Below are 56,744 nucleotides of genomic sequence, written 5' to 3'. Positions count from 1 at the left end.
CGGCAGGTCGAGGCGTTCGACGGTGCGGATCGCCTCGGGCACGGCGGCGTCGGTCAGGGCGTCGAGCGAGTCGTAGCCGACCGTGGTCAGCATCGCTGTGATCTCGTTGTCGCGCGGGCCGATGTGGCGGGCGACGAACGGCGCGTCGGCGGACACGCTGGAGAGCGGCTGCTGACGTGGATGGGACGAAGACATGACCGGAGCTCCTCGGTTTCGCTGTGTGCGGAATATCGAGCGCTCCCCCTCTGTCATGGCCCGCGCGCACACCGTGTGCGACGGCCACTCCAGAGTCGCCTGTCCCGGCTGGTCCCTGATGCCTGAGAGGTTGACGGGGAATGTTGCCCCTTCGGCGCCCCGCGACGTCGCTGTCGACGAGGACTCTCCCAGCCGGAGTCACTGGCTTCTGCGCCCAGCATAACGCCGAAGCGACAAGAGACCCGCGTACGCACGCCGGAGGCACTCGAGATGTAGGAGTCCCCTGCCTGCCGATGACGTCGCAGCGTGACACGAGCACCACATCGGTTGCGTCCGGCCCTGTGCGGTGTAATGTCGCGCGAGTGCAACGGCGAAACGGGGCTGCCGAAGACGGCTGGCTGGCGCGGCTGATCAGGCGGCGTCCCCGATTCACCCACCCGGCGCAGTTCGTCGTCGCAGGGTTCGCGCTCATGGTGACCGTCGGCACCGTGATCCTCCTGCTGCCCATCTCGCGCGAAGGGCCGGGTTCGGCCACCTTCCTCGAGGCGTTGTTCACCGCGACCTCGGCCGTCTGCATCGTCGGGCTCATCATTGTCGACACGCCCGGCTACTGGTCGACCTTCGGCGAGGTCGCCCTCATGGGGATGATCCAGGTCGGCGGCTTCGGCATCATGACCATGAGCTCGCTGCTCGTCGTGCTTATCTCCCGGCGGATGAACCTGCGGTCCAGACTGACTGCGGCCGCCGAGACCAAGAGCCTTGGCCTCGGCGACGTACGCCGGGTGGTCATCGGCGTCGCCAAGGTCAGCATCGCCTTCGAGCTCACCGTTGCTGTCATTCTCACCGCGCGGCTGATGATCGGTTACGACGAGCCACTCGGACGAGCCAGCTACCTGGGCCTCTTTCACGCGGTCTCGGCCTTCAACAACGCCGGCTTCTCCCTCTACAGCGACAGCCTGATGCGGTTCGTCACCGATCCATGGATCTGCCTGCCGATCGCCGCCGCCGCGATCTGCGGAGGAATCGGCTTCCCGGTCCTGCTGGAGCTGCGCCGTCAGTTCTGGCGGCCCCGGGCATGGAGCCTGCACACGAAGCTCACCGTGGCCATGTCTGTGTTACTGCTCGTGCTCGGCTCCGCGTTCATCCTGGCCAGCGAGTGGGGAAATGAGAACACGCTCGGCCCGCTCAGCCTTCCGGGCAAGCTGCTGGCCGGCTTCTTCCATGGAACGATGCCTCGGTCCACCGGATACAACACACTCGCCGTGGACCAGATGAACGAGGCGACGTGGCTCGGCAACGACGTCCTGATGTTCATCGGCGCGGGCAGCGCGGGCACCGGCGGCGGCATCAAGGTCACCACGTTCGCGTTGCTGGCCTTCGTGATCTACTCCGAGCTGCGCGGCGAGCCGCACGTGAACATCTTCGACCGGCAGGTGGAGCCGCGCGTGCAGCGTCAGGCGCTCACGGTCGCGTTGCTGACGGTGGCACTGGTGGTGATACCCACCGTCATCATCTTGTTCGTTTCGGACCTGTTCAGTCTGGACCGCGTATTATTCGAAGTGATCTCGGCGGCATGCACGGTGGGCCTGTCCACCGGAATCACCCCTGAACTTCCCAGTGGCGTTCAAGGCATGCTCGTCGTGTTGATGTTCATCGGACGGCTGGGCCCCATCACCCTGGGCACGGCACTCGCCCTGCGTCACCGGACCCGGCTGTACCAGCTTCCCGAAGGGAGACCGATCATTGGGTAGGAAGCAGCGCGACGTGAACGTCGTGGTGGTGTGTGGGCTCGGTCGCTTCGGCAAGTCTCTCGCGCTCGAGCTGATGAAGGCCGACACCGAAGTTCTCGGGATCGACGCCAGCGCCGACGCCGTCCAATCGGTGTCCGGCCGCCTGACGCACGCCGTGGTTGCCGACACCACCAAGGAAGAGGCGATGCGGCAGCTCTCCGTGCACGAGTACTCCCGCGCCGTCGTCGGCATCGGCTCGGACATCGAGTCGAGCATTCTCACCGCGTCCGTGCTGGTGGAGATGGGTATTCCCAACATCTGGGCAAAGGCGATCAGTCACTCGCACGCCCGGATTCTGACCCAGATCGGCGTGCACCACGTCACCCGTCCCGAACACGATATGGGCGCGAGAGTCGCGCACCTGGTCAGGGGCCGGATGATGGACTACATCGAGTTCGAGGACGGCTTCGCCATGGTGAAGACCACTCCCCCGGCGCACATCGTCGGCAGGCGGCTCAGCGACTCGAAGGTCCGTCAGGAGTACAACGTCACGGTCGTGGCGATCAAGCGTCCCGGCGAGGGCTTCACCTACGCCACCGCGGAGACCATCATCCGGCCCGGTGACACGGTCATCGTCTCCGGCCTGGTGCGCGACACCGAACGCTTCTCCGAGGCTTCGTAGAGGCCGTACGTTCGGCTGTGGCGGGTTTCCCTTCCTCGCCCGAGCGGCTCGTCAGGCGGGTTTGGCGGCGCGGGCACGGCGCCGGGCCGCGAGTTGGTCCCCCGGATGCTCAGCGTCGTCGTCGGCCCGCTCGGACGGCAGCTCCACGAGCGTGGCCTCGACCTCGCGCCACACCCTGCCCACCGCGATCCCGAACACGCCCTGGCCGCCCTGAACGAGGTCGACCACTTCGTCGGCGGATGTGCACTCGTACACGCTGGCGCCATCACTCATCAGGGTGATACCGGCCAGGTCTTCCACACCCCGCTCCCGCAAGTGTCCGACAGCCTGGCGAATCTGCTGCAAGGAGACACCGGTGTCCAGAAGCCGCTTGACGATCTTCAGGACCAGGATGTCCCGGAAAGAGTAGAGCCGCTGGCTTCCCGAGCCGGAGGCCGAGCGGACCGTGGGCTCGACCAGACCGGTACGTGCCCAGTAATCCAGCTGGCGATAGGTGATCCCGGCGGCGTTGCACGCCGTGGGGCCGCGATAACCGGCGTCTTCGGGAACAGCGTTCACCACCGGGTCGAAGAGCTGACCCTGGGCGGCACCGACGCGGGCACCGGACTCCACGAAACGCCCGGCCGAACCGGTGCCGGATGTGCTCTCTGCGCTCACGCCGTCCCCTTCGTTATTGGTGTGACAGGAGTGACGTTAGGCGTGCCCGGCACCCCGGTCAACGCAACACGCGGTAAAGCCTCAAGCTCAACTTCAGGTTGAGCGCATTTTCCGGCAGTCCCCGCTCTCCCGGAGACGCCGGCGCCAGCTTGACGCCCTCTAACGCTCCGGGGGCTGTCCATGGAAGTCCTCCGGCGACACCTGGTCCAGGAACTCCCGAAAGCGCTCAACCTCTTCCTCGGGGATCTCGCTCTCGTCCGGGTTCTCCAGCCCCTCGTTCATCACGATTCCGGCCTCGTCGAGCAACGGCTCGGTCGCGTAGATGGGGGTTCCGGTGCGCAGAGCAAGCGCGATCGAATCCGACGGCCGCGAACTCACCTCAATGCCCCCGGACAGGACCAGCTCGGCGTAGTACGTGCCGTCCCGGACCTCGGTGATGCGAACTTGCTCCAACGACGCACCCACGGCTTCCAGCACGTCCTTGAACAGATCATGGGTCAACGGCCGGGGAGGGACGACGCCCTGCTGGGCGAAGGCGATGGCCGTGGCCTCCACGGCACCGATCCAGATCGGCAGACAACGCTGTCCTCCCACTTCACGCAGGAGCACGATGGGCTGATTTGACGGCATCTCTACCCGGACGCCGACCACGTCGAGTTCGCGCACATCACCAGACTACCCCCGCAGGCCCGGGGATCCAGCGTCCCGTGCGGCTGAATCTGCGGTGATCGCCAGCACGCCGGCGCGTCCCGGCATCGGTGCGGCTCGATCAGCGCGGCCGGATCCGCCGCACACCCGCGTCGACGAACGCCGCGTGCAAGCGCGTGGTCAGCCTAGCGATCTCTGCGGCGGTCTCCTCCGCCCTGCCCGCGGCCTCGGCGCTGCGCTGGCGCAACATCGGTGCCAGGACCTGCTCCACCAGATCCACCTCGCGTTCGGCCGCGCTGCGCACCGACCGCAAGTGGCGTGGCTCAAGGCCGTACTGGGCGAGTTCCCCTGCCGTGCGTGCGACGAACAGGGCGTGTGCGTCGTAGACACCACTTCTCGACGGCTGAACCAGCGAGTACGACTCCAGCTCGGCGAGCAGCTCGGCGCTGATTCCTGCCGCCTCGACCAGGGAGGCCTGAGTGAGTGCGACCTCGTCCTCGCCCGCGCTCTTCGCCGACCCAGCCGTGTACGGCGTGACCGGACGCTCACCGTCGGAGACCAGCTCCATACCGCGATTGAGCTGTTCGAGCTGCTCCTTGATGACACGCAACGGAAGATAGTGATCTCGCTGCACAGTGAGCACGTACCGCAACCGCGCGACATCGTCGGGCGTGAAGCGCCGGTAGCCCGACGCCGATCGCTGCGGCTCCACCAGACCTTCAGCCTCCAGGAAGCGAATCTTGGAGATGCTGACATCCGGGAAGTCCGGCCGCAGCTGCGCCAGGACCTCCCCGATGCTCATGGTCTGACGAGCCGGCAGCGCCGAGCTCACCTCGGTCCGCCCCCGAACCCGTGCTGGCTCGAGTAATAGACCAGGCGGTACTTGCCCACCTGCACCTCGTCTCCGTTGGCCAGGCGGACCTCGTCCACGCGATCACGGTTGACGTACGTGCCGTTGAGGCTGCCGACGTCGGAGACGACGAAGCCGCCCTCGTGGCGGCGGAACTCCGCGTGCCGACGCGAGACCGTCACGTCGTCGAGGAAGATGTCGGAATCCGGGTGGCGCCCCACGTTGACGACATCGGTGTCCAGGAGGAAACGGCTCCCGGCGTTGGGACCGCGCAGGACGACGAGCAACGCGCTGCCCTCGGGCAGCGCATCGACGGCGGCCTGGTCGGTGGGTCCGAGATCTCGGCCCTCGTCCCGCTCCGCCTCCTCGCGCGGAATCATCATGGTGCTCGTGGCGTCTCCGGTCTCGCCCGGCGACCCCGAGGTGGCGATCCTGGCTCCGCACTGCGAGCAGAACTTGGCATCGCTCGGATTCTCATGCCCGCATTGGGTACAGAACGGCATCGGCTCGGCCTCCCGCCGCTGATGTACGCGGCTCGATATCGTCGGCGCGTCGAAAGTCTATGCCAGACCCTCGACCCTCGCCTGAGGGTTGAGAAAGATAAGGGAAACTTATGGCGCGACCAGGCCCAGGGTCAACTCAACCCTCGACCTGAGAGCGGTACTCGTCGGCGCTGAGGAGGCCGTCGTACGCCGACTCGTCGGCGGGAACGATCTCGAGCATCCAGCCTTCGCCGTACGGGTCGGAGTTGACCTTCTCCGGCGCGGAGTCCAGGGCCTCGTTACGGGCCGCCACGCGACCTGTCAATGGCGCGTACAGGTCGCTGACGCTCTTCGTGGACTCCAGCTCTCCGCACGGCTCGCCCCCGGTGACCTCGTCGCCCACCGCCGGCAGCTGCACGTACACGATGTCACCCAGCTGTTCCTGGGCGAAGTCGGTGATCCCGAGGCGCACGCTCCCGTCCGCCTCCCCCGGCCTGCGGACCCACTCGTGCTCGGCCGTGTACTTCAGGTCATCGGGATACATGGATGGAACCTGCCTCCTTCAACGGTGTGGCGCTCTTTTCCGCAAGCCCACATCATCACATGGAAGGGGGGCTCATTCGTCGTCCGGTGCCGGTCGGACGTGCTCGAGTTCGTCAACGTCGTGCAACGCGTCCACCGTCAGCTCGCTGAACTGGGTGACCGTCGCCTCACCGCCGTCTTCCTCGATCCTGCTGACGACGCCGTTGGGAAAGTGCATGGCTTCGTCCAGGCTCGCCGGATCGCCGATGGCCGTGATCACGTACGTGGGGTGCAACTCGACGCCCGAGACGTTGACTCCCCTCTCAGCGGGCAGCACATAGGTGCTCGCCACTACCCGGACCTTCTCGCCGCTCCCGACTCCCTCGATCTGGATGGCCTCGGCGCCAGCCGATCGGAGCTCGACGATCGCGGCGAGCAACCGGACCTCACGGACCAAGCCCTCCGGGTCACTGATGGTGAGCTGAATTCCCGGGCCGGTGGCCGGGACGGTGCCCGCGATCACCTGTAACTGCCGGATGCGCTCCTGAGCCTGTTCCAGGGCCACCCCTTCGGAATCCGCGCTCGAGGTGAGCTCGTCACGGTCCTGGCGGAGCTCCCGGATCTCCTCCTCCAGCCTGTCCCCTTCGCGGCTGAGGCCGTCGTAGATCTGCAGCAGCTCGTCCCGCCGGGCGTGGGCGAGCGTGTCTTCTTCGTCACCGCGGACCTGCACCACCGCGGCGAAGCCGAGCAGGCATACGAGGACCCCGACACCGACGTGCTTGGTCTGCGGGCGAGCGGTGAGGGCCCGCCAGAACCGCTTACCGCCGGACGGAGCGACCGGCCGGAAGCGAGCGGTGCTCCCAGCGCCGCCGCCCGGCGGCGCCTGAGATGCCTTCTCCTGATCAGTCATGCGGCTCACGCCCGGAACAGATGCCGACGGATGGTGGCGACGTTGGTGAAGATGCGGATACCGAGCACAACGATCACCGCGGTGGACAGCTGAGCGCCGACGCCCAACTGGTCGCCCACATAGACGATCAGCGCCGCGATCAGCACGTTCGCGACGAAGGAGACGACGAAGACCTTGCTGTCGAAGATGCCTTCCATGACCGCGCGAATACCGCCGAAGACTGCGTCAAGTGCTGCCACGATGGCGATCGGCAGGTAAGGCTGGAGACTCAGCGGGACGGACACATCCAGGAACAGTCCCGCGATGACGCCCAGCAGGAGACCGAACACGGGAATCACGAGGCCTCCCCGGCATTGTTGGCATAGAGCAGATTCACGCTGGTGGCCGGGAGCTCGATCGATTCTTCCGCCCGCACGGAATACCTGATGCCCCACTGCGCCGAAGCGCTGCGAAGAAACTCACCGCCCGGGCCATCGCTGAAATGGTTCGGCAGGGTTCGCGAATCACCGATGGCCTGGACGTAGTACGGAGGACTCAGCGGCCGGCTATTGACCAAGATCACGTCATTCGCCATTCGAATGGCACTCAAGGCCGAGACCCGCTGCCCGTTGACACTGATCGCTTCCGCACCCGCCGCCCAGAGTCCGTTGACCACTTGCTGCAGGTCGAGGTCAAGCACCCGGGCCATGTCCGGCCGCTCCGCCTCCTCCGGACGCTCGGCGTTGTCCAGAACCACGGACACACCAGGACCGGCGACGGCGGACGTGCCGGCCGAACCCTGGAGCAACTGCAGTTCTTCACGCACGCGCTGCCCGGCGCCGCTGCTCTGGAGCCTGCTGTCCTCGAGCTCGGAAATACTCGACTGAAGGTCGGCAAGGGTCTCCTGTAGGCGTTCCGTGGTCGATTCCTGGGCACGGATCCGCTCAATAAGCCCGGCGCGCTCCGCCGAGACCACGCCGGCGCTTCCCTGCGCCTGCAGGATGGCCGCTGAGAGCAGCAGGCCTAGCCCGAGCATGCCCGCTATCAATGCCACCGATAGGCCCTTCTTCTGACCCAGCGGTGTGGTCTGCCCAGACTCCGCACGCTTCGCCGCAGCTTGGGCGTATCCGGGATCCATCGGTTGCGCGAATACGTTGTTGAGCAGCGACATGGAAGCGTCACGAGGACGCGTGGCCACTGTCTCCTTACCCGACACCGTCATATCGTCGCACGCCCTGCCAAGATCACCGGCAATGCCGTACGGGTGCTGCGGTCATGCTGGTAGTTCTCGCAATACCCGGCGTACCTGTCCCGCATAAAGAATGCCTGCCCACCAGTACAGGGCCACGCCCCAAATTGCGAAAGCCCACCCGAACACCTGTGCCAACATAGGTAGCGTACCCTCGCCGATGCCCAGCAACAACAGTGGGAACGCATACAAGAGGCAGAAGGTGGCGGCCTTGCCCAGGAAGTGCACGGGCAGCTTCACCATGCCGCGCCGGCGAAGCAACGGCACCAGCAGAACCAGGAAAAGATCCCGCGCCACGAGCAGCGCCGCGAACCACAACGGAATGATGTCCCGGATGGTGAAGGCGATGATCGTGCTGAAGATGTACAGCCGGTCTGCCAGCGGGTCCAGGATCTCGCCCACTTTGCTGATCTGATTCCAGCGCCGAGCCAGCTTTCCGTCGAGATAGTCGCTGAATCCGGAGAATGCCAGGACAGCGAGCGCCAGCAGGTCGGCCTCTTCGACCAAGATCAGCCAGAGGAACAGCGGAACGCCGAGGAGGCGAAGGAAGGACAGCAGATTCGGGATGGTGAAGACCCGATCGGTCTGCACCTCCGTCTCCTGAACGTCCACGCCGGGCCGCCTCTCCTACCGCGCCGATGGCCTTGTCAACCGTACACCGCAGCGACTTTCCCACAGAACCAAGGCAGCGGCCGCGGCGATGCGTGGGCCAAGGAGACGGCCGACGGATCACCGCATGAGGCAGAACTCGTTGCCCTCCGGATCGGCCATCACCGTCCAGCCCTGCTCGTCCTCCCGAAGCGTGGACGCACCCAGGCCGGTCAGGCGCCGAAGCTCGGCGTCGAAGTCATCGGATGTGATGTCAATATGCAGCCGGTTCTTCGCCTGCTTGGGCTCGGGCACGAGATTGAACCACAGCCGTGGCCCTACCCCCGAGCGTGGCTCGACGAGGACCGACGGATCGTCTTCCGGATCGTCGATGCCCTGCGCCTTGAGGTAGGCCATGGCCTCCTCGTCATACGGGGCGACGTCGTAGTCGTCCAGAGCCGCCGCCCAGAATCGAGCCAGTGCGGCCGGATTCCCGCAGTCGAACACCACGTCACGTAAGCGTGCCATGGTTGTCAATCGTGCCAGATGGTTCCAGCACGCCGCACCTGGCTGCCGCGAAGACAGGCCCGTCACTCCGGCCGCTCCCGGCGCATCCGCTCGCTAGAGGTCGTGGGATCCGAGAAAGGCGGCGACGGCGGCGTTGAACTTACCCGGGCGTTCCATGTTCGGGTAGTGAGCGCAGCCCTCGATGGTGACGAGTTGCCCGCGCGGCACGGACTCGACCAGCGTGCGCGCCATCCGCAGATGGTCGCGGGCGTCGAGATTGCCAACGATGCCCAGGACCGGCGCTTCGATGCCCGCGAGGCGAGGCCAGGTGCCCGCCACCGGAGTAGCCGGAACAGGCGGCCTCGGCGTGCCGGGCTCGTCCGGCACCACATGTGTGGCGAGCGTGTCGCGCACCATCGCCTCGACTCCTTCGACGACGCCCGGGGCCACCTCACCCAAGTCGCGGTGAGGACCCGGCACGAACCGCATGAACGCCTCGATCCATCCGTCGGCGTCTCCAGCGGCCTGTGCCTGCTGCCATGCGGCGAAGACATCCAAGGTCCATGGGTCGCTGAAGTCCGGCTCGCTGGTGCCGGCGCCGGTGACGACGAGCCCCGCCACCCGGGCAGGATGCTCGAGCGCGGTGTCAACGGCGGTGCTGCCGCCCATGGACAGGCCCACCAGCACCGCCCGCTCGATCTGCAGGGCGTCGAGGAGGGCGACGACGTCGTCGCACAGGCGATGTGGGCCGGTGGCCGTGGAGGAGCGGCCATGGCCGCGAGCGTCCGGAGCCACGATCCGCCGGCCGGTGAACGCGTCGAACTGCTGCGCCCACATCCGGTGGTCGACGGCGCCGCCGTGCAGCATAACCAGCGGGATGGCGTCCGTTCCTGGATCGCGGTCGACATAGGCGACGGTCAGACCATCGCCGCTGAGGAAGCGGATCGGGGGTTGCACGTCAATCATGACACCTAAGGTGTCATAGTTCCTGGAGTTTGACAATCCAGGTGTCATACTTGGTTGTCGTGACGACCGAGCCGCTCGACCCTGATGCACTCGCCGCCCGCCTCGCCGAGGTCTACCTCGTGGTCGGTCCGCTGTATCGCAAGGTCCTGCGCGTGGTGGAACGCGACCAACAGGTCATGGGGATGTCCGTGGGCGTGCGCGCGGTGCTGGACCAGTTGCGCCGGCGCGGCGCTCTGACGGTCCCGGACATGGCGCGCGACCAGGACCTGAGCCGTCAGTTCGTGCAGCGCATGGTCAACGACGCGCGGGCTGCCGGCTGGGTCGACGTCGTCGAGAATCCCGCACACCGCCGCTCTCACCTGATCCGCCTCACGCCCAGCGGAGAGGATGCCATCGGAGCCGTCGCCGCTCGTGAGCACGGGCTCTTGCGTCGCGTGGGTGGCGACCTCACCGGCACCGAGATCGACGCCACCCTCCGCGTCCTCACCGAAATGCTCAGCGCGATCGACACGATCGAACGCGAAGGGACCGGCCTTAACGCGGAGCAGCCGCCGGAGCCTGCGTGAACTCGCCTGCCTTGATCCAAGCTCGTTGTTCGGGTGACCAGTGGAGGCCGGCGGCGCCACCGCTGAGCACCGGGTCGGTGAACTCGACGATGTCGAAGAGGAGAACGCCGAAACGTTCCGGGGTGGACGCTTCGAGGCGTTGTTTACGTCGCCAGGTCAACCACTTCGGCTGAGCGAGGTCGGCCATGCCGTCGAGCGCCTCTGCCAATGGCCTCAACCTCACGCCGCGATTGCCAGCGACTGCGCCGACTGCGCTCACCAGGAGTAGTAATCGTCGTCACGGATGACAGTGCCAGACACCGACTCGGAGCCGAACACCAGGCCGTCACCGGTATCGAGCGCGGCTATCGCCTTTACTCGCTGAGTGACGTCATGAACGTCGTTGCGGAACCCAGCCGCCGCCAGGTCGATGTCTCTGGTAGGGCGTCGCGCAGCGAACGCCGCCATCAGGACACCGCCTTTGAGCACGAAGTCCGCGGCGTGCTGCGACCTGGCGAGCCGCCCGAGGAAGCCTTCGAGCGCATACAGGGTGAAGTACTCAGCCGATTGGCGACGATGACGGTTAGCGAGCCTGCGCAGGTCAAGATACGCGCGTCCAGCGGCGGTCTCACGCGTGGGCCCAGGCGGTGTCACAAGAGGATCTCCAGCGCCTGTCGAAGCCGCGGTAGAGCCTTGGGGAAGGCTGTTGCGATCTCGAGCAGGTCCGACGGTGAGTTGCCACGCTGCCCGATCCACTGGCGCAACGCCGTATGAGCAACGTCGCCGCCTTCCTGATGCATCAGGCGGAAGCAGTCGACGATAGTGCGCTCGGCCGAGTAGACGGCGAGCTCGAGTCCGGCCCCGGCCCAGAGCGCTGCTCGGCCGACATCGAACGTCGCGGCATCGAAGCTGTGCCACGTGACGTGCTCGAATCCCGCGGGATGGCGGGTGCCGCGAGGCAGTGCGATGTCCGCGCCGAACGGGATGGCGTCGCTGAGGTTGTGGTGGACGAGCGCACTGGTCAGGCACATTGTCGCTTCAGGCTGCACCGCGGTCGCGGCGGCCAACGAGGTGAAGGCGGGATCGATCATGTTGGGCCGAACGTACACGCCACGACCGACACGCTCGAGCTCACCGGTTTCGATCATTCGATAGACCTGGTCCTTGCGTAGTCCAGCGGCACGCGCGTGGCTGAGCGTGAACGCCGGAGTGTGGGGCGCCGTCATGCAAGTGACCTCCTATCTGTATACAGGTAGAGCATACCTGCATACAGATAGGAATTCCTGGGTTGCCGGTCGCTCCGGCCGGTTCGCGCCATACCGCTAGGCCGCGTCCTGTTCGTCAAGCTAATTCGCGGCGCATGATCGAGCGCGGCCGCCCGCCGCTGCGACCCGTGGTGGGTACGGCACGGTGGAAGCCGTGGGCTTCGAACAGTCGCGTCGAGCCGACGTACCCGCTGATCACGTCAACGCGTTCGCCGTCGCCGACCTCGACTGGGTAACCCTCGATCACCTCGGCTCTGTTCGCCGCGGCATGCTCGACGGCGCCCTCGAGCAATGCGTGCATCAGCCCTCTGCGGCGGAATCCGGCGCGCACGACGAAGCAGACCGCCACCCAGGCGTCGCGCTCGTCGAGGAAAGGGATAGTGCGGGAGTTCATCAGACGCCGATAGGTGCTTCGCGGTGCCACCGAGCACCAACCGGCCGGAACGTCGTCGACATAGGCGATCACGCCCGGGCCTGGCTCCACCTCACACAACTGGCGCATGAAGCCCGGGCGATCCTCGTTCGATACTCGCGAGTCCCGGTACGACATGCACCAGCAGCCCTTGCCACCCGGCTTCTTCACCCCCACCACCTCGGCGAAGTCGGTGAACCGGCCCACTGCGGACCGGACCTCGACCTCGCTGAACGCACCGTCGGCGGACTGCGTCGTCATCATTGCCTCACGGTACGTGTCGATCAATTCGCGGCTCAACACCCAGCGAACGAGCGTTTCCGCAGTGCTCGGCATCCCGCCACCGGGCAGTTCCCGCTGTCCCTTGACACGGACTTCGCTTACGGGTTGCAGCAGGTGGGCGGGCGGCAAGGCAGACCCTGCATCACGCCTTCGCGTTCAACCGGGCTCTCATCCCGATCACCGCGTACGTCAGCCCTCCGATCGTGTGCATCCCGGCGAGCAGCAGACCTGTGGTGAGGTCGTGCGCGCCAGTGAGGACGAACGGGATGGTGATGATGACACCGGCCACGCCCGCGACGATCGCGATCATTGTCCAGCGGCGGGAGCGGCGTGCGATCAACGCCAGCATGAGGGCACCGAGCGCGAGTGGGACCGCTGTCTTCCACGCCACATCACCGGGGACAATCACGTGGTTGGGCTCACCAGCACCAGGATCGATCCGCAGCGCCGCGTCGGCTGCCTTTCCGATGGCATAGAGCCCGAGATTCGCCACCGTGGCGACCACGATGCACACGGCAGCCACGGGTGCGAACCTTGCGGCGCGGCGGCCGAGGTCGGATGACGTGTGGGCGCGGACGATCGAAACAGGCATGCGTGTTCCTCCAAGAGAGCTTCGTACCGACGGTGCTACTCCCTGAGACAAGACACGCCTGGCGATTGTGACATCGCCACGATCAGGGCGGGCCGGTGCTACGGCTGCTGACGCTTGGCTGCGAGGTAGGCCTCACGTGTCAACCAGGCGTCGGCAACCGGGCCGAGGTGCGCGAGCTTGTCCGGGTTGGTCACGGCGCGCACCGCCTGGACCAGGCCGTCGGCGATGTCGAGCATTATCACGTTGACCACCGCCCCGGCGCCGTCCCGGACGACGGCACCCGGCTGACCGTTGATTTCGCGCACTTCCCCGGTGAGGCCGATCTGGGTGAGCTGCGGCCATGCCGACACGAGCAGCCGAGCGGATTTGTCCGCACCCACAACGGTTCTGGGCAGATTCGGTGCTTTGCCGCCGCTATCAGAGACGACGTGAACGTCAGCGGCCAACAACTCCCGCAGCGCGCCCACATCGCCGTCACTCAGCGCCGCGAAGAAGTGCGCGGCCAAGCGCTTGTGCTCACGTCGATCCGCCTCAAAACGGGGATAGCCCTCGTCCATGTGGTGTCGCGCTCGCACCGCCAGCTGCCGGCACGCAGACTCTGAGCGTTCGATCATCGCGGCGATCTCGGCGAATCCGAACCCGAACACGTCCCGAAGGACGAAGACAGCACGTTCCAGCGGGCTGAGCCGTTCCATCAGCAGCAGGACCGCGATCGACACCGACTCGGCCAGTTCCGCCGAGCGCTCCGGGTCCTGATACGGATCCTCCAGCAATGGCTCCGGAAACCACTCGCCGACGTACTGCTCGCGGCGCATTCGGGCAGACCGCAACTCGTTGATCGACAATCTGGTCACCACGGTCGACAAGAACGCCTTCGGGGAGGCGGCGCGCGTGCCGGAAGATTCATAACGCAGCCACGCCTCCTGAACCACGTCCTCCGCCTCGCTCACACTGCCGAGAATGCGATAGGCGATAGAGAACAGCAGGGCCCGCAGTTCCTCGAACTCCTCGGCGCCCGTCACCTCAGCGACTCCCGCCATCGCCCTCCCATCCGACACTCCCCCGCGTACATCATCGCCCACGCTACAACGATCAAGCAGCGATCGAGAGCGCCGGAAGCCCTAGCACGTTCCACTGTGCTGCAGGGGTCGCCCCACGCCGCAGACGTGGGTTCGCGCGCCAGCTGGGGCGAGCACCGTGAGAGAGTGGCCACGTGCAGATCAGGATGCTTGGATCCTTCGAAGTGCGCACGGATGACGGCGCCGTGGCGGAGGTACCGGGTGCCCGGTTGCGCGCCCTGCTGATCGCCCTCGCACTAGAACCACGCCGCATCGTCCCGAAGAACACGCTGGTCGACTGGATCTGGGGTGAGCAGCCGCCCTCCGACGCGGGGAACGCCCTGCAGCGCTTGGTTTCGCGGTTACGCAAAGCACTGCCCGAAGGGTGGGTTGAGGGCCTGACGGGTGGCTACCGACTGACCGTGGACCCCGGCATGGTCGACGCCGTCCGGTTCGAGCACCTCGTAGCGCTGGCCCGCCAGGAAGAGGGCTCTGGTCGGGTGCGGCTGCTACGCGAGGCCCTCGCGCTGTGGCGCGGCGCGGCAATGCAGGACGTCGGCTTGGAGGATAGTGAAGCCTTCGACGCCGCGGCGACCCGGCTCGAGGGCCTGCGCCTGACGGCGATGGAGGATCGGTTCGATGCGGAGGTCGCCCTCGGACACGGCGCGGAACTGGTCCCGGAACTGACCGACGTGGTGGCGGCGTATCCGATGCGGGAACGGCTGGTCGCTGCGCTGATGCGCGCGCTGGCGGCAGCGGGCCGCGCGTCCGAGGCCCTGCTCACCTACGAGCGTACGAGGGAAGCCCTGGCCGACGCCTTGGGGGTTGATCCCTCGCCGGAGTTGTCAGCCGTGCACGTCGCGCTGCTGCGCGGCGAGTTGGGGCAGCGGGACGGGAACCGGAAGACCAACCTGCGTGCCCAGCTGACCAGCTTCGTCGGGAAAGACGCCGACGTCGCCGCGGTCAGCAAGCTCATCGGAGAACATCGGCTCACCACGTTGACCGGGCCGGGCGGGTCGGGCAAGACCAGGCTCGCCACGGAAACCGCACGGACGATGATCGGCGATCTGCCGGACGGAGTGTGGTTGGTCGAGTTCGCTCCCATCGGCGCCGATGTCGATCTGCGCCGCCAAGCGTCTCCACATGCGGGCGGCGGCGGGGGTCCTTCGGACGGTGACGTGGCGCAGGCAGCGCTGACCGGGCTGGGTCTCCGCGATGCGCTGTTCGGTACGGCGCAGAGTGCTGATCCCGTGGACGGGCTGATCGCTGCGCTCCGCGATCGAGAGATGCTCCTGATCTTGGACAATTGTGAGCATGTGATCGAGCCCGTCGCGGCTCTGGCCGAACGGGTGCTCGGAGAGTGCCGGCGCCTGCGGATCCTGGCGACCAGCAGGGAACCCCTCGGCATTACCGGTGAGGCGCTGTGGCATGTCGAGCCGCTGGCCATGCCAACCGGCGCTGGCCTCGGCGAGGTCGCCACCTCGCCGGCGGTGCGGCTGCTGCGCGACCGGGCGAGCGCAGTGCGCAAGGACCTCGGCATCGATGAGCACACGCAGTACTTGATGGTGCGGATCTGCCAGGCGCTGGATGGTATGCCGCTGGCGATCGAACTCGCCGCCGCCAGGCTGCGCACCATGACCGTCGAGCAGCTCGCCAATCGGCTCGACGACCGGTTCCGCTTGCTGACGAGCGGCAGCCGCACTGCGTTGCCGCGGCACAAGACGCTGCGCGCGGTGGTCGACTGGAGCTGGGAGTTGCTCACCGATGCCGAACGCATGGTGCTGCGCCGCCTGTCAGTGTTCTCGGGCGGGGCGAGCCTGGAGGCGGCAGAACGAGTCTGCGCTGCCGATTCCGTCGAACCAGAGCAGGTGCTGGAGTTGCTCACCTCGTTGGCCGAGAAGTCGCTGCTGATCACCGAGGGTAGCGGCAACCCGCGCTATCGGATGCTCACCACGATCAAGGAGTACGCCGCGGATCGGCTCGCCGAGGCGGGGGAACTAAGCCAGGCCCGCGGGGCTCACCTGACCTACTTCACCGAGCTCGCTGAGACCGCGGAGCCACACCTGCGCCGCGCCGAACAACTGGAATGGCTCGCCACGCTCGAGACCGACCACGACAACATTAGCGCCGCCCTGCGCGGGACCATCGCAGCCGGTGACGCACGGGCGGCCATGCGGCTCGCTGCCGCCACCGGATGGTACTGGTGGCTCGGCGGGCGCCGGACCGAAGGCCTTGAGCTGCTCATCTCGGCCGCCAACCTGTCCGGCGAGGTTCCCGACGACCTCCGCGCCATCACATACGGGCTGGTGGTGCTCTATGTGACCTCCGGGCGGGGCGACGAACACCTGGGCGCGGAGTGGATACACAAGGCGTACCGGTTCAGCCAGCGAAGCCAGAACGACAACCCCCTGCTGGAATTCGCTATCCCGCTGGAACGCCTTCTCCAGGCACCCGAGGAAGCGGTGACCGCGTTCGAGTCGCTGCTGGGCAGCGTCGACCCCTGGGTACGCGCGATGGCGCGGTGGCAGGCGGGCAAGTTGCGAACCATGCTCGGCCAGGGCGGCCCGGAAGTGGACGCCCAGCTGGAACAGGCGCTTGCGGAGTTTCAGGCGCTAGGCGAACGGTTCGGGTTGTCGTTGGCGCTGTCCGTACTGGCGGGCCAATGTGCCGCACGAGGCGAATTCTCCGCTGCCTGCAAGTACCACGACCAGGCCGTCACGGCCCTCACCGAGCTCGGCGCTGTCGAGGATGTGATCGAGGCACGCACTCAACAGGCGCTGCTCTACTGGCTCGACGGCGATCGCACGGCCAGCGCCGCCGCCATCGCCGATGCCGAGCGAGTCGCCGACGGTGTCACCTGGCCGTACGCGCTGGTCGACTTGGCGCTCGCCAAGGCAGAGCTCGCTCGCCGGGGCGGTGACACCAAGGAGGCCCGCCGGCAGCTCGGGCTCGCGACCACTCTCCTGGGCGATGCCGCCGAGCACGCGACCATCCGGGCAGGGATACATGACATGCTCGGTTACCTGGCCGACGATCTCCGAGAGTCTCGTACCCATCGCGTGGCTGCCTGGCTGGCGGCGACCGAGGCGGGAGCTCCGCACTTGATCGCCCAGATCCTCGTCGGGGTCGCGGACCTCGCCATCCGTCTAGATCAGCACGAACACGCGGCACGGTTGCTGGCAGCCAGTGTCAGCGCACGCGGCCTGCCCGATCGCTCCCACCCTGACGCGGCCAGAATCGAGCAGAACGTGCGCCGTCACCTCGGCGAGGCACGCTTCGCCGAGGTGACGCAGGCGGCTTCTCAGACGAGCTGGTCTGAGCTGGTCGAGGTCACTTTCGCCTCTGAGGGTCAGCCGGCCACGCGCTGAATGGTGATGTCGCCATGCCGCGTCCGCGCGTGAACCGAGACCTTGCCATCGGAGGTGCCCGGCTCGCCGGACGAGGAGATGACGTTGTGCACGGCTCCTCGCTCGCTGTTGACGTCAGTGGAGGCGGACACACCGTCGGCGACGCCGACCTCGATGTTTCCCGAGCCGGTCGTCAGCTTCGCCCGGCCGTCGCCCATCCGTCCGATCCGAATGGCACCGCTGCCGGTCGTGGCGGTGACGCTGCCATCGGCGCGGTCGATGTCGAAGTCGCAGCTGCTGCTCCTGAGACCCAGATCAGCCGCGGCGTGGCCGATCCAAGTCTGCCCGCCTGAGTTCAAGAACCCGACCGTGCCCCTGACCTCTCCGATCCGCATCGTGAACGCCGCGCCTTCGATATCAGTGCGCCCGGCGATGTGGCTGATCGCGACGTCACCCGAGGCGATGTTGGCCTGTAGCGCCTCGATGCCATCAAGCTGCACCTGACCCGATGCCATATGCAGCTCGCACTCGCCCAACGAGCCGTCGGCGTGGACATCCGAGTGTGCCAGGTACGCGGCCAGGCTGGAGCCGACGGGCAGGTCGATCGTGATGGCGACCGAGCCTTTCTTGTCTCCGGCCGTCTTCGTTCTGACCGATAGCCGACCGTCAGCGAAATCGACTCTGGTGTTCTCGGCCACCTTGACGTCTTTCCGGCTCGTCTTGTTGATGGGCTCGACCAGGACAACGGTGTCAATCCGGTCGCTCGCGGTGACCTGCACCTGAGCCCCGGCGACCTCCACGGTCGCGGCGATCGCCCCTGGGGTGGCAAATGTGGGCATGACTACTCTCCCTGTACGTCGAATGTCTTGTGTCGTCGAGCCGGTCGCCCCAACCGAGTTGGTCAGGCCCGCTTCTTGAAAGTGGTGAGCGCCCACAGGTAACCGACGAGGGCAATGCCGACACACCAGGCGACCGCGAGGATCGCGTCACCGCCTGACGGATCACCGGTCAGCAGACCACGCACGGTCTCGATGATCGGGGTGAAGGGCTGATACTCCGCAAACTGCCGCAGACCCACGCCCATGGTCTCCGCGGGCACAAAGGCACTGCTGAAGAACGGCAGCATGACCAGCGGCACAGCGGCCATACCCGCCGTTTCCGGAGACTTCGCGGCCAGCCCCAAGGCGACCGTGAGCCAGCCGGCGGCGAATGCGACCAGTACAACCAAGCCGACGACCCCCAGCCAGTCGGAGAAGCTCGCCGAAGATCTGAATCCCAGAAGGAAGGCCACCCCGACAAGGGCCGCAATGGCGGCCAGGTTGGTCAGCACGCTGGCGATGACGTGACCAGTCAGCACGGCACCACGCGAGACGTCCATGACCTTGAACCGGTTGATGATGCCCTTCGTCATGTCGGAATTCACCGACAGGGCGATCGCGCTCAAGCCGTAACAAACGGCCAGTAGTATCAGGCCCGGCGTCGCGTACTCGATGTAATCGACGCCGACATCGAAGGCCTTGCCGAACATGTGCACGAACATCAGCATGATCACGATCGGCATCAAGACCGCGTTGAAGACCGACGTGGGGTTTCGGGCAATGTGTTTGAAGTTGCGGCGCAACATCACCATCGAATGGGACTTGGTTTTCATTTCGCGACATCCTTCGTGGTGTGGCCCGTCAGGGCGAGGAAAACGTCGTCGAGGTCCGGTGTGTGCACGGAGAACTCTTCGGCACTGAGCGAATACTCATCGAGCCTGTCCAGCACAGCCCGCAGCGATTTCGTCCCGCCATCGCTGGGAACTCGCAAGAGCAACGATTCGTCGTCGCGCGTGGAGTCGCTGAAGAGCGGCGCGGCCGCGTCGAGCTCGGAGACGGAGGTGAACCTGAGCTGGACGTGCGTCCCGGGAAGCTGCCGCTTGAGCTCGTCCGGAGTACCTTGAGCGACCAGCCGGCCCTGGTCGAGCACCGCAATCTGGTCGGCGAGCTGATCGGCTTCCTCGAGGTACTGGGTAGTGAGAAAGATGGTCACACCGCCGGCCACCAGCTCACGAATGATCGTCCACATGGTTCGGCGGCTGCGCGGGTCCAGTCCCGTCGTCGGCTCGTCCAGGAAGATGATCCGAGGGTCGCCGACGAGCGTCATCGCCAGGTCGAGCTTCCGGCGCATACCTCCGGAATAGGTTGACGCCGGCTTCTGCGCCGACTCCACCAGGTCGAAACGCTCCAGCAGCTCGGTAACCATCCGCTTGCCGTCCTTGGCGGACACGGGACTCAGATCCACCATCAGTTGCAGGTTCTCCTGCCCCGTCAGCAGCTCGTCCACCGCCGCGAACTGGCCGGTGACTCCGATCGCCGCGCGTACCGCCTTGGCCTCGGTTGCCACATCGTGACCGGCGACGTGTACCGTCCCACCGTCGGCCTTCGACAACGTGCTCAGCACGTTCACTGTCGTCGTCTTGCCCGCGCCATTCGGGCCGAGCAAGGAGAAGATAGAGCCCCTGCGCACATCGAGATCGATGCCATCGAGGACGGTCTTGTCCCCAAAAGCCTTCCGCAGCCCAGAGACTGCAATCGCTGAATTCGTCATGCAATCAGCGTCGATGCCCCGCCTGACACCCACCTGTCATGCCCCTGACACGGCTGCTGACACGGGCGAGCCACCTCGGCTCGAACTGGAGTAAAACCGTCCTCGATTTCGCGCGCCGCTCCGACGTCACGTGACGGCCGTACGCGCCGCGATTACGGTGTTGCAGGCCGCTTCTCACCCGGGGACGGCGCGAACTCAACCGATATGTCCGGACCGAGGGCTCGGAGGAAGTCGACCGCGTCGAAAGCGGCGCCAGCGGAGACCACGCCCGTGGTTCTTGTCTGCCCGGCCAGACCGCGTCGCACGGCCTCGACCACCAGGGTGCCCGTGACGGCGTAGATGTCCTGGCCGCGAGCGGTCGCCCGTCGCTCGGAGCCGGCTCTACGAACGATCACGTCGACCACGAACGTCTGGTCCGATCGCCCGAGATCGTCCACTGGTTCCGGTGGCGGTGTGCCCGGGTCGGAGATGTCTTTCGCGGCGTCGACAGTCATGTAGGTACGAACCTCCGGTACTGACACGTGGCTGGGGACGGTGACCACGTCCGTCATGGTGAACTCGGCCATCACCGGCCGCCGGCCCAGCGGCGACGGAAACGGCCAGTCCTCCTGCCAGGGCTGCTCGTCGTGGTACTGCAGAGCCCCCTCGGAAAATCGCACGCGACGGCCCCCGCGGCGCTGACGGGACATCTCGCCCGCCAGCCGGGTCCCGGGTGTGGGATGCCACGTGCTGAGCCCGTAGGCGATGTGCGCCTCGTCCGCGTCGGTCCACTCGCCCATCGCCGCAGTCACGAGAAGGTCGCCCAGGCCGCCGTAGAACGCCATCGCCGGTACCACGATCGTGCCTGCTGCCTGGGCCGCCGCCGCGTGGTCGGCGAACATCGCCACGTTCGCCTCGATCTCGGCCGCGACGTCAACGTACGGGATCCGCGCACGCAGAGCTGCCTCGACGACCGGAGCGCCGGTCACGGCGAATGGCCCGGCGCAGTTGACGACCGCCGCGGCACCGGCGAGCGCACGGTCCAGCGAGCCAGGGTCGTCCACCGCCGCCGGCCGCACCTCGACGTCGTCCCAATGGCCGGCATGTGTGTTCAGCCGGCCTGCGTCGCGACCCGAGACGACAGTCGCGAAGCCGCGCCTCAGCAACTCGGCGACCACGAATCGGCAGTGTGACCCGTTGCTCCGTAGACAACTACGGCAGCCGTTGCACTCATGATTCCCCTATCAAGTCCTCGTGAGTTCAGTGTCTTCGTGCGTCCACTGCATAGGAAGGGTCTAAAACGACAACATGCGTACAATTTCGGACATGCACTCCGTGGCTGTCGCCGCTGCCGGCCCCATGCTGCATTTCGAGCTCGCGGTGGCCTACGAGATCTTCGGGAACCCCCCGTTGGAGGTCTCTGAAGGCTGGTACGACGTGAAGATCTGCGGACCGGGCCCGATGCAGGTCGGTCCGTTCACAGTGGAGCCCGACCATGGGCTCGACTACCTAACAGCGGCCGACACGGTGATCGTGCCCGCCAGCGCCAGCGTCGACCATCCACCGCCGGCAATGCTGGTCGACGCCGTCCGCGAAGCGCACGAAGCCGGAGCCCGGGTCGTGTCCCTCTGCACGGGTGCCTTCGTGCTCGGCGCGGCTGGCCTCCTGGATGGCCGCCGGGCAGCCACCCATTGGGCCCACGCGGCCGAGCTGAGCGCCCGCCATCCCCTGGCGATCGTCGACGTTGACGTGCTCTACACCGACAACGGCAGCGTCCTCACCTCCGCCGGGAAGGCCGCCGCGGTGGACCTCTGCCTCCATCTGCTCCAGCTCGACCACGGCACGGCCATTGCCAACTCTGTCGCTCGCCGCCTGGTCATGGCCCCGCACCGAGCGGGCGGACAGGCCCAGTTCGTCGCCACACCGATACAGGCCACCGGCGACCACAAGCTCGCCCACCTCCTGGCTTGGGCGCAGGGGCGGCTGGACCAGCCGATCACCGTGACCGACCTCGCGCGTCAGGCGAACACCAGCCCACGAAACCTCGCACGGCAGTTCCGTTCGGTGACGGGGCAGCCGCCGCTCCAGTGGCTGCTGGCTGAGCGCGTCCGCCGCGCCCAGCAGCTGCTGGAGACCACCGACCAGAGCGTCGACGCGGTAGCCCTGGCCACTGGCATGGGAACCGCCACCACCCTGCGACGCCAGTTCAAGCGGTTCGTCGGCGTCTCCCCTGCGGGCTACCGGCGCTCCTTCCGCGCCACCTCGTGAACGCGCGTCCCGGTGGGCTAGCGCCAACACGAATCGCCCCGCCGACGTGCGTCAGCGGGGCGATTCCATACGTCGGGCTGACAGGATTTGAACCTGCGACCCCTTGACCCCCAGTCAAGTGCGCTACCAAGCTGCGCCACAGCCCGAACAGCCGGCATAGTGCTCGCCGGACCATGCAGAACTCTACACCAGCGTGCAGCGCCATCGCGACGTGCCGGGCCCGGCCGTCACTCCCAGCGGAACAGTCTGGCCGCGGCGAATCCACCGACGACGGCCCAGCCGGCCAGAACCAGCAGATGCAGTGTGCTCGGCCAGTCACCGTGGACCCACGCGTCGGCCATCGCCTCGGTGGCGGCACCGAGCGGTGTGAAGTCGGCGACCGCTCGAGCGCCGTCCGGCATCGTGTCGCCGGGAGTCCACACCCCGGCGAAGAAGAGCATCGGGAAGTAGACGACCATGCCGATCCCGGAGGCAACCCGGCCGTTCTTCGCGACCGCCGCGATGACCAGGCCGAGGCTGAAGCTGGCCACGGTGCTGAGGACGAACGCCAGCGCCAGGCCTGCCGGATTCCCCGGCAGCTCCACGTCGAACAGGACGACCGCCGCCAGCAGGGCGATGATGGAGCCGATCGTCGCGAGTAGCACATTGACGACGAGCTGGCCGGCGAGCAGCATGGCGGGCGAGGCCGGGGTGACAGCCAGCCGCCGCAGCACGCCTGTTTCCCGATAGAGCGCCAGGTAGGCGGGGAGCACCGTGAAGGCGGTGGTGGCGATCGCCAGACCGATCACCACGGGTCCGTAGACGTCGACCGGACGCAAGCCGCCGAGTTCCTCGGCCTCGTCCTGGAATCCCGGCATGCCTGCGCCCAGGGCGATGAGCAGCAAGGCCGGGAAGACGAACGCGAAGAAGACGGCTGCGACGTCACGCAGCATGATCTTCGCCTCAGCCATCGTGATCTTGACGACAGCCCGCCGGCGCCACGCTGCCGGAGCGCTCGCGGGAAAGTGCGGTCCGGATGCTGTGGTGGACATGGGATTCACCTCGTGCTCTCGTGGTCGTCGTGAATAAGCTTCTGGCCCGTCAACGCGACGAACGCGTCCTCAAGGTTGGCCTGCTCGACGCGGACGTCCAGCGGGACGATCTGCTCACCTGCCAGTGCGGTCACCATGAGGGCGACGATGTTTCCTGATCCGGTGACCACTACCTCGTCGCCGTGCCTGGAGACACCGGTGACGTCAGGGATAGCGGTGAGCAGGGCATCGTCGACCGGCGCCGACGGACGAAAGCGGACCCGCTGACCGCGGTCGACGCGCTGGATCAAGCCCGCGGGGGTGTCCGTGGCGACCACCGTGCCGGACTCGATCAGCGCCAATCGATCGCACAACCGTTCCGCCTCGTCCATGAAATGAGTGACGAGAAGAATGGTCACTCCACGGTCGCGCACGCGCTCGATGAGCTCCCACGTGTCCCGGCGAGCCTGCGGATCCAGGCCTGTGGTGAGCTCGTCGAGGATCGCCACTTCGGGGTTGCCGATCAATGCCATGGCGATCGACAGGCGCTGCTTCTGCCCTCCGGACAGCTTGCGGTAGTAGGTCTCCCGCTTGTCCTGTAGGCCGAGCATCTGCAGCAGCTCGTCGCCGTCCGCGGGCTGGCGGTAGAACGAGGCGTACAGGTCCAACGCCTCACGCACTTTGAGCTTCTCCTGCAACGCGCTCTCCTGCAGCTGGACTCCGACCCGCTGGGCCAGCTCGGCCCGATCCCGGCCCGGCTGCAGGCCCAACACGCGCACCTCCCCGGAATCCGGTCGCCGCAGCCCTTCGATGCACTCGACCGTGGTGGTCTTCCCCGCTCCGTTGGGACCGAGAATGCCGAAGATCTCGCCTGGCTCGACGCTGAACGACACGTCGTCGACGGCGATGGTCTCGCCGTATCGCTTGTGGAGTTTCTCCACCTCGATGATGGGCATGGGTTCCTTCCTCCGTGTCCTTGAATGTGGGCAGGGCTTCGCCGCCTGCCGAGCGGTCAACACGAAATTGCAGGTCTAGGGCTTGATAGCGAGGCGTCGGACGAACCGGTACGTGCCGTAGCACGTCGCCGCAGTGATGGCGAGGCACGCCGGGATGACGACCGCCAGGGGTGGGCGGTCCCAGCCGAAACCGTCCTGTGCGACCTGGCCGAAATACGAGACCGAGAGCACAAACTCCACGGCGATGGCGGGCAGAAGCGTGACGAGCAGCATCGCTGTCCCGAGATATCCGCCGAAGCGGTAGTACGTGGCGCCGATCAACCAACCTGTGGCCATGTGCGCAGAGGTCAACAGCGCGTATTGGGCGAGGACAAGGGGGACGTCACCGGGGTCGGCGTACAGGTGCGGCACGGTGTATTCGGGCGACTCCCCGAACCACCCGTAGATCACGTCTTCCACTCCCAGGCCGATAGCCCCGACCACAGCGAATGCCACCGACACGACGGCGATCATGATGCCCACACCGATCGAGAACTCCCTGCGCGTCATGCCGTGGGACACGTAGTTGGGCAACATGCCCGCCCCCACGATGATCGCCATAGCCAGCGGGAAGTACCGCATCGGTTGCAGGCTGTGCTCCCACACACTGCTCCACGACAGATCACCCCAACCGCCGGTCGCGACCTGTAAAGCTCCTATTCCGACGAAGACCACCACGACGATTGGCAGGAACCACAAGCCGCCGACGTAGGCCATCATGACGGTCAGCTGGCGGCCGCACAGCAACCCCCGACGCCAGGTCCGGCCTGGCGTGTCGACCAGCGCGGTCATGTGGGCTCCTCCCTCTCCCTCGTCAGGTGAACGAACAGATCCTGAAGGCCCAGTGATCCGATCTCGAGGCCGGCCGAGCGAGCGCGCGCCTGAGCGTCCTCGGAGATCTTCCCGTAGACGGCCGTGGACTTAGTCCCGCCCAGTTGCTGCTGACTCAGGACGGTCAGCCCCTGCGTTACTTCGTCCACCAGGTGTGCTGGGCCCGTCACCGCCGCGCCGGCTGTGAGGAGGGTGTCGGTCTCCTCATGGGAGACGAGCCGGCCCCGGTCGAGGATCAGGACCTCCTCGAAGAGCCGTCCCACCTCTTCGATCAAGTGGCTGGACATGATGATGGTGCGTGGCTGCTCCATGTAGTCACGGAGGAGCTCGTCGTAGAAGTCGTAGCGCGTGGGCGCATCCAAACCTAGATACGACTCATCGAAAATCGTCACCGACGCTCTGGACGCCAGCCCCACCGTGATGCCCAACGCGGACTGCTGTCCACGCGAAAGCCTCGACACTGTCTTCTTGCGGGGCAGCTGGAACATGTCGAGCAGCCGGTCCGCATACTTCTCGTCCCACGCAGGCCGGAAGACCCGCGCGTCGTTCAGGATGTCTTTGACGGTCGTGCCATCCGGAGCGATACTGCGTTCCCTGATCAGACAGACTTTCTCGGTCACAGCACTGTTCTCGAACGGCTCCGCGCCACCCACGAGAACCTTCCCCTGCCGGACCGGAGCGAACGCGGCCAGCAGCGACAGCAACGTGGTCTTGCCCGACCCGTTGCGGCCGAGCAGCCCGTAGATCTTGCCGCCGCTGAGCGTGAAGGACACGTCGTCGACCGCGACGACATCGCCGAACCTCACAGTGAGGTTTCGCACGTCAATGCCGAGTGTCATGCCGTCCCGCCTCCTCGCCTCGGTCAGGCCGCATCACGGGGTCATCGCCGGCCTGCTCGTCGCCACCTGTCCTGCGGCCGCCGTTCGCGTCTCCGGCATAGGCCTGGATGCGAGCGACGATCTCCGTCAGCGGCACGCCGATCACTCGCGCCTCGTCGACGATGGGATCGACCACCTCGGCGAAGAACCGCTCCCGACGCTCTTTCAGCAACCGCTCCCGGGCATCGGGACTGACGAACATGCCGATGCCACGCCGCTTGTAGATCACCCCTTCGTCGACCAGCTGGGCAAAGCCCTTGGCCGCTGTCGCCGGGTTGATCCGATAGAAGGCCGCGTACTGGTTGGTGGACATGACCTGGTCGTCCGCTCCTAGCTGTCCGCTGAGGATGTCGTTCTTGATGGCTTCCGCGATCTGGTGATAGATGGGGCTCCGGTCGTCGAACATCCGGCACCTCCAGCTCCCTGTCGCGGTCCATAGGTTCATTACTTGACTAATGAACCATAGCACCAATCAACCCAGGCGACAAAGTGCCACCCACGGTTTTGCGCGGTCGCAGGGGCCGAGCCTGGATTGCCGGCCCGGTGAGGTCACATGATGATCACGTCCGAGGCGCGGCATGGCCGACGCCTGTGCCCGGCTCACAGAGTGGCTACGGGTTCGACGCCGTGAAGGTGCGCAGGCTGGGTGACCTGACGGCGGTGCGCTGATATCCGCGGACGACCTAGACTTCGTCCGGCGCCCCGGCCTGCCCGTGATCGTGGTGGGCTAGAACGACGACGCCTTCCTCGGGCACAGAGAACTCAGCGGCGCGAGCGTCGTTCCCGGATCTTCATCGACAGCTCGATGGGGGTGCCCGCGAAGCCGAACTCCTCGCGAAGCCGGCGCTCAATGAACCGGCGGTACGACGACTCCAGGAAACCGCTGGTGAACAGCACGAATCGAGGCGGTTTGATGTCGGCCTGGGTAGCGAAGAGGATCTTGGGCTGTTTCCCGCCGCGGACCGGATGCGGATGCGCCGCCACCAGCTCGCCCAGGAAAGAGTTCAGCTTGCCTGTGGACACCCTGGTGGACCATCCCTCCAGCGCCGTGTCCATGGCCCGCACGAGCCGATCGACGTGCCAGCCGGTGAGCGCGGAGACGTTCACCCGCGGAGCCCAGCGCACCTGAACCAGCTGCCGGTCGATCTCGCGGTCGAGAGACTCGCGGCGTTCCTCGTCCACGAGATCCCATTTGTTGTAGGCCAGCACGACCGCGCGGCCGGACTCCTCGGCCATCGAGATGATCCGCAGGTCCTGCTCCGCCAGTGGCTCGCTCGCGTCGATGAGCACGACGGCGACCTCGGCGCGCTCGAGCGCCGCCGCGGTCCGCAGCGAGGCGAAGTACTCGGCTCCCGACGCCTCACGCACCCGGCGACGGATGCCGGCGGTGTCGATGAACCGCCACTCCCGGTCACCGAGGACCAGAAGCTCGTCGACCGGGTCGACGGTGGTTCCCGCGACCGAGTCCACCACGACCCGGTCCTCGCCGGCCAGCTTGTTGAGCAGACTCGACTTGCCGACGTTGGGCTTGCCGACGAGGGCCACCCGCCGCACCTCGTCGACCTCGTCGAACGACTCGGCAGGAGCATCCGGCACGGCATTCAGGACGGCGTCGAGGAGGTCCCCGCTGCCGCGGCCGTGCAAGGCGGACACCGCGTGCGGCTCACCAAGTCCGAGGTTCCACAGGGCTGCGGCGTCGGCTTCGGCAGACGGGCCGTCGACCTTGTTGGCAGCCAGGATCACCGGCTTACCAGACCGTCGGAGTACGCGGACCACGCCTTCGTCGGTGTCGGTGGCGCCGACGGTGGCGTCGACGACGAAGACCACGACATCGGCAGCTGTGACGGCGACCTCCGCCTGAGCCGTGATCCGGGCCGCCATTCCCTCGCCTTCGGGATCCCAGCCGCCGGTGTCGAGCAGCGTGAACGCGCGCCCGTTCCACACCGCCTCGTAAGCCACCCGGTCCCGGGTGACACCCGGAACGTCCTCCACGACCGCCTCTCGGCGGCCGAGGATCCGGTTCACCAGCGTGGACTTGCCCACGTTGGGCCGGCCGACCACGGCTACCACGGGCAGGGGGCCCTGCGGGACCGGCACCTCGGCCGTCTCGACCGGCTCAGTCACAGCGTCTCTCCTCGTCACGGTCCACCAGCATCGTCACGCGCACGGCTCAGGGCCGTCGTCGTGCCGTCTGGAGGATCTCAGGTCTGCCTCAGGGTCATGGAGCATCGAGTACGCCGCCGCCCGATTGCTGACCAGGGCTTCACGTAGCTGCTCCGTCGCCGCCTCGAGCGCGGATCGGGTCCGTGGCCCGCCGGTAGGCAATGTCACCGGCGCACCGAAGACCACATCCAGCCGTTGGCGCAGCCGGGGCAACCCTGCCAGAGTACGGCCTCGGGCACCCGTCCCGCCAAATATGATTGGAACCACCGGCGCGCCGGAGCGCAGGGCGAACCAGGCCAGGCCGGTGCGCATCTCACTGAAGTCGCCTGCCCCACGGGTGCCCTCGGGAAAGACCACGAGGATCCGGTTGTCCTCCAGGACACCAAGGCCGGCCTCGAGAAGGTCCCTGCCGGGCTCCTCGCGGTCGAGCGGGATCTGTCCGACCCCGCGCAGCACCCAGCCGACCGGACCCTTGAACAGCTCTTTCTTGGCGAGCGTGTGCACCGGTCGTGGGCAGGTCCCCATGAGAAGTGGCGCGTCGATGAAGCCGGCGTGGTTCGGCGCCAGGATCACCGGCCCGGCGCGGGGCACGTTCTCCACGCCGTGCCGCCGCACCGACCAGAGCTTCATCACGACCTGCGCGAGCCGTCGTCCGACGGCGGCGCCGCCGGGACCGGGGACTGTCTCGGTCACGCCCGGACCCCGGTGCGCTTCTCCACCAGCTCCAGTACAGCGCCGACCGTCTCGTCGAGCGACAAGTGGGATGAATCCACGACGTCCACGCCGTCCGCGGCCTCCAGGAACCGCGCGACGGTCGAGTCATCGGCATCACGGCGGACCACCTCGTCCCGGGTGGCGTCCACAGCCGCGGCCGCCGCCGAGCCGTGCAGCTCGTGGGCGCGCCGGGCCAAGCGGGCCTCCTCGCTGGCCGTCAGGAGGACCCGCACCGGAGCGTCCGGCGCGACCACCGTGGTGATGTCCCGGCCCTCGACGACCACGCCGCCCTCAGCGGCCACAGCCTGCTGGCGGGCCACCAGGTCCGCGCGGACGTCGAGGTTGGTCGCGACAGCGCTGACCGCGGCCGAAATCCGGCTTTCCCGGATGGCCCGGGCGACGTCCACCTCGCCTACGCGGATCTCCGGTGCCGCCGGATCCAGGCCTAGGGTCAACGGCACCTCCCCCACCAGGGACGCGACGCGGCCCCGGTCCCTCAGATCGACCCCGTTCTCCAGCATCCACCAGGTCACGGCCCGATACATGGCCCCTGTGTCGAGATATCGCAGATGAAGCGCAGATGCGACGCGACGGGCAACGGTGGATTTGCCGGAACCGGAGGGTCCGTCGATGGCGATCACCAGGCCCCCGGCGGCGTGGCTCGAATGGGAAGACACGTCGAGAAGGGTAGTCCCTCTCCGCTGATCCGTGACGCTCGCCCACACCTTCGCAACCTCAGTGCGGAGTCACGGCACCCGCCAGCCAGACTCGGTCAGTGCGGCACGCAGCGTCTGATCCGTGCCCGGACGCACGTCGATCTCGACCATGCCCACGGGCTGACCGGGACTGTGGTCGATACGGACGTCCTCGACGTTGGCTCCGGCCGCGCCGATGTCGGCGAACAGGCGGGCGAGCTGGCCCGGGCGGTCATCGACGATCACCGACACCGTCACGAAGTCGGTACGGGCCGCACCGTGCTTGCCCGGAAGCCGCGCCCGGCCGTCCACGCCCGAGCGCATCAACTGGTACAGCTGCGCCTGCGCGGTGTCGGGGGCGTCGAGGGCGGCCAGCGTGCGGTCCAGGTCCGCCCGCAGGTTCCGGAGCACGTCGCGGATCGCCGGCGCGTTCGCTGACAGGATCTCTGTCCACAGGGCCGGGTCACCCGCCGCCACTCGGGTGACGTCGGCGATTCCCGGTCCGGCCAGGCGGATCTCATGCGCGGGTGCATCCACCAGCCGGGCCGCCATCAGCACCGCCACCAGATGCGGCGTGTGCGAGACCAGGGCGACGGCGTCGTCGTGATCGGTGATCGACATCGTCACGGGTGCGGCTCCGACCATGCGCGCCACCGCGAGCGCGCGCGTCACCGCCTGCTGGTCGGTATGCTCGTCGGGGCAGATGACCCAGGGCCGGCCCTCGAACAGGTCGGCCAGCGCGGCCCCCGGGCCGGATATCTCACGTCCGGCCATGGGGTGACTGCCGACGTAGCGGCCGGTCGAGCCCATCCGCTCGCGTACCCGGGCCGCGGGCAGGGCCTTGATGCTCGCAACATCCGTGGCGTACTCGGCCGCACCACTGGTCAGCACGTCGGCGACGACGTCCCCCGCCGTCTCCGGAGGGACCGCCACGACGGCCAGCGCCGCGGGCGGGTCGCCGGGTTCCTCCGCGCGGCCGGCGCCTCGCCCGATCGCCTCGCGCAGCACCTCCGCCTTCGAGTCCCGCAGCCGCACGTCGACGCCGGCACGCCGCAGAGCGAGTCCGGCCGACGTACCGAGAAGCCCGGCACCGACCACGAGTACTCCGCCGGTCAGCGCCGCCCGCCCGTTGCCGGTCGGTACGTGCTCGGCGCCGGGCACGGCCTCACTCACCGAGCGTCTCCGGCGAGGTCGTCGCGGAGCACCGTCGTTCCGTGCAGGTATACGTGGCGGACCTCATCGCGCGGCAGAGACGTCTCGACGTGGGCCATCAGCCGGACGACGCGCGGCATCGCACCGTCGATGTCGAGCTCCTGGGCGCACATCAGCGGCACGTCGGTAATGCCGATACCGCGCACGGCCGCCGCCGGAAACGCCGAGCGCAGGTCCGGCGTGGCCGTGAGGAAGATGCTGATGACGTCGTCGGCTCCGAGCCCGTTGCGCCTCAGCACCTCGCGCATCAGCTCCGCGGTGCGTTCCAGGAGGTGGTCGGCCTGGTCGACATCAAGTTGGGTGGCACCGCGCACCGCACGTATCGACACCTTCTCCCCCGTTCGCGCGCCTGTCCTCGCCGCGTCGCTCACCATCGTCCGGTTCTCACTCACGAGACAGCACGGTACCGCTCCGCGGTCTCCTCCACCGCACCCGCTACCGTTTCCGGGGTCCCGGGTGAACGTCGGTCAGAGCCCGACGTCGCGGTACAGGGCCGCCATCTCGTCCGGCGTCAGCTTGCGCACGTTGCCGGGTCGCAGCTCGCCGAGCGCCACCGGGCCGATGTGCGTGCGCACCAGCCGCTGGACCGGATGACCGACCTCTTTCAGAAGTCTCCTGACGACATGTTTCCGTCCTTCGTGCAGGACCACCTCGACCATCACGCGGGTGCCCACACGGTCGACCACCCGGAACGAGTCGACGTGCACGACACCGTCGTCGAGCTCGACACCACCCCGGACGCGTCGGCCGACGCCGGGTGCCACCGGACCCGGAACCTCCGCCAGATAGGTCTTGGGAACCTCGTAGCTCGGATGGGACAGCCGATGCGCCAGATCGCCGTCATTGGTGAGCAGGATCAGCCCTTCGGTGTCGGCGTCGAGCCGCCCGACGTGGAAGAGCCGCTCCTTGCGACCTTCCACGTAGTCGCCGAGATTCGGCCTGCCCTGCGGGTCGGTCATGGTGCTGACCACGCCGCGCGGCTTGTTCAGGGCGAGGTGGACCAGGCCGGCTTCGGCGGTGGCGATTCGCATCCCGTCCACCTTGATGACCGCGCGAGCCGGATCAACCCGCATTCCCTGTGTCCGGACCGTCTTACCGTCGACCTCGACCCGCCCGGCCGCGATCAGGACCTCACACGCGCGCCGGCTGCCGACGCCCGCACCGGCCAGGACTTTCTGCAGCCGTACGCCCTCGTCCTCGTGCTCAGCCATCCTGGGTCCACTCGTCGTCGGCATGGCCGGTGGGCGTGGCTCCGACAGCGGCCGGCTCGTCGCCGGGCATACCTCCGGCCGGGACCCGGACGCTCTCCCGGGAGCCGGCCTCGCCGTCCATGTCGTCCACATCGGGCAGGTATTGCGCCAGCGGCGGCAGCTCGTCCAGCGACGACATTCCGAGCCGCTCGAGGAAGTACGACGACGTCCGGTACAGCGTGGCGCCCGACTCGTGATCCACTCCGGCCTCCTCGACCAGGCTGCGGGTGGTCAGAGTGCGCATCACGCCGTCGCAGTTGACGCCACGGACCGCCGAGACGCGGGCGCGGCTCACCGGCTGCCGGTAGGCCACGACGGCAAGCGTCTCCAGTGCGGCCTGGGTCAGCCTGGCCTGCTGGCCGTCGAGCGCGAATCGCTCTACCACCGCGGCGCAGTTGGCCCGGGTGTAGAACCTCCAGCCGCCGGCGACGCTGCGCAGCTCGAAGCCGCGCCCGGCCCGGGTGTAGTCCTCGGACAACGCCCGCAGCGTTGCCGCGATCTCCTCACGGGGCGTCTCCAGGACCTGGGCGAGTGTCACCTCGTCGATCGGCTCGTCCACCACCATCAGAATCGCCTCGATGGCCGCCGGGACCGACGGCTCACCGGTACCCTCTGCGGGCTGCGCGCCGTTCTCTGTGACCTCGTCTGCATCCATGTCGCCACTCACGTGGGGAACTCTCCCGTACCTTCCATGTCGTCTGCGATCGTCTGCTCGGGAGCGTCGAACTCGTCGCTCACGCCGATCGGAGTGTCGTCGTCGTCATCGCCGGTCCATCGAATCGTCAGGTCGCCCAGCGGTGTCACCTGCTCGAACGCCACCACCCGTTCCCGGTAGAGCTCCAGCAAGGCCAGGAACCGGGCCACCACGTGCGTGGTGGACGGGCAATCGGCCGCGAGCGCCCGGAACGTCACCTGCCGAGACCTGCGCAGCCATTCCACCACCACGGACGCCTGCTCGCGCACGCTCACCCGCGGCTCGTGCAGATGCGCCAGGCCCACGGTGGGCTCCGGCTTGGGTGTGAGCACCCGCGCGGCGAGCATGGCCAGCTCGTGCGGGCCGAGACCGACGATCACCTCGGGCAAGAGGTTGGCGAAGCGCTCCTCCAGCCCCACGGCTCGTGGATACCGCAGCGATTCCTCGGCCATCCGGATGGAGAACAGCCCGGCGATCTCCTTGTAGGCCTTGTACTGCAGCAGCCGCGCGAACAGCAGGTCGCGAGCCTCGAGCAGGGCGAGATCGTCCTCGTCCTCGACTTCTCCGCTGGGTAGCAGCCGCGCCGCCTTCAAGTCCAGCAGGGTCGCCGCGACCAGCAGGAACTGGCTGGCCTCGTCGAGATCCCAGTCCACGTCCTTGATATAGGCGATGAACTCGTCGGTCACCTGATGCAACGCGAGCTCGGTCACGTCGAGCTTGTGCTTGGCGATCAGGTTGAGCAGGAGGTCGAACGGGCCCTCGAAGTTCTCGAGGTGAACCTCGAAGCCTCCGGTGGCATCCTCGCTGCCGGCAGCCGGCTCGGCAAGCTCGACGTCCAGCAGCAGCGCCGGATCGGCGTCGCTGGTCACTTCCACCGGGCCAGAACCTCCCGGGCCAGCTGCTTGTATGCCTTGGCACCTGGCGAAGACGGCGCAAAGCTGGTGATGGGCATGCCCGCGACGGTCGTCTCGGGGAACCGTACGGTGCGGCCCACCACGGTGTGAAAGACCCGCTCGTCGAACGCCTCGATCAGCCGGCTCAGCACTTCCCGGCCGTGCACCGTACGCGAGTCGTACATCGTGGCCAGCAATCCCTCGATCTCGAGTCGTGGGTTGAGACGATCACGGACCTTCTCAATGGTCTCTTGAAGGAGGGCCACGCCGCGCAGCGCGAAGTACTCGCACTCCAGCGGGACGATCACGCCGTCGGCAGCGGTCAACGCGTTCACCGTCAGCAGACCCAGCGACGGCTGGCAATCGATGAGGACGACGTCGTAGTGCGGGATCAGCGGCCGCAGGACGCGACCGAGCGCCTGTTCGCGGCCGACTTCGGTGACCAGCTGAATCTCCGCCGCCGACAGGTCGATGTTGGCCGGCAGCAGATCCATGCCGTTGATGGGGGTCTTCTGCAGGATGTCGGCCGCTTTCAGCCTGTCGTCCATCAGGATGTTGTAGATGGACATCTCAAGATCATGCGGATTCAGTCCGAGCCCCACCGAGAGCGCGCCCTGTGGGTCGAAGTCGACGAGCAGCACCCGGCGGCCGTACTCGGCCAGGGCAGCGCCCAGATTGATGGTGCTGGTGGTCTTGCCAACCCCGCCCTTCTGGTTGCACATCGCCACGATCCGCGCCGGGCCGTGCTTCTCGACCGGCGGCGGGGGCGGGAACTCGACCCGCGGGCGCTGGGTGGGGCCGAGATCGACATCTGGTTCGTCTACCGAGGTGTCAGAGGCGACGCCCTCGAGCGGCAGGACACCGGCCGAAGCGCCGGAGGTCGACGGTGGCACGGGTTTCAGAGCTCCTCGGTCTGGTCAGACGTACCGGTCCTGTGTGAGCCTACTCGCTCCCGGGCGATGCCTCGCGTAGCCGCACCGCAGGTGCCCGGTTCTTTCTGGCGCCCCTATCCCCCAGCCCACCCCCCGGGCCAGCCGCCCCCAAATGATCATGTAAACCATGCTTTCTCGTGCTTCACCAGGTCTGCAGGCATGGTGAAGCACGAGAAAGCATGGTTTACATGATCATTTAGCCGCGGGCGCGGGGGTGGGCCGCGGCGTACACCTCGCGCAGGTGGTCCACCGTCACCAGCGTGTACACCTGGGTGGTGGTGACCGACGCATGGCCGAGCAGTTCCTGTACCACGCGGACGTCCGCGCCACCGTCGAGCAAGTGGGTAGCGAACGAATGCCGCAGCGTATGCGGCGAGACCGTGGTGCCCAGGCCGGCGCGTTCGGCGGCGGAACGCAGAACAGTCCACGCGCTCTGCCGGGAGAGCCGGCCACCACGGGCGTTGAGGAACAACGCCGGCGTTCCCGGTCCGGACCCCAGCAGACCGGGACGGCCGCGCACCGTATACGCCTCCAGGGCCGACGTCGCGTAGGAGCCGACTGGCACGATCCGGGTCTTCCCGCCCTTGCCGCGCAACACCACGGTGCCGGTCTCCAGGTCGACGTCGTCGCGGTCGAGCCCCACCGCTTCGGAAATCCGCGACCCGCAGCCGTAGAGCAGTTCCAGCAGCGCGCGGTCCCGCAGGGCGCGCGGCCCGTCCCCCACGGCGGCCGCCGCCAGCAGCCGCTCCACCTGGTCGAGGGGGATCGCCTTCGGCAACCGGCGTGGCGGGGCCGGCGGCCGGACCGTCCGCGCCGGGTCTACGTCTGTCATGCCTTCCCGGCACAGGAAACGGTGCAGCCCCCGGACAGCGACGACGGTCCGCGCCGCCGAGCTGGCACCGAGGGCCGGGTAGGCGTCGCTCCCCTCGCGGAGATTGCGCAGGAAGGCCATCACGTCGCTCTCCAGCACGTCGGTGGGTTCGACTCTGCCGAGAGCGGCTAGGAACTCGACGTACCGGCGAAGATCGCGGCGATAGGACGCCAACGTGTTGGCCGCCAGGCCCCGCTCGACCGCCAGATGATCGAGATAGGCCCTGACCGCCTTGGCTAGTCCCGTGTGCTCGCTCAGTTGAGCACCTCGTCCAGGTCTGCCGCCTCGAGCTCGTGCGCCTCGGCCACCGGCTCATAGACCACCTGGCCGTCATGGGTGTTCAGGCCGCGGGCGAGCGCGTGATCGCCGCGCATCGCGTCCCGCCAGCCCCGGCTGGCTAGCTCGACCACATACGGCAACGTCACGTTGGTCAGAGCATAGGTCGAGGTCCGCGGTACCGCCCCCGGCATGTTGGCCACGCAGTAGAAGATCGACTCGTGCACGGCGAACGTCGGATTGTCGTGGGTAGTGGGGCGGGAGCTCTCGAAGCACCCGCCCTGGTCGATGGCGATGTCCACGAGCACGCTGCCGGGCCGCATCCTGGCAACCAGCTCGTCGGAGATCAGCCGGGGCGCTTTGGCCCCCGGCACCAGGACCGCGCCGATCACGAGGTCGGCGTCGACCACGGCGTTCTCGATCTCGAAGAGGTTCGACGCGATGGTCTGCGCCCGCCCGCCGTACAGCTCCTCGACGTCGCGCAAGCGCGTCACGTTCTTGTCCAGCACCCAGACGTCGGCCAGCATCCCCATGGCGATGACAGCGGCGTTCATACCGGCCACACCGGCGCCGATGATCACGACCTTCGCCGACCGGGTTCCGGGCACACCGCCGAGGAGGACGCCTCGGCCGCCCTGCGCACGCTCCAGCACGTGCGCGCCCACCTGCGTAGCCATCCGCCCGGCCACCTCGCTCATCGGCGCCAGCAGTGGAAGATGGCCGGAGTCGGACTGCACGGTCTCGTACGCGACGGCGGTGATGCCAGAATCCAGGAGGGCCCTGGTGCACTCCCGCGAGGCGGCGAGGTGGAGGTAGGTGAACAGCACCTGCCCACGCCGCATCCGGTGATACTCCTCGGCCACCGGCTCCTTGACCTTGCAGATCATCTCCGCCTCGGCCCAGACGTCGTCGGCGGTACCGGCGATGCGCGCGCCGGCGGCCCGGTACTCGTCGTCGGGGATCGAGGAGCCGAGGCCTGCTTCCGTCTCCACCACCACGTCGTGGCCATGAGTGATGAGTTCATGCACCCCCGCCGGGGTCATCGCCACCCGGTACTCGTTGTTCTTGACCTCTGCAGGAATACCGACCAGCACGTCTGTCCCCTTCAACTCCCTCGCCCGGCGGCGGTACGCCGCGGACAGTCGAGCCCTCGCGCCGAAGTCTAGAACAGAACTGCCCACCCTGGTCTCGCGATGCGAGAACAGGCTCATCACAAGATCATCAAGGTCGGCCGCGGTCACGCCCCAGCCGTCTCACAGCACACCGGCCCGGCACGGGACACCAGTGCCCTGCGTAGGAAGTATGTTGCCGGACAGAGTCGGTGACAAAGGGCTTTCCACGCAGGACGCTAGGCGTGGCGGGGTGACGCTCCCGCGGGCCACGGCGCGTCTGGGGCGCGCAGCGCGTCGAAACCGCCGTCGTGCCGCGCCGACCAGGCCGCCAGCACACCCAGGCACGACACGGCGTTCTGCACCTTGCCGTCGAGAACGGCGCGGACGAGCTCGGCCAGCGGCACCCACGACACCGGCATGTCTGCCTCCTCGTGCTCACCGTCGAACCGCTCGTCTTCCGGGACAGCCGAGATGCCGCGCGCCAAGAAGACCCGGATCGCCTCGTCGGTCATGCCCGGCGAGCTGAAGACGTCGGCGAGGACGCGCCAGTCTGCCGCACGTACGTGGCCTTCCTCGTACAGCTCGCGGTGGGCGGCATCCAGGGGCGGCTCACCGGGCACGTCGCGAAGGCCCGCGGGTAGTTCGATCAACCGGTGGCCCACCGGGTGCCGGTACTGCGACACGACCAGCACCCGCTCGTCGTCATCTATCGCGACGATGGCGACCGCCCCGGGATGCACGACGACGTCCCGGGTGAACGTTGACCCGTCAACCGAGGATTTGACCACGTCCGTGCGTACGGAGATCACCGCGCCGTCGAAGATCGGGTCCGAGGTCACCACGGGCCAGCGCTCCGGCCGGTCTTCCCATTGTCCGCTCACGGGTCACCACCCTACGCGCGGCCACGGCCGCCGGACGATGTCGGTTCTTCCGCACCGGCGCGGATCCGGACGGGACGACGCAGCACCAGGAACGCCTGCACCGCCGCGAAGGCGACCAGAATCGCCCCGATCAGGCTGGTGACGTGAACAGCGCTGGTGAACGCCGCGCCTGCCTCCCGCATCAGTGCCGTTCCCGCCGTCTCGCCGACATCGGCGGCCACATTGAGCGCGCCGCCCAGTGTCTGGCGCGCCTCGTCCATGCCCGCGGCAGAGATTCCCGGCACACCCGCCAGGCCGGACGCGTAGACGGCGGTGACGATGGTGCCCAGGATGGCGGTGCCCATGGCCGCTCCTACCTCGTATGCCGTCTCGGAGATCGCCGACGCCGCTCCCGCCTTCGACGGTCCGACGGCCGACATGATCGTGTTGTTGGTGATGGTGTTCGCCGCCCCGACCCCCGCGCCGACGAGCGTGAACCCCACCGCGAGCAGCCACACCCCACGGTTGGACGTGTCCGGCAACTGGGTCATCAGCGCGTAGCCGGCGGCCACGCCCAGCAACGCACCGAGCAGCAGCGGGCCGATACCGCCCCGCCGCATCAGGCGGACGACGAACAGGCCGGTGAAGATGGCCAGCGTCAGGCCGGGCACCAGCACGAACGCCGCGCGCATCGGGCTGAGCCCGAGGACGATCTGCAGGTACTGGGTGATGAAGAACAGCGCGCCGATGAAGGCGATCATGGTCAGCATGTTGGTGATGACCGAGACGCTGAATCCGCGGTTGGAGAACAGCTTGATGTCGAGCAGCGGAGCGTCGAGAGTGCGCTGGCGCCGGACGAAGAGCACGCCGAGGAGCACTCCGGCGCTCAAGGAGGCGACGCCGGCCGCTCCCAGGCCGTGCGAGGCGAGCGACTTCATGCCGTAGACCGCCGAGATCATCGCGACCAGGGAGAGACCAGCGCTGACCAGGTCGTAGCGTCCCGGGTTGGGGTCCTTCGACTCGGGCACCAGTGTCGGCGCCAGCACCAGGAAGACGGCCATCACCGGCAGGTTCAGCAGGAAGACCGATCCCCACCAGTAGTGCTCCAGCAACCATCCCCCGACCACCGGCCCGAGCGCGGAACCCACCGAGAACATGGTCGCCCACACAGCGATGGCCGTAGTGCGCTGCCGCTGATCCAGAAAGATGTTACGCAGCAGCGAGAGCGTCGACGGCATCAGAGTGGCTCCCGCGAAGCCCAGCAAAGCGCGTGCGGCGATCAGCATCTCCGGCGACGACGCGTACGCCGCCAGTGCGGACGCGATACCGAAACCCGCCGCACCGGCCAGGAGCAACCGGCGGCGGCCGATGCGGTCGCCGAGCGTTCCCATGGTCACCAGGAGCCCGGCGAGCATGAACGAGTAGATGTCGACGATCCACAGCAGCTGCGGCCCGCTCGGCGCGAGCCCCTCGCTCAGGTGCGGGACCGCGAAGCCGAGGACCGTGTTGTCGATGGAGATGAGCAGGACCGGCAGCACCAGAACGCCCAAGGCGCCCCATTCGCGCCGCCCAGCCCGCTGGCCGGGCTGCCCCTCGGCACATTCGACCGTCATCGCCGGCACACTCCCCTGCTGTGCGGTGCTGGCACAGGGTTCACCGAAACCTGGACCGCACTCGCATGTCGCTCAACCGTCCAGACGGTACACTAAACCGTCCGGACGGTATACTAACACGCATGGCCCGACCCTCTTCGCGCGATCGAATCCTCGATGCCCTCCAGCGGATCCTCATGCAGGAGGGGCTGCACGCCGTGACGCTTGAGTCGGTCGCCGACCACGCCGGTGTCTCCAAGGGCGGCCTGCTCTACCATTTCCCCACCAAGGAAGCCATGCTCGACTCCTTCGTCCAGCGTATGTGCGAGGCCGCCGAGCACGAGTTCCAGGAAGCCGAGCAGGCCGAGGACATCGTCGCCTTCTACCTGCGGGTGTCCGTCCCGGGCAGTTCGGACGCCGCTCTGATGTGGTCCCTGGTCGCCTCCCTGCGCACCAACGACGTCGCGAGCAGCGAGGCCCGCCAGCTCGTCGCCGACATCTTCAGCCGGTGGGAGGACATCCTGCGGCGCAGGATCTCCGACCCGGTCACCGCGGAGATCGTCCGGCTCGTGGGCGACGGCCTCTACTTGCGTGCGCTCGCTGGGTTGTCGGTTCCCGACGACGAGCTTCTGGCCGCCCTCACCGGTCGCCTCGCCAAGCAGGCAAAAGCTGTCACCGCGGGCGAGGCGATGCGCTGACTCGCCAGTCCGGTTCAGTGCGCCGAGCTGCCCGCTACCGGTTCGGGTTCGACGTCCACGGGCAGCCGCATCTCCTGTTGCCGCTGTACCGCCGCGGCGACAAGGCCGGAGAACAGCGGATGGGCCCGGGTGGGACGGGACTTCAGTTCCGGGTGTGCCTGAGTGCCGACGTAATACGGGTGCACGTCGGCCGGCAGTTCGACGAACTCCACCAGGCGCCCGTCCGGAGACGTACCCGAGATCACCAGCCCAGCCGAGGCGAGCTTCTCCCGGTATTGGTTGTTCACCTCGAACCGGTGGCGATGCCGTTCGGACACGCGCGCCGACCCGTAGAGCTCCCGCACGACGGTGCCGTCACTCAAGGTAGCGGCATACGAACCGAGCCGCATGGTGCCGCCGAGGTCGCCGGAACCCGCGACGATCTCCTTCTGGTCCTCCATGGTGGCGATCACCGGCGCAGGCGTGCTGGGATCGAACTCGGTGGAACTGGCTCCGTCCAGCGCAGCCACATTGCGCGCGTACTCGATCACCATGCACTGCAGGCCCAGGCAGAGACCGAGGGTAGGGATTGCCTGCTCACGCGCATACCGGCTGGCGCCGAGCTTGCCCTCGATGCCCCGGATGCCGAAACCGCCCGGGATACACACGGCGTCGACGTCGGACAGATGCTGCGCGGCACCGGCCGGCGTCTCACACTCGTCCGACACGACCCAGCGGATGTTCACACGCGCATCTTCGGCGAATCCGCCGGCGCGCAGCGCCTCGGTCACGGAAAGATAGGCGTCCGGCAGGTCCACGTACTTGCCCACCAGCGCCACCGTGACCTCATACTTCGGGTGGTGGACCCGGCGGAGCAGGTTCTCCCACGCCGACCAGTCCACGTCCCGGAACGAGAGGCCCAGCCGACGCACCAGGTAGGCATCCAGTCCCTCGGAGTGCAGGACCTTCGGGATGTCGTAGATGGACGGAGCGTCGACGGCCGCTACCACGGCCTCGGGGTCGACGTCGCACATCAGCGAGATCTTCTGCTTCACGCCCTCGGGGATGTGCCGGTCCGACCGGCACACGATGGCATCCGGGGTGATGCCCACCTGCCGCAGCGCCGCCACCGAGTGCTGGGTCGGCTTGGTCTTCAGCTCGCCCGAGGGTGCCAGGTACGGCACGAGGGACACGTGCAGGAAGAAGCAGCAATCGCGGCCGACGTCGTGCCGGACCTGCCGCGCGGCCTCCAGGAACGGCAGCGACTCGATGTCACCGACGGTTCCGCCGACCTCGTGGATCACCACGTCGACGTCGGGACCGCCCATGGCGAGCATGCGGTCCTTGATCTCGTTGGTGATATGTGGGATCACCTGGACGGTGTCACCGAGATACTCGCCCCGGCGCTCCTTGGCGATCACATCCGAGTAGACCTGCCCGGTGGTGACGTTGGCGATCCTGGTGAGGTCCCGATCCAGGAACCGCTCATAATGCCCGATATCCAGATCCGTCTCCGCACCGTCCTCGGTGACGAAGACCTCTCCATGCTGAAACGGGTTCATGGTTCCCGGATCGACATTGAGGTACGGATCGAGCTTCTGCATCGTGACGGTCAGGCCGCGCGCCGAGAGAAGATTCCCGAGCGACGACGCCGTCAGGCCCTTCCCCAGGGAGGACGCGACGCCCCCAGTGACGAAGACGTGTTTTGTTGGCTTCATTCCCACGGGCCTCCAGCCTAACAGTCACTTGGCTGGTTCATACCCAACTCGCCGAGGGACGCGCCGCTAATCCCGCGCGGTGTCGCCTTCGCCGCCCTCCCCGTCGATGCCCGCCCCATCGTTCATCGCCCCGTCGATCATCGCGCGCCGCGCCGTGGACAAGGCCGGATCGTGGAGATCGAGCACGTGCACACTTCCGCGTTCGCGGAACCCCGTCCTGCGCAGAAGGGTCGCCCAGCGTGCCGCTGTGATCGCAGCGGCCTCGGCATCGTGAACGTCCGACGGCGCGGCTGCCGACTCCTGCGCGATCGCCAGCCGAGCGGACGGGACGAACGCGCTCAGCGCCGACGCCAGCAACGTCGCGCCTGCGGACAAGCCGCGCCAGCCCGGCGCCACCTCGAGCTGCCTGACCACCACGATCCGTTCCGGACCGGGTGTGACCCAGTCGAGATCCGGCGGCAGTGTTCCCGCCTCCGCAGCGTGTGCCTCGTTCAGGAAGGCGAGGGCCCACTCGCTCAATGCCATGGTGTCCAGCGCGTGGGGTTCGCGCCCAAGTGCCGCCACGGTGAGCGACAGATCGCCGACGTGCCGGTCTCCGGGAGGATGCGCGCTCAACGCCCAGATGTCCGCCGAGACGTGCCAGTCTTCCGGCGCCGGACTGTGTTCGTCGCCGTGCCACCAGAGCCGTCTCTGCGCGATCGTGAGTTCGATCGTCATGGGATTCGCGGGAAATCTGTCCGACACGGTTCGCCCACTTTCCGTCTGGTCGATGATGCGCCCGTCGCCGCCAGATCGCGGGTTCGCGTCCGGTGGCGTCCGGGGCACGGCAGTATGCGCTGGTCGTGCGTCATCGCCCGCAGAACATGAACGCCGACGAGCCGGTCTGACGGTCCGCGGGGTGGCTACCCTCCACACCGGGACAACGGGTAGGTTTCATGGTAGTTCTGGCTGACCAGCGCCGACGCGGGAATGCGTCCGCCCGCACCCCACCGGAGCACTCCGCGGACCGCCGTCCTCATGCTCAGCCTCCCATCGGGCCGCCCCTAGCTTGAACGACATGGGCGTTCCGGATTTTGATCCCGAAGGAGGCGGACCAGAGTACCTGTACAACAGGCTGGTCGCTCACATCGAAGAACTCATCAGGACCAACGAGCTGAAGACGGGCACCCGACTGCCGGGTGAACGTGATTTTGCCAAGCAGTTCGGCGTGTCGATTGGCACGGCCCGCCGGGCTACCCAGATTCTCCGCGAACGTGGGCTGATCGCCACACTTCCCGCGAAAGGGCACTACATCGCGGCTCCGCCGCCGGAGAACTCGGCCGTCGATGTCGGCGTCGACGAGGAGCAGTACTAGGCCGGGCGATCGTCGTCCGGCCTGACCTCGCTACCGGTACGTACCAGGGCGCCGACTGTGCTACCCGGACGGCACGGAACCTGTTCATGCCGGTGAGGCCTTGTGGTAACGATTCCGGCACGGCGGCCATCCGCCGCTCCGACCATCGGCCGCCGTGCGCGTCCAGCATGTTCATGCCGGCCGGTGATTGAGCATTCCGCGGTTCAGGTCTACGGTTTCATCATCAACATCGGGGATGGGCAGCCGCAGTCCCCATGATCATCAACGTTTGGCCGCGTCATTGGCTCGGTCGAACGTCGATGATCATGGGGATGGCTGGGTTGCCAGTTCCCGGTAGATCCGCACCAGCTGGTCGGCGGTGCCGTCTTCGTCCGGCCACTGCCGCGACCGGAGCCGGGCCCGTTCCGCGAGTTCCGTCCGCAGCCCGGGATCATCGAGCAGGCGGGTCACAGCCGCCGCCACGGCTCCGGGGTCGGCCGCCGGAACCAATAGCGCATCCTCGCCGACCAGCTCAGGAAGCCCACCCACGGCCGTAGCCACCACCGGAACACCGGCGCGCATCGCCTCCTGCACGACCAGGGCCCTTGCCTCCCAGCGAGACGTGATCACGTAGACATCGGCAGCGTTGAGCAGCTCCGGCACATCGTCACGGTGCCCCAGGAAACGCACGTCGATCCGCGCATTGTCCGCGTCTCGGCGCAGCCGGTCCATCTCCGGGCCGTCACCGGCCACGACGACGAGCGGTTGCCGCTCACGCGTGGCCCAGCGGGCGACGGCCGCCAGGAGAGTCTCGTAGTCCTTCTGCGGGGCCAGCCTGCCCACGGCGAGAACAACCGGACGATCGGCTGCGCCGAGCTCGGCCCGCATCTCGGCACGGCTACGGGACGGAGGCGGCATCGCGGGAGCCGCCACCGGCGCCAGCCTGGCGTCGTCGGCACCCAGTGCGGCAGCACGCTCGACCAGGTCCGCCGACGCTCCCAGAGTGACGTCCGCGCGGCGCGCGGCGAGGCGCTCCAGTCCCACGAGCAATGCTCGCCGGGGCGGGCTGCCAAGCACGGCGTTGTGCCACGTGGCGACCAGCGGCGTGCGCCCGGCGCGGCGGCGGCCCAGAGCGAGCCCGGCCAACGCGGCGGCCCGGAAGCCGTGCGCATGCACCACATCCGCATCCCGGAGCAGGCGACGCAGCGCTCGGACCGCGCGCATGTCGTGGCGTGGCCGCGGCCGGGTGAGAATCTCCACAGCACTGAACCTGACCGGCGTATGCACCGGCGCGCTCCCCGACGCGGGTGCCGTGAACCCGAAGTTCTCTCCGGTCACCGCAGGTGCGACGACGTGCGGCTCGACGCCACGCGCCTCCAGCCGGTCGACGAGCGACCGGACGTGGCGACCGATTCCACCACTGCTCGTCGACAGCACGATGGCAACCCGAACTCGCTCCGTCATCACACCTCCACACCCGTTCTCGCGTCATCCGCCCCATACAGCGCTTCTGCGCCGGCGACCGTCTGTCCGCCCTGCCCCGCGGTCCCAGAGGCACGCAGACGTCATCTTCTCAGCACTGCGCTCAGCGCCTGCCGATCGGTCGCGACGACCACCGCTCCGGTCACCACGAACGCGACAGCCGCGCCGGCCACCCCGGACAACACCACCGCCCGGCCGCCCTCATCCGGCATCACGCTCGCCACCCACCAGCCGGAAGCCGCACCCGCGCCACCCGCCACGACGACGCTGACGAGCGTGCGCCCCACGCCGAGCAACGCGGCGCGCCCGGAGTCGGCCACCACCGCGCGGAGCAGCAGGCCGCCTGCCACCGTCAGCCCCAGCGTGTGCGCCGCACCCAGCGCGGCTGTGACCCGTTCCTCGTCGACGGCCCCGGCCAGCACCACCGCGGCGAGGAGCACCAGCAGCCAGCCGCTCGCCATCGCCGTCGCCGCCACTCGTCCCTGGCCCCGGGCGAACAGCGCTCTGCCCAGGAGAGCCACGAGTCCGTAACCGAGCAGGCCCGGTGCGAACGCCAGCAGCGCCCACGCCATCCGGTCGACGCCGACGTCACCCCGGTCCAGGAGGCCGAAGAAGCGGGCCACCGGCCACGCGGTGGCGATCAGCATCGCTGCCCCCACGGCGGACGCGGTCAGGACCGCACGAGTCGATCGTGCCAGGGTGCGGGCGTAGGCCCCGGGATCGCTCTCTGCATGCATGGTCAACCGCGGAAACGCGGCGGTGGCTATGGGCACCGCCAGGACCGCGTACGGCAGCAGGTAGACCATCCAGCTGTTCAGGAACGTCACGGCGCCGCCGGTGCCCGCATGCTCGTTCGACATCAGATACGACGTGAGGTATGCCAGTTGCTGCGCGGCGAGCGTGGCGATCCCGGCTCCGGCCAGGCCGGCCGCGCGGCGCGCCACCCCGGGCGGGAAGGTGAGCGTCGGACTCAGGCCGGTAGCCCGGATCAGCATCGGGACCAGCGTGGTCATCGCAAGCAGCATGACGCCGACGGTGGTGCCGCCGGCCAGGATGAGCTCGGAACGGCGGTCCAGGGAGGAGAGGTCGTTACGGTCACCACCGCGGAACGCGTACGCGAAGGTTACGAACGTCGCGGCGACCACCATGCTGGACACCACCGGTGCGAGGGCCGCCGCCAGGAAGCGCCGGTGTGCCTGCAGGACTCCTGCCGTCACGACCGCGATGCCGTACAAAGGTATCTGGGGCAGGAAGAGCAGCAACATCGTCCGCCCGACCTCGACGCCCTCGGCGCCGCCGCGTCCGCGCAGCATCACCTCCGCGATGGGACCGGCGAGCGCCGCGCCAAGCAGAGCCACGGGCACGAGCACGATCAGCGTCCACCCGAGCAGCGCGGAGGCCGTCTGGCGCACGTAGGCGGTGTCACCCCGGCTCGCGGCAGAGGCGATCAGGGGAACGACCACGCTCGCGAGGGCACCTCCCGCGACGATCTCGAATACGACGTTCGGCAGCGCGTTGACGGTCGCGTAGATCTCGCCCAGCACGGTCTGCCCGACCGCGTACTGGAAGACCAGCTGGCGGCCGAAGCCCACGACGCGGGCGAGCACGCTGATCGCCGCGATCAGTGCCGCGCCTCCGGCGATGCCCGCCGTGACACCGGCGGCGACCCGCCGCGCGCTCACACCACTCCCCTGGCGCTCAGGCGCGACGGCCGAGCTGGTCGAGGTCGCGAAGGATCGGCGTGTTCTCGATCACCTTGGTGAAGCTGACCTTCTCACTCGCCAGAGTCAGCGCCGTGACCACGAACAGATGAGCTAGGCGTGCCCTCCTGCCCTCGCGGGCCACCATGGCCAGCCCGAGAAGGCCGCCAAGTGTGTTGGCTCCCGCGTCTCCGAGCATGGTCCGCTCACCGAGATCGTCCGGGAGGGTGGCGGCCAGTGCGGCCAGCGTGGCCGCGCCGACGGGTGCGGCCGGCCCGCGCAGAACCAGCGGACTGTGCATGAGGGCGGCCTTGCCCGCGCGTCCCGGCCGAAGGTCCAGGAGGTTCAACAGATTGGCGTGTCCGGCTACGGCAGCACCGCCGACCACGGCGTCAAACGGATTGTCACTCACCAGAGCCGCCCCGGCCAGGCCGCTCACCCCGATCACTCCGACCTTGACCGCGCCGCTGGTCAGGTTCCCGTCGCGAAGCGCGCTGAGATGACCGCGAAGTCCCTTGCTCGAGGAGTCCCCGGCGAGGTCGTCATAGAGTCCGACCGCGGCGATGGCAAGCGCACTGCCCACACCGGCCGTTCGCGCCGCACGGCTGAGTCCTGGCGCCAGCGCGATACCGGCCGCCGCGCCGGCAGCCATGGCCGGCCCGGCGACCAAGGAGACGGTCTCCCCGTGGAAGTTCGTCCGCAACCAGCCCGCCGACAAGGGGTCGTCACGGTCAGGCTGAGACTGATGGCCGGCATGAGGCTGCTCGCTGAACGGATCGGGCTCCCCGAGCTCCTGGCGGCCCTCAGGTTGGCGAGTCTGCACCGGCGGGGTGATCCAGGTCGCGCCGACACGCGGCGGGCGATCCGACCACCGCCTCGTCAGGGCCCACGTGACGGCTCCGGCCGCCGCGGCGGCGACGGCCGCGCCCACGGTTCGGCTCGCGCCCATCACTCGTCACCGCCCTCGTCACCGGTGTCACCGTCACCCTGGTCACCGTCTCCTGGGTCACCGTCTCCTGGGTCACCGTCTCCTGGGTCACCGTCACCGGCGTCACCGCCCTCGTCGGTTCCGTCCGTCTCGTCGGTGGGCGCCGCCGTGTCGGGAACCGGCGGCAGCGCGCTGTCCGAGCCGCCACCGATGCCGTAATGCCCGGCTTCGCCTCGCTGCTGCTCCGTGAGGGCGAAGACGATCGCCACCCGGCCGCTGGGCTGGTCGGCGACGTCAACGGAGGAAACCTGTTCCGCGACGTCGGATCCCCTCAACGCGCCGATCAGTCCGCCGTCGACGCTGCTGAGCGGCCCGGCGAGCACGACCCCGCCGCTGGCCCCACGCAGTTGACCCATCAGGGTGACAAGACGGGCGAGCCGCTCCTCGCCGTCGTCTCCGGAGACGGCGCCGGCCACGATCACGGCTAGCGACGGCGCAGTGGACGTGTCCTGCTCCAACTGCACCAGGTCGGCTTCTTCGAACGCCGTCACGACGGTGGTGTTCACGGTGTCCGCCGCCTCGTCCGGCATGCCGTTCTCCGCCGGCTCGCTCAGCAACGCCGATGCCAGGACTGTGGCGCCCCGGTCGAAGCCGTTGCCCGCACCGAGTTCGGTGCCTGTCGACACGAGCTCCGTGGCGAGCTGGTCGAGCACAGGCTCGGAATCCGGGTCGGTCCAGCTTGGCTGGATCCGGACCGTCAGCTCGGCCTGCGCTCCAGAGCGCTCCATGCCTTCCCGGACGGCGCCGATCAGCTCGTCGTCCGCGCCAGGCATGGCGATGATGGCGACACGCGCGCCGTCGAGCTGGTCGGAGACGAGCCGGGGCGTCACCTCCTGGAGGAATACCTCCTGGTAGGCGTTCTCCTCGGCGGCGGAGTCCAGCTGCTCGTGCAGCCGGCGGTTCTCCTCGCGCAGCTGGGAGGTCTGCTCGGTCAGGGTGTCGTCGATCGTCTCGCTCAACGGCCCGGCGCCCAGGACGATGCCTGCCGCCAGCGCGAAAAAGATGGCGATGATCGAGACGAGGTGATATCGGAAGTCGATCACTCTAGAACAGTCCTCGAAGCCAGTAATAGAAACGGTCCCACCACGAGCCGATGATGTCGAGGTAGGCCTGCCCGGTGGGCGTTGAAAAAAGTGCGGCCGCCACGGCCGCGGCGCCGGCGATGACGAGCAACCACATCAGCGACGTCGAAACCCGACTGTGGTAAAGCCTGCTCACGCCCTTGGCGTCGACCAGTTTGCCTCCCACGCGAAGGCGGGTGAGGAACGTGCTCGCCATGCCGGATCGGCCCTTGTCCAGGAACTCCATGAGCGTGGCGTGGGTACCCACCGCCACGATCAGTTCAGCACCCTTGTGATCGGCGAGCAGCATCGCGACGTCCTCGCTGGTGCCGGCGGCCGGGAACGGCACCCCGGAGAGGCCCATGCGCTCCAGCCGGCCCGCGCCTGGCGCGCGCCCGTCCCGATAGGCGTGGACCACCAGCTCGGCACCGCTGCTCAGCGCGTTGTCCGACACCGAGTCCATGTCGCCGACGATCATGTCGGGAGTCAGGCCCACCTCGAGCAGCGCGTCTGCGCCACCGTCGACGCCGACCAGCAGCGGGCGGTATTCGCGGATATACGGGCGCAGTGCGACGAGGTCTTCCTTGTAGTCGTAACCGCGGACGACGATCAGCACGTGCCGGCCCTCGAACGCCGTGCGCACGTCGGGGACGCCGATGCCGTCAAGGAGCAGCTCCCGCTCGCGCTTGAGGTACTCCATGGTGTTGGCAGCGAACGCCTCGAGCTGAGCCGACAGGCCCTCCCGGGCGCTGTGCATGAGCTTGGCCAGGCTCTCGTCGGTGTGCTTGGTTCCTTGCCCCACGGCAATGCTCTTGTCCGCGGTGTCGCGGTAGATCGTGTCGCCGTCGACCCTCAGGACCTCGCCCTCGCGCACTTGACTGAACAGATCCGGGCCGACGTCATCGATGAGCGGGATGCCGGCCTCGACGATGATCTCCGGTCCGAGGTTCGGGTACCGGCCGCTCACGGAGGGGCGCACGTTGATCACGGCACCCGCTTCGCAGGCGACGAGAGCCTCCGCGCTCACCCGGTCGATGTCGAGATGGTCGATGATGGCGATCTCGCCGGGCTTGAGCCGCTTGGTGATGTTCTTCGTCCGATGGTCAAGCCGGACGACGCCGGTGACACCAGGCAGACCCTCAGACCTGCGTCGGCGCAGCATTGGCATCCTCACTGGCTGTATCCTGCCATGCGTCCCCCGCCGTCCGCCGACCGCCCTTTGCTGGCGGCCGCCGCGGCGAGCAACTCCTCGGCATGCGCCCGCGCCGAGGCGGAGTCCTCTTGCCCCGCGAGCATCCGGGAAAGTTCACGTATCCGGGCCTGGTCATCGAGGTTCTGCACGTCGCTACTGGTCACGCTTCCGTTGTCGGACTTGACAACCGTCAGGTGCCGATCGGCGAATGCCGCCACCTGCGGAAGATGGGTGACGACAAGAACCTGCGCATGCCGGGCCAGTGCGGCAAGCCGGCGGCCGACCTCTACGGCGGCTTTGCCGCCGACGCCCGCGTCGACCTCGTCGAACACGAACGTGGGCACTGGGTCGGCGCCCGCGAACACCACCTCGATGGCGAGCATCAGCCGGGACAGCTCGCCTCCGGATGCGCCCTTCTCCAGCGACCTGGGTTTGGCGCTCTGGTGCGCGCTGAACAAGATCTCGATGTCGTCGGCGCCGTGCGGTCCGAGCTCTGCACGTGGCCGTACCTCGACGACGACCCGGGCGTGCGGCATCGCCAAAGCGGTGAGCTCGACGCTGACAGCCTCGCTGAACCGCTGGGCGGCCTCGGTGCGCGCCTTGGTGATGGTGGCCGCCAGCTGGTCGAGTTCGGCCCGCAGTGAGTCTCGTTCCTCCCGCAACGCCACAACGCGCTCGTCGTCGCCGTCGAGCTCCAGAAGCCGGCGCGACCCTTGCTCAGCCCAGGCCAGGACCGCATCGATCTCGCCGACCGCGCCCTCGCCGGGGCCGTCGTCCGCGCCGGTCTCGGCGGTGAGCGCAGCCGGATCGGCGTACTTGCGGATCAGATCGGTCAGCGCCGCCCGGCGGTCTTGCACCTCTGCCAGGCGAGCGGGGTCGGTCTCCAGGCCGCTGGCATACGAGGCGAGATCCGCGGCGACATCTCCGAGCAGGTACGACGCCTCGGCGAGCCGGTCTGCGAGCGCGGCCAGCCGCTGGTCGTGTCCGCGTTCAGGCTCGAGCACGTGCCGTGCGGAGCCGAGCAAGGTCAGTGCATCCACCTGGTCGGGGCCGGTCTCGTCCACCGACAGGTACCCGTGGGCCGTCTCCGCGGCGGTCCGGAGCGCGTCCGCGTAGGCGAGCCGGTCCTCTTCCGAACGCAGCGTCACATCTTCGCCGGGCTGCGGATCGACACGCTCGATCTCGTTCAGCCCGAACCGGAGCAGGTCGGCTTCCTGAGCGCGCTCCCGTGCCCGGGTGGTCACCTCGGTGAGCTCGGCGTCCACGGCTCGCAACCGGTCGTAGCGTGCCCCGTACTCGGCCAGCGGCTCCGCCACGGCGGCGCCAGCGAACCGGTCCAGCGAGGTGCGCTGCCGAGATGAACGCAGCAGGCGCTGCTGGTCACTCTGGCCGTGCACCGCGACCATCTCCTCCGCGAGGTCCACCAGGACACTCACCGGCGCGCTTCGGCCCCCGACGTAGGCTCGCGACCGCCCGCCGGCGAGCACCGTGCGGCTCAGAAGCAGCTCGTCGTCCTCCAGCTCGGCACCGGCTTCGACGGCGCGGGTCACCGCGGGACTGCCGGCATCCACCCGGAGACGACCCTCCACGACGGCGCGTTCGACGCCCGCGCGGACGGCGCCGCCGTCGGGCTTGCCACCCATGAGCAACCCCAGGCCCGTGAGCACCATGGTCTTGCCGGCGCCAGTCTCTCCGGTGACGACCGTCAAACCGGGTCCAAGCTCTAGCTGGGCGTCGTCGATGACGCCCAGCCCACGGATCCGGATCTCTTGAAGCACGACAATCCAGCCTAGCCCACCACACCACCGCTCGCGGGTTGCCGCGCGGGCGTGGCGTCAGCGCTCGTCCCGCGGAGCCTCGTCCCTGCGTCCGCGCCAGCCCTCCACCGGCAGCGCGAACTTCGCCACCAGGCGGTCGGTGAAGGGCGCCTCATGCAGTCGCGCCAACCGCACCGGCCACTCCCCTCGCCGGACCTCGACGCGGGAGCCGGCGGGCAGCTCCACGGCGCGCCGGCCGTCACACCACAACACCGCGCCCGTCGACCTCGGCTGAAGCGTGACCGCCAGCTCGGATGCCGGAGACACCACGAGTGGCCGGGAGAACAACGCGTGCGCGCTGATCGGCACCATCAGCAGCGCTTCCAGGTCAGGCCAGACGATCGGGCCGCCGGCGCTGAAGGCGTAGGCCGTGGAGCCCGTGGGGGTGGCCATCACCACTCCGTCGCAACCCCAGCGCGACAACGCCCGCCCGTCGACCTCGGCGACCACGTCGAGCATCCGTTCCCTGGTGCCCTTCTCGATGCTGGCCTCGTTCAGTGCCCAGCCGCGGGCGAGCACCGAGCCGTTGTGCCGGACGGTGACGTCCACTGTCATCCGCTGCTCAACCACATACTGCCGGGAGACCACGCGGTCGACGGTGTAGCTCAGCGCGTCACGCTCGGACTCGGCCAGGAAGCCCACGTGTCCCAGGTTGACCCCCAGGATCGGTGTGGCCGACGGGCGGGCCACCTCCGCGCCGCGCAGGATGGTGCCGTCGCCGCCGAGTACCACCACCAGCTCGCATCCGTCGGCGGAATCGGCTCCCTGAGCCACCACGTCCACGAGCTCGAGCGGGAGGTCCGGCATCTCGGCCGACTCGTCGGCCATCACCCGCACGCCGATGTCCTGTTCGGTGAAACGCTGGACCGCCTCCTTGGCGACCAGCCGCGCCTCTTCGCGTCCCGGGTGAGTGACGATGAGAACGGTGCGGTCACCCCTGGTGGTCCGGCTCATTGCGGCCCTTCCTCGACGGCGCGCCGTATGGTCGCCGGATCCGGCGCGGGTGCACCGGCCCGGAGCCACAGAAAGTACTCCACGTTCCCCGAAGGCCCGGGCAGCGGGCTCGCCGTGACTCCGGCGCATCCGAGGCCGATCTCGGCCGCCGACGCCGCCACGGCGTGGACAGCCTCCGCCCGAAGCCCGGGCTCCCGGACGACGCCGCCCTTGCCGACCCGGTCCTTGCCGACCTCGAACTGTGGTTTGACCATGAGCACGAAGTCGGCGCCGTCAGCGGCGATCTCACGTAGTGCCGGCAGGACAAGCCGCAACGAGATGAAGGACAGGTCGCCGACGACCAGGTCGGCAGGGGCGTCCATCATGTCCGGCGTGAGATCGCGCACGTTGGTTCGATCATGAACCTGCACCCGTGGGTCCGAGCGCAGGGACCACGCGAGCTGGCCGTAGCCGACGTCGACCGCCACCACGCCTGCCGCGCCGCGCCGGAGCAGGACGTCGGTGAAACCGCCGGTGGACGCCCCCGCATCGAGGCACCACCGCCCCGAGACGGCCAGGCCATGCGCGGCGAACACGTCGAGCGCGCCGGCGAGCTTGTGCCCACCCCGCGACACGTAGTCCTCCCCGGTCGGTGCCTCCACCACAACCAGCGCGACGGCCGGGTCGACCGACGTGGCCGGCTTGGTGGCGGTCATTCCGGCGATACGTACTCGTCCGTCGGCGACGAGTGTGGCGGCGTGCTCGCGCGAGCGGGCCAGCTTGCGTCGAACCAGTTCGGCGTCGAGACGCCGGCGAGGGGCCACCGGTTCAGCCCTGACCTTCGCCGAGCTGCTCGTCCACCGGCTCGTCAGCCAACCGGTCACGCAAAGCCTGGTGCACGTTCTCGATCACGGCCGCGTGGCGGTGAACCGGTTGCGACTCGAGCCCGTTCAGCGTGCTCAACGCTTCATCGACTGCGGAGTCACCGGTGCCGCCGGCGTCGGCGGTGGCTCCGGCCGTGGCCGATGGCTGATGGTTCATTCCAGGACCCGCATGGGTGGACTCCTCCTGCATGGCTCCACGGTATTACGTCCGCATCGCTCTGCGCCCGGTGATCGATACCGTGGAACGACCATGGGCCGGGACCGGACGGTCACTCGATGCCCGCGTCGCGAAGTGCCCTGTAGACCGAATCCGGATCCACGGGTTGCGGCGACGGCCACACCGCCCCACACAACGCACGCACGGCGTCCAGGCCGTCGACCTCGTCGGAGGCGGTGCCGGCCGGCTCGCGACCGTCGCCTGGGGACCGTTGCAGCCGTGCCACACCCCCATCGACCGCAGCGGACCAAGCGCCGCGCCGGGTACTCCCCGCGCGCACCAGCAACGACGCGCCCGGTAGGTGCAACGCCCGCAGATCCTCGCCGAGGTACATCGGACGGGCTTGCGCGGGCGCGAGTACCGCATCCGCCGCCGTCGCCACACCAGTGAACACCAGCAGGCTGTCCGCGCCCGCCCGGGCCGCGCCCTCGATATCGGTGTCGAGCCGGTCACCGACGACGATCGGGCGGACGGCGCCGCTGCGTAGCATGGCTTCCCGGTGCATCGGCGGCTCCGGTTTGCCCGCGACAACCGGTTCCCGTCCGGTGGCCGCGCGGATGACCTCGATCAGGGCACCGTTGCCGGGGGCGATGCCGCGCTGCGTGGGGATGGTCCGGTCCGCGTTGCTCGCGATCCATGGCAAGCCCTGTGCCACAGCGTAGGAACCTTCGGCGAGAGCACGCCAATCCACCTGCGGTGCGAACCCCTGGACCACCGCCTCCGGCGCGTCCGTAGCCGACGAGACCGGCACCAGGCCCTTCTCGTCCAGCGCCGATCGAAGGCCGTCGCCACCGACCACCAGAACCCTGGCACCCGGCCGCAGGCGTTCGGCCAGCAGCCGCGCCGCCGCCTGAGCGGACGTGACGACCTCGCCGTCGAACGCCTCGATGCCGAGCTCGGTCAGGTGCGCGGCGACCGCCTCGGGCGCCCGCGAGGCGTTGTTGGTGACGAACGCCAGCCGCATGCCCTCTTCACGAGCGGCCAACAGCGCCTCCGGCGCATGGTGCACGGCGCTGGCGCCGATGTACACGACGCCGTCGAGGTCCAGCAGCGCGACGTCATACACGTGCGCCAGTACCCGGGTGTCGATCTCGTCTTCGGTCGGCGTCGGCACAGTCACGCGTCCATTCTCCCCGCAGTCCCTAGCTGCTCGCGACGGGGCTCGCCTCGGATGCCGTGCCCAGTTCTCCCGGCGCACCTCGCGCCAGGCGGACAGCCGTGTCCACCTCGATCTCATAGCGACTGCGCGGCCCGTCGCCCGTTCGCCAGAATCGCCGCCTGAGCGCGCCCGTCACCTCGACGACGTCGTCGGGAAGCCACATCCGCAACTGCCGGCGCATCGGCTGGCCCCACGCCGAACACACCAGCGTGTCCACCGGCGCTCGGCGACCCCTCCCCGCCGGGAACGGCGGCCGCTCGACGACCAGGCGGGCCGTCACCACCTCGTCTCCGCTGGGCAGGACCGACACGCTCGGCTCGGCCGCCACCCTCCCCACCAGCCTGATCTCATTGCGATGCTCGATCACTCGCCGCGGCCCACTCATGGCTCACTCCTCGATAGACGTCACGTGGTTCCCACGCGTTCTATCGTTCAGCAAGCTGACCCCGTTCCGGCCTCGTCAACTCAAGTATGTGGACAACAGCAAGGGCCAAGTTCGCCTTGTGGATCAGGCCAGCGACGAGGCTGCGCGCACCGGCTCGTGGTGGCTGTGAGCCAGCGCCCCGCGACCCGCGTCGGGCTATATGCACAGACCGGCTCAGCCGGATACGCCGGCTCGTTCCGCGGCGTCGGTCTCGCCGTCCACGTCGGCCTCGGCTGCCCGGGCAAACCAGCGCTGCGCTTCCTTATCGCGTCCCGCCGCCTCCAAGGCGTCCGCGAACGCGTAGCGCAGACGTACTACCCATTCCTCGTGCCCGCTCGCCCTGAGTTCGGGAACCTGGAGCAAGGCGGCCGCGGCCGAATGCTCCCCGAGGTCGCGGCGCGCCCCCGCGGCGACGATCAGCATCTCGATGCGGCTCGCGGTGTCCAGGCCGGTCACCGCGGGATCCGCCGACAGGTCCAAGGCGCGCAATGGCCGCCCCAGGCCCCGCTCGCAGTCGGCCATCATCGGCAAGTACTCCGCGGAGCCCGTCATACGCCGGGCGGCGCGCAGCTCCGAGAGCGCCTCGGCGTAACGCTCCGCCCGGTACGCTGCGATCCCGGCCGCCTCGCGCACCACCCCGATCCGATTCGCCCGCCGGCGCGCCGCCAGGGTATGCGCGAACGCGGCCTCCGGATCCTCGTCGAGCAACCGGCCCGCCATCACCAGGTGCCGGGCCACAGCGTTGGCCGCACCACCGGACAGACCGCTCAGCTCGGAGCGAATCATCTCATCGAGATCTGCGGCGGTCACATCCTCATCGATCGGGGGGTCCTCGACCACCGGCCCACGATCCGCGCGTCCGGCGTCACGATCCGGCCTGCTGGTACGTTCGCCACCGGGGCGACGCGACGGCGGACCCGAACGAGGACCGCCGCGGTCTTCTACTGGCCGCCGGCTCCGCGAATCCGGGCGGTCACCCGGTTCGCTCCGTCCTCCCGACGTGCGCCGCTCTCCGCCGTCCCCGCGCCGCCGGTCACCCGCGCCGTCGTTCCTCCGCGGACCCTTGCCGCCGGGCCGGCCGGCAGAGTCATCACGCCGACGCGGCCCTGGTCCCTGACGCCGGTCGTCACCGTCTCGCGGCGAACGGTTGCCTGTGCCGCCTCGCGGGGCGGACCCTCCGGCACCGCCGCCGCGGGCACCTCCACGGTCGCCGGAGCCGTCACGAGTTTGCCCTTGGCCTCCTGGGCTACGGCGATCATCACGCCTGCCACGCCGCTCGTCCTGGCGGCCGCGCTCGTCCCGGCCGCCGCCGGCGAGGCGCGGGCGCTGGCCCTTGCCGTCAGGCTTCCCGCGCTCACCTTTGAATGGCTTTCGGCTACCGGAGCCGGGACGATCCTGTCGGCGGGAAGCGTCCTTACGGTCTGGCTTCCTCGCGCCGGCTGCATCCGAACCTCGGCTCTTCGCGTCCTCACCGCCGTTGTCAACCGACTCGTCCGGACGCTCGTCGCCTCGCTCCGCCATACAGCCACTCTCCCTCTCCGGCCGTGTTCCGTCACACCATTCTGGCTGGTGGTGGAAATGAACCGAGGGCCGCCCCCTGGTTGTGGGGGTGGCCCTCGGTTGTGTGGTGTGTGTCCGGCGGTGTCCTACTCTCCCACCCCGTCTCCGGGGCAGTACCATCGGCGCTGAAGGGCTTAGCTTCCGGGTTCGGAATGGGACCGGGCGTTTCCCGCTTCGCTGTGACCGCCGGAACGTTATGGGAATTGTCAATACGTGTGTACCCGCCACACACGCCCCTGGCCGTGCACCCCCGCCTTGTGTGGTGGGGTGTGGGTGGGTGTGTGTGGGGTGTCCGGACCGTATTCCGGGAACCGTATAG

Annotated in this window: 60 protein-coding genes, 1 tRNA gene, 1 rRNA gene, 3 pseudogenes and 1 riboswitch (1 of these 66 running past the window's edge); of the genes and pseudogenes, 7 read left to right on the top strand and 58 right to left on the bottom strand. The window is 68.2% G+C overall.

The annotated features are described in order from the left end of the window. Positions 1 to 195 carry the start of an aminomethyl-transferring glycine dehydrogenase gene (gene gcvP / locus G1H11_RS24090; protein ID WP_216844098.1) on the bottom strand. It extends 2,676 nt beyond the left edge of the window, so the window shows 195 of its 2,871 coding nt (coding positions 1–195); it begins with the start codon at positions 193 to 195; its stop codon lies beyond the left edge, outside the window. Between the two features lie 99 nt (positions 196 to 294). Further along, positions 295 to 396, bottom strand: a riboswitch (glycine riboswitch). 161 nt (positions 397 to 557) lie between these two features. Between gcvP and G1H11_RS24085 the strand changes: the two genes are divergently transcribed. Both G1H11_RS24085 and G1H11_RS24080 read left to right on the top strand, forming a co-directional pair. After that, positions 558 to 1,946 (top strand): TrkH family potassium uptake protein, encoded by a 1,389-nt coding sequence (locus tag G1H11_RS24085; protein WP_216844097.1) that lies wholly within the window; start codon positions 558 to 560, stop codon positions 1,944 to 1,946. A gap of 22 nt (positions 1,947 to 1,968) precedes the next feature. Beyond that, positions 1,969 to 2,607 (top strand): NAD-binding protein, encoded by a 639-nt coding sequence (locus G1H11_RS24080; RefSeq protein WP_163821181.1) that lies wholly within the window; start codon positions 1,969 to 1,971, stop codon positions 2,605 to 2,607. Between the two features lie 51 nt (positions 2,608 to 2,658). On the opposite strand, the gene G1H11_RS24075 is transcribed toward G1H11_RS24080, so the two are convergent. The 12 genes and pseudogenes from G1H11_RS24075 to G1H11_RS24025 all read right to left on the bottom strand — a co-directional run bounded on the left by G1H11_RS24075 (position 2,659) and on the right by G1H11_RS24025 (position 9,965). Beyond that, positions 2,659 to 3,264 (bottom strand): MerR family transcriptional regulator, encoded by a 606-nt coding sequence (locus tag G1H11_RS24075; RefSeq protein ID WP_163821163.1) that lies wholly within the window; start codon positions 3,262 to 3,264, stop codon positions 2,659 to 2,661. Positions 3,265 to 3,423: 159 nt separating this feature from the next. After that, positions 3,424 to 3,930: a bifunctional nuclease domain-containing protein gene (locus G1H11_RS24070; RefSeq protein ID WP_163821162.1), complete on the bottom strand. Its 507-nt coding sequence runs from the start codon at positions 3,928 to 3,930 to the stop codon at positions 3,424 to 3,426. Between the two features lie 103 nt (positions 3,931 to 4,033). Continuing rightward, positions 4,034 to 4,714: a transcriptional regulator FtsR gene (gene ftsR / locus G1H11_RS24065; RefSeq protein WP_163821161.1), complete on the bottom strand. Its 681-nt coding sequence runs from the start codon at positions 4,712 to 4,714 to the stop codon at positions 4,034 to 4,036. A 26-nt stretch (positions 4,715 to 4,740) separates the two neighbouring features. Further along, a complete protein-coding gene (locus G1H11_RS26185; RefSeq protein ID WP_281352529.1) occupies positions 4,741 to 5,145 on the bottom strand; it encodes an FHA domain-containing protein in 405 nt (134 codons plus the stop codon). 72 nt (positions 5,146 to 5,217) lie between these two features. Further along, a pseudogene (locus G1H11_RS27315) lies at positions 5,218 to 5,265 on the bottom strand (hypothetical protein); the annotation flags it as partial. Positions 5,266 to 5,401: 136 nt separating this feature from the next. Continuing rightward, entirely contained in the window at positions 5,402 to 5,788 is a 387-nt protein-coding gene (gcvH, locus tag G1H11_RS24055) for a glycine cleavage system protein GcvH (RefSeq protein WP_163821159.1), read from the bottom strand. Positions 5,789 to 5,860: 72 nt separating this feature from the next. Then, complete coding sequence (locus G1H11_RS24050) at positions 5,861 to 6,676, bottom strand: DUF881 domain-containing protein (protein ID WP_246211810.1); 816 nt, start codon at positions 6,674 to 6,676, stop codon at positions 5,861 to 5,863. Between the two features lie 5 nt (positions 6,677 to 6,681). After that, entirely contained in the window at positions 6,682 to 7,014 is a 333-nt protein-coding gene (locus G1H11_RS24045; RefSeq protein WP_163821157.1) for a DUF1290 domain-containing protein, read from the bottom strand. Then, positions 7,011 to 7,853 (bottom strand): DUF881 domain-containing protein, encoded by an 843-nt coding sequence (locus G1H11_RS24040; protein WP_163821156.1) that lies wholly within the window; start codon positions 7,851 to 7,853, stop codon positions 7,011 to 7,013. Before G1H11_RS24040 ends, G1H11_RS24045 begins: the two co-directional genes overlap by 4 nt. A gap of 75 nt (positions 7,854 to 7,928) precedes the next feature. Further along, positions 7,929 to 8,516, bottom strand: a complete 588-nt coding sequence (gene clsA, locus G1H11_RS24035; protein ID WP_163821155.1) for a cardiolipin synthase ClsA — start codon at positions 8,514 to 8,516, stop codon at positions 7,929 to 7,931. A gap of 117 nt (positions 8,517 to 8,633) precedes the next feature. Next, positions 8,634 to 9,020, bottom strand: a complete 387-nt coding sequence (locus G1H11_RS24030; protein WP_163821154.1) for a VOC family protein — start codon at positions 9,018 to 9,020, stop codon at positions 8,634 to 8,636. Positions 9,021 to 9,113: 93 nt separating this feature from the next. After that, positions 9,114 to 9,965, bottom strand: coding sequence for an alpha/beta fold hydrolase (locus G1H11_RS24025; RefSeq protein ID WP_163821153.1), 852 nt, complete (start codon positions 9,963 to 9,965; stop codon positions 9,114 to 9,116). Between the two features lie 59 nt (positions 9,966 to 10,024). Between G1H11_RS24025 and G1H11_RS24020 the strand changes: the two genes are divergently transcribed. Further along, entirely contained in the window at positions 10,025 to 10,531 is a 507-nt protein-coding gene (locus G1H11_RS24020) for a MarR family transcriptional regulator (RefSeq protein WP_163821152.1), read from the top strand. Here the strand turns inward: G1H11_RS24020 and G1H11_RS24015 are convergent. From G1H11_RS24015 to G1H11_RS23990, 6 genes are all read right to left on the bottom strand, one after another. Then, entirely contained in the window at positions 10,500 to 10,739 is a 240-nt protein-coding gene (locus G1H11_RS24015; protein ID WP_163821151.1) for a hypothetical protein, read from the bottom strand. The genes G1H11_RS24020 and G1H11_RS24015 overlap by 32 nt on opposite strands. 47 nt (positions 10,740 to 10,786) lie before the next feature. Next, complete coding sequence (locus G1H11_RS26180) at positions 10,787 to 11,164, bottom strand: nucleotidyl transferase AbiEii/AbiGii toxin family protein (protein WP_163821150.1); 378 nt, start codon at positions 11,162 to 11,164, stop codon at positions 10,787 to 10,789. Further along, positions 11,161 to 11,736, bottom strand: a complete 576-nt coding sequence (locus G1H11_RS24005; RefSeq protein ID WP_163821149.1) for a type IV toxin-antitoxin system AbiEi family antitoxin domain-containing protein — start codon at positions 11,734 to 11,736, stop codon at positions 11,161 to 11,163. Before G1H11_RS24005 ends, G1H11_RS26180 begins: the two co-directional genes overlap by 4 nt. Before the next feature lie 115 nt (positions 11,737 to 11,851). Further along, positions 11,852 to 12,451 (bottom strand): GNAT family N-acetyltransferase, encoded by a 600-nt coding sequence (locus G1H11_RS24000; protein WP_216844096.1) that lies wholly within the window; start codon positions 12,449 to 12,451, stop codon positions 11,852 to 11,854. Between the two features lie 160 nt (positions 12,452 to 12,611). Further along, positions 12,612 to 13,061 carry a DUF6069 family protein gene (locus tag G1H11_RS23995; RefSeq protein ID WP_163821148.1) on the bottom strand — a complete coding sequence of 150 codons (450 nt, stop codon included), beginning with the start codon at positions 13,059 to 13,061 and terminating at the stop codon, positions 12,612 to 12,614. Between the two features lie 98 nt (positions 13,062 to 13,159). Then, complete coding sequence (locus G1H11_RS23990) at positions 13,160 to 14,083, bottom strand: RNA polymerase sigma-70 factor (RefSeq protein WP_163821179.1); 924 nt, start codon at positions 14,081 to 14,083, stop codon at positions 13,160 to 13,162. Between the two features lie 191 nt (positions 14,084 to 14,274). Between G1H11_RS23990 and G1H11_RS23985 the strand changes: the two genes are divergently transcribed. Next, on the top strand, positions 14,275 to 17,487 hold the full coding sequence (locus G1H11_RS23985) for a BTAD domain-containing putative transcriptional regulator (protein WP_163821147.1): 3,213 nt from the start codon (positions 14,275 to 14,277) through the stop codon (positions 17,485 to 17,487). On the opposite strand, the gene G1H11_RS23980 is transcribed toward G1H11_RS23985, so the two are convergent. The 4 genes and pseudogenes from G1H11_RS23980 to G1H11_RS23965 all read right to left on the bottom strand — a co-directional run bounded on the left by G1H11_RS23980 (position 17,469) and on the right by G1H11_RS23965 (position 21,268). Then, positions 17,469 to 18,305, bottom strand: a complete 837-nt coding sequence (locus tag G1H11_RS23980; RefSeq protein WP_163821146.1) for a DUF4097 family beta strand repeat-containing protein — start codon at positions 18,303 to 18,305, stop codon at positions 17,469 to 17,471. The two genes, G1H11_RS23985 and G1H11_RS23980, sit on opposite strands and share 19 nt — an antisense overlap. A 62-nt stretch (positions 18,306 to 18,367) precedes the next feature. Beyond that, on the bottom strand, positions 18,368 to 19,117 hold the full coding sequence (locus tag G1H11_RS23975) for an ABC transporter permease (protein WP_163821145.1): 750 nt from the start codon (positions 19,115 to 19,117) through the stop codon (positions 18,368 to 18,370). Next, positions 19,114 to 20,055 (bottom strand): ATP-binding cassette domain-containing protein, encoded by a 942-nt coding sequence (locus tag G1H11_RS23970; RefSeq protein ID WP_163821144.1) that lies wholly within the window; start codon positions 20,053 to 20,055, stop codon positions 19,114 to 19,116. Before G1H11_RS23970 ends, G1H11_RS23975 begins: the two co-directional genes overlap by 4 nt. Before the next feature lie 152 nt (positions 20,056 to 20,207). Then, positions 20,208 to 21,268: pseudogene (locus tag G1H11_RS23965) on the bottom strand (saccharopine dehydrogenase NADP-binding domain-containing protein). 74 nt (positions 21,269 to 21,342) lie between these two features. Here G1H11_RS23965 and G1H11_RS23960 point away from each other — a divergent pair. Continuing rightward, positions 21,343 to 22,302 (top strand): helix-turn-helix domain-containing protein, encoded by a 960-nt coding sequence (locus G1H11_RS23960; RefSeq protein WP_425501276.1) that lies wholly within the window; start codon positions 21,343 to 21,345, stop codon positions 22,300 to 22,302. A gap of 72 nt (positions 22,303 to 22,374) precedes the next feature. Here the strand turns inward: G1H11_RS23960 and G1H11_RS23955 are convergent. From G1H11_RS23955 to G1H11_RS23865, 19 genes and pseudogenes are all read right to left on the bottom strand, one after another. Continuing rightward, positions 22,375 to 22,448, bottom strand: a tRNA-Pro gene (locus tag G1H11_RS23955). 81 nt (positions 22,449 to 22,529) lie between these two features. Then, positions 22,530 to 23,333 carry an ABC transporter permease gene (locus G1H11_RS23950; protein WP_163821142.1) on the bottom strand — a complete coding sequence of 268 codons (804 nt, stop codon included), beginning with the start codon at positions 23,331 to 23,333 and terminating at the stop codon, positions 22,530 to 22,532. 5 nt (positions 23,334 to 23,338) lie between these two features. Beyond that, on the bottom strand, positions 23,339 to 24,268 hold the full coding sequence (locus tag G1H11_RS23945) for an ABC transporter ATP-binding protein (protein WP_163821141.1): 930 nt from the start codon (positions 24,266 to 24,268) through the stop codon (positions 23,339 to 23,341). Between the two features lie 75 nt (positions 24,269 to 24,343). Further along, a complete protein-coding gene (locus G1H11_RS23940; protein WP_163821140.1) occupies positions 24,344 to 25,099 on the bottom strand; it encodes a hypothetical protein in 756 nt (251 codons plus the stop codon). Beyond that, a complete protein-coding gene (locus G1H11_RS23935) occupies positions 25,096 to 25,977 on the bottom strand; it encodes an ATP-binding cassette domain-containing protein (RefSeq protein ID WP_163821139.1) in 882 nt (293 codons plus the stop codon). The genes G1H11_RS23940 and G1H11_RS23935 overlap by 4 nt, the downstream gene beginning before the upstream one ends. Before the next feature lie 103 nt (positions 25,978 to 26,080). Beyond that, positions 26,081 to 26,422: pseudogene (locus tag G1H11_RS23930) on the bottom strand (GntR family transcriptional regulator); the annotation flags it as partial. A gap of 356 nt (positions 26,423 to 26,778) precedes the next feature. After that, a complete protein-coding gene (gene der / locus G1H11_RS23925) occupies positions 26,779 to 28,140 on the bottom strand; it encodes a ribosome biogenesis GTPase Der (protein WP_343074917.1) in 1,362 nt (453 codons plus the stop codon). Positions 28,141 to 28,173: 33 nt separating this feature from the next. Further along, complete coding sequence (locus G1H11_RS23920) at positions 28,174 to 28,872, bottom strand: lysophospholipid acyltransferase family protein (RefSeq protein ID WP_216844094.1); 699 nt, start codon at positions 28,870 to 28,872, stop codon at positions 28,174 to 28,176. After that, on the bottom strand, positions 28,869 to 29,570 hold the full coding sequence (gene cmk, locus G1H11_RS23915) for a (d)CMP kinase (protein ID WP_163821136.1): 702 nt from the start codon (positions 29,568 to 29,570) through the stop codon (positions 28,869 to 28,871). The genes G1H11_RS23920 and cmk overlap by 4 nt, the downstream gene beginning before the upstream one ends. Before the next feature lie 69 nt (positions 29,571 to 29,639). Further along, a complete protein-coding gene (locus G1H11_RS23910) occupies positions 29,640 to 30,761 on the bottom strand; it encodes a prephenate dehydrogenase (RefSeq protein WP_216844093.1) in 1,122 nt (373 codons plus the stop codon). Next, positions 30,758 to 31,129, bottom strand: coding sequence for a chorismate mutase (aroH, locus tag G1H11_RS23905; protein ID WP_163821176.1), 372 nt, complete (start codon positions 31,127 to 31,129; stop codon positions 30,758 to 30,760). The genes G1H11_RS23910 and aroH overlap by 4 nt, the downstream gene beginning before the upstream one ends. A 138-nt stretch (positions 31,130 to 31,267) precedes the next feature. After that, positions 31,268 to 32,011 carry a pseudouridine synthase gene (locus G1H11_RS23900; protein WP_163821135.1) on the bottom strand — a complete coding sequence of 248 codons (744 nt, stop codon included), beginning with the start codon at positions 32,009 to 32,011 and terminating at the stop codon, positions 31,268 to 31,270. Then, the gene (gene scpB / locus G1H11_RS23895) at positions 32,004 to 32,705 is read right to left on the bottom strand and encodes an SMC-Scp complex subunit ScpB (protein WP_163821175.1); all 702 of its coding nucleotides are present in this window, start codon (positions 32,703 to 32,705) and stop codon (positions 32,004 to 32,006) included. The genes G1H11_RS23900 and scpB overlap by 8 nt, the downstream gene beginning before the upstream one ends. 8 nt (positions 32,706 to 32,713) lie before the next feature. Next, a complete protein-coding gene (locus G1H11_RS23890) occupies positions 32,714 to 33,613 on the bottom strand; it encodes a segregation and condensation protein A (RefSeq protein ID WP_425501277.1) in 900 nt (299 codons plus the stop codon). After that, positions 33,610 to 34,494, bottom strand: a complete 885-nt coding sequence (locus G1H11_RS23885; protein WP_246211800.1) for a ParA family protein — start codon at positions 34,492 to 34,494, stop codon at positions 33,610 to 33,612. The genes G1H11_RS23890 and G1H11_RS23885 overlap by 4 nt, the downstream gene beginning before the upstream one ends. A gap of 271 nt (positions 34,495 to 34,765) precedes the next feature. Continuing rightward, the gene (gene xerD, locus G1H11_RS23880; RefSeq protein WP_163821171.1) at positions 34,766 to 35,698 is read right to left on the bottom strand and encodes a site-specific tyrosine recombinase XerD; all 933 of its coding nucleotides are present in this window, start codon (positions 35,696 to 35,698) and stop codon (positions 34,766 to 34,768) included. Next, entirely contained in the window at positions 35,695 to 36,810 is a 1,116-nt protein-coding gene (gene ald / locus G1H11_RS23875) for an alanine dehydrogenase (RefSeq protein ID WP_163821172.1), read from the bottom strand. The genes xerD and ald overlap by 4 nt, the downstream gene beginning before the upstream one ends. Positions 36,811 to 37,064: 254 nt before the next feature. Beyond that, positions 37,065 to 37,709, bottom strand: coding sequence for an NUDIX domain-containing protein (locus G1H11_RS23870; RefSeq protein WP_163821134.1), 645 nt, complete (start codon positions 37,707 to 37,709; stop codon positions 37,065 to 37,067). Positions 37,710 to 37,720: 11 nt separating this feature from the next. Next, positions 37,721 to 39,301, bottom strand: coding sequence for an MFS transporter (locus G1H11_RS23865; RefSeq protein ID WP_163821133.1), 1,581 nt, complete (start codon positions 39,299 to 39,301; stop codon positions 37,721 to 37,723). A 122-nt stretch (positions 39,302 to 39,423) separates the two neighbouring features. Between G1H11_RS23865 and G1H11_RS23860 the strand changes: the two genes are divergently transcribed. Continuing rightward, complete coding sequence (locus G1H11_RS23860) at positions 39,424 to 39,978, top strand: TetR/AcrR family transcriptional regulator (protein WP_163821132.1); 555 nt, start codon at positions 39,424 to 39,426, stop codon at positions 39,976 to 39,978. 14 nt (positions 39,979 to 39,992) lie between these two features. On the opposite strand, the gene pyrG is transcribed toward G1H11_RS23860, so the two are convergent. Next, positions 39,993 to 41,675, bottom strand: a complete 1,683-nt coding sequence (gene pyrG, locus G1H11_RS23855; protein WP_163821170.1) for a CTP synthase — start codon at positions 41,673 to 41,675, stop codon at positions 39,993 to 39,995. Between the two features lie 66 nt (positions 41,676 to 41,741). After that, on the bottom strand, positions 41,742 to 42,392 hold the full coding sequence (locus G1H11_RS23850; RefSeq protein WP_163821131.1) for a hypothetical protein: 651 nt from the start codon (positions 42,390 to 42,392) through the stop codon (positions 41,742 to 41,744). A gap of 340 nt (positions 42,393 to 42,732) precedes the next feature. On the opposite strand from G1H11_RS23850, the gene G1H11_RS23845 reads away from it, so the two are divergent. Next, positions 42,733 to 43,029: a winged helix-turn-helix domain-containing protein gene (locus tag G1H11_RS23845; protein ID WP_163821130.1), complete on the top strand. Its 297-nt coding sequence runs from the start codon at positions 42,733 to 42,735 to the stop codon at positions 43,027 to 43,029. A gap of 303 nt (positions 43,030 to 43,332) precedes the next feature. Here G1H11_RS23845 and G1H11_RS23840 read toward each other — a convergent pair whose 3' ends face one another. From G1H11_RS23840 to rrf, 14 genes are all read right to left on the bottom strand, one after another. Beyond that, on the bottom strand, positions 43,333 to 44,472 hold the full coding sequence (locus G1H11_RS23840; RefSeq protein ID WP_163821129.1) for a glycosyltransferase family 4 protein: 1,140 nt from the start codon (positions 44,470 to 44,472) through the stop codon (positions 43,333 to 43,335). A gap of 101 nt (positions 44,473 to 44,573) precedes the next feature. Continuing rightward, on the bottom strand, positions 44,574 to 46,172 hold the full coding sequence (gene murJ / locus G1H11_RS23835; protein WP_163821128.1) for a lipid II flippase MurJ: 1,599 nt from the start codon (positions 46,170 to 46,172) through the stop codon (positions 44,574 to 44,576). Positions 46,173 to 46,188: 16 nt separating this feature from the next. After that, on the bottom strand, positions 46,189 to 47,139 hold the full coding sequence (locus G1H11_RS23830; protein ID WP_163821127.1) for a hypothetical protein: 951 nt from the start codon (positions 47,137 to 47,139) through the stop codon (positions 46,189 to 46,191). Then, positions 47,139 to 48,221: a copper transporter gene (locus G1H11_RS23825; protein ID WP_163821126.1), complete on the bottom strand. Its 1,083-nt coding sequence runs from the start codon at positions 48,219 to 48,221 to the stop codon at positions 47,139 to 47,141. Before G1H11_RS23825 ends, G1H11_RS23830 begins: the two co-directional genes overlap by 1 nt. A 1-nt stretch (position 48,222) precedes the next feature. Beyond that, positions 48,223 to 49,413, bottom strand: coding sequence for a putative cytokinetic ring protein SteA (gene steA / locus G1H11_RS23820; protein ID WP_163821125.1), 1,191 nt, complete (start codon positions 49,411 to 49,413; stop codon positions 48,223 to 48,225). Beyond that, positions 49,410 to 51,209: a DNA repair protein RecN gene (locus G1H11_RS23815; RefSeq protein WP_425501275.1), complete on the bottom strand. Its 1,800-nt coding sequence runs from the start codon at positions 51,207 to 51,209 to the stop codon at positions 49,410 to 49,412. Before G1H11_RS23815 ends, steA begins: the two co-directional genes overlap by 4 nt. Before the next feature lie 57 nt (positions 51,210 to 51,266). After that, complete coding sequence (locus G1H11_RS23810; RefSeq protein WP_163821124.1) at positions 51,267 to 52,202, bottom strand: NAD kinase; 936 nt, start codon at positions 52,200 to 52,202, stop codon at positions 51,267 to 51,269. Beyond that, on the bottom strand, positions 52,199 to 53,005 hold the full coding sequence (locus G1H11_RS23805; protein WP_163821123.1) for a TlyA family rRNA (cytidine-2'-O)-methyltransferase: 807 nt from the start codon (positions 53,003 to 53,005) through the stop codon (positions 52,199 to 52,201). The genes G1H11_RS23810 and G1H11_RS23805 overlap by 4 nt, the downstream gene beginning before the upstream one ends. A gap of 4 nt (positions 53,006 to 53,009) precedes the next feature. Further along, positions 53,010 to 53,255, bottom strand: a complete 246-nt coding sequence (locus G1H11_RS23800; RefSeq protein WP_216844089.1) for a hypothetical protein — start codon at positions 53,253 to 53,255, stop codon at positions 53,010 to 53,012. A 79-nt stretch (positions 53,256 to 53,334) separates the two neighbouring features. Continuing rightward, positions 53,335 to 54,402 carry an HAD-IIA family hydrolase gene (locus G1H11_RS23795; protein ID WP_216844088.1) on the bottom strand — a complete coding sequence of 356 codons (1,068 nt, stop codon included), beginning with the start codon at positions 54,400 to 54,402 and terminating at the stop codon, positions 53,335 to 53,337. A 22-nt stretch (positions 54,403 to 54,424) separates the two neighbouring features. Next, positions 54,425 to 54,826, bottom strand: coding sequence for a single-stranded DNA-binding protein (locus G1H11_RS23790; protein ID WP_163821121.1), 402 nt, complete (start codon positions 54,824 to 54,826; stop codon positions 54,425 to 54,427). 213 nt (positions 54,827 to 55,039) lie between these two features. Further along, a complete protein-coding gene (locus tag G1H11_RS23785; protein ID WP_163821120.1) occupies positions 55,040 to 55,705 on the bottom strand; it encodes a hypothetical protein in 666 nt (221 codons plus the stop codon). Between the two features lie 101 nt (positions 55,706 to 55,806). Continuing rightward, positions 55,807 to 56,223, bottom strand: a complete 417-nt coding sequence (locus G1H11_RS23780) for a hypothetical protein (protein ID WP_163821119.1) — start codon at positions 56,221 to 56,223, stop codon at positions 55,807 to 55,809. 275 nt (positions 56,224 to 56,498) lie between these two features. After that, positions 56,499 to 56,616, bottom strand: a 5S ribosomal RNA gene (gene rrf, locus G1H11_RS23775). Positions 56,617 to 56,744: the final 128 nt, after the last annotated feature.

The organism is Phytoactinopolyspora alkaliphila (genome assembly GCF_010550695.1).
In the GTDB taxonomy this organism is placed as follows: Bacteria; Actinomycetota; Actinomycetes; order Jiangellales; family Jiangellaceae; genus Phytoactinopolyspora; species Phytoactinopolyspora alkaliphila.
Note: the sequence above shows the minus strand (reverse complement) of the source record. Positions and strands in the feature narration are given on the sequence as shown.

Bases quoted from the DNA above. Each gene is read 5' to 3' on its own strand.
- G1H11_RS23995 (WP_163821148.1), bottom strand. From the start codon at position 13,061: ATGCCTGTTTCGATCGTCCGCGCCCACACGTCATCCGACCTCGGCCGC.
- G1H11_RS23940 (WP_163821140.1), bottom strand. From the start codon at position 25,099: ATGACCGCGCTGGTCGACACGCCAGGCCGGACCTGGCGTCGGGGGTTG.
- G1H11_RS23830 (WP_163821127.1), bottom strand. From the start codon at position 47,139: ATGGGCGCGAGCCGAACCGTGGGCGCGGCCGTCGCCGCCGCGGCGGCC.
- G1H11_RS23900 (WP_163821135.1), bottom strand. From the start codon at position 32,011: ATGGCTGAGCACGAGGACGAGGGCGTACGGCTGCAGAAAGTCCTGGCC.
- pyrG (WP_163821170.1), bottom strand. From the start codon at position 41,675: ATGAAGCCAACAAAACACGTCTTCGTCACTGGGGGCGTCGCGTCCTCC.
- G1H11_RS23970 (WP_163821144.1), bottom strand. From the start codon at position 20,055: ATGACGAATTCAGCGATTGCAGTCTCTGGGCTGCGGAAGGCTTTTGGG.
- G1H11_RS23810 (WP_163821124.1), bottom strand. From the start codon at position 52,202: ATGAGCCGGACCACCAGGGGTGACCGCACCGTTCTCATCGTCACTCAC.
- G1H11_RS23950 (WP_163821142.1), bottom strand. From the start codon at position 23,333: ATGTCCACCACAGCATCCGGACCGCACTTTCCCGCGAGCGCTCCGGCA.
- G1H11_RS23840 (WP_163821129.1), bottom strand. From the start codon at position 44,472: ATGACGGAGCGAGTTCGGGTTGCCATCGTGCTGTCGACGAGCAGTGGT.
- gcvH (WP_163821159.1), bottom strand. From the start codon at position 5,788: ATGTATCCCGATGACCTGAAGTACACGGCCGAGCACGAGTGGGTCCGC.
- ftsR (WP_163821161.1), bottom strand. From the start codon at position 4,714: ATGAGCATCGGGGAGGTCCTGGCGCAGCTGCGGCCGGACTTCCCGGAT.
- G1H11_RS23960 (WP_425501276.1), top strand. From the start codon at position 21,343: ATGCGTACAATTTCGGACATGCACTCCGTGGCTGTCGCCGCTGCCGGC.
- G1H11_RS24050 (WP_246211810.1), bottom strand. From the start codon at position 6,676: ATGACTGATCAGGAGAAGGCATCTCAGGCGCCGCCGGGCGGCGGCGCT.
- G1H11_RS24005 (WP_163821149.1), bottom strand. From the start codon at position 11,736: ATGACGGCGCCCCACACTCCGGCGTTCACGCTCAGCCACGCGCGTGCC.
- G1H11_RS23860 (WP_163821132.1), top strand. From the start codon at position 39,424: ATGGCCCGACCCTCTTCGCGCGATCGAATCCTCGATGCCCTCCAGCGG.
- G1H11_RS23980 (WP_163821146.1), bottom strand. From the start codon at position 18,305: ATGCCCACATTTGCCACCCCAGGGGCGATCGCCGCGACCGTGGAGGTC.
- G1H11_RS23800 (WP_216844089.1), bottom strand. From the start codon at position 53,255: ATGCAGGAGGAGTCCACCCATGCGGGTCCTGGAATGAACCATCAGCCA.
- G1H11_RS23845 (WP_163821130.1), top strand. From the start codon at position 42,733: ATGGGCGTTCCGGATTTTGATCCCGAAGGAGGCGGACCAGAGTACCTG.
- G1H11_RS24025 (WP_163821153.1), bottom strand. From the start codon at position 9,965: ATGATTGACGTGCAACCCCCGATCCGCTTCCTCAGCGGCGATGGTCTG.
- G1H11_RS23850 (WP_163821131.1), bottom strand. From the start codon at position 42,392: ATGACGATCGAACTCACGATCGCGCAGAGACGGCTCTGGTGGCACGGC.
- G1H11_RS24030 (WP_163821154.1), bottom strand. From the start codon at position 9,020: ATGGCACGCTTACGTGACGTGGTGTTCGACTGCGGGAATCCGGCCGCA.
- G1H11_RS24000 (WP_216844096.1), bottom strand. From the start codon at position 12,451: ATGATGACGACGCAGTCCGCCGACGGTGCGTTCAGCGAGGTCGAGGTC.
- G1H11_RS26185 (WP_281352529.1), bottom strand. From the start codon at position 5,145: ATGATGATTCCGCGCGAGGAGGCGGAGCGGGACGAGGGCCGAGATCTC.
- G1H11_RS23935 (WP_163821139.1), bottom strand. From the start codon at position 25,977: ATGACACTCGGCATTGACGTGCGAAACCTCACTGTGAGGTTCGGCGAT.
- G1H11_RS23945 (WP_163821141.1), bottom strand. From the start codon at position 24,268: ATGCCCATCATCGAGGTGGAGAAACTCCACAAGCGATACGGCGAGACC.
- scpB (WP_163821175.1), bottom strand. From the start codon at position 32,705: ATGGATGCAGACGAGGTCACAGAGAACGGCGCGCAGCCCGCAGAGGGT.
- G1H11_RS23790 (WP_163821121.1), bottom strand. From the start codon at position 54,826: ATGAGTGGGCCGCGGCGAGTGATCGAGCATCGCAATGAGATCAGGCTG.
- G1H11_RS23975 (WP_163821145.1), bottom strand. From the start codon at position 19,117: ATGAAAACCAAGTCCCATTCGATGGTGATGTTGCGCCGCAACTTCAAA.
- G1H11_RS23865 (WP_163821133.1), bottom strand. From the start codon at position 39,301: ATGACGGTCGAATGTGCCGAGGGGCAGCCCGGCCAGCGGGCTGGGCGG.